50 protein-coding genes and 2 pseudogenes (2 of these 52 running past the window's edge) are annotated in these 57,671 nt (G+C 60.2%); 29 read left to right on the top strand and 23 right to left on the bottom strand.

Annotated elements, in window-relative coordinates; translation table 11 throughout:
* The 3 genes in view from icmH to tagF are tightly spaced (at most 5 nt apart) and all read left to right on the top strand, a layout consistent with a single transcriptional unit that may run on beyond the window.
* Window positions 1-475 carry the final stretch of a type IVB secretion system protein IcmH/DotU gene (gene icmH / locus A8B82_RS09075; protein ID WP_067291040.1) on the top strand. 875 nt of this gene lie to the left of the window's left edge, so the window shows 475 of its 1,350 coding nt (coding positions 876-1,350); its start codon lies beyond the left edge, outside the window; its stop codon occupies window positions 473-475.
* Between the two features lie 3 nt (window positions 476-478).
* Window positions 479-4,024, top strand: a complete 3,546-nt coding sequence (gene tssM, locus A8B82_RS09070; protein ID WP_067291037.1) for a type VI secretion system membrane subunit TssM — start codon at window positions 479-481, stop codon at window positions 4,022-4,024.
* A gap of 5 nt (window positions 4,025-4,029) precedes the next feature.
* Window positions 4,030-4,503, top strand: coding sequence for a type VI secretion system-associated protein TagF (tagF, locus tag A8B82_RS24780; protein WP_067291035.1), 474 nt, complete (start codon window positions 4,030-4,032; stop codon window positions 4,501-4,503).
* 9 nt (window positions 4,504-4,512) lie between these two features.
* On the opposite strand, the gene A8B82_RS09060 is transcribed toward tagF, so the two are convergent.
* The 4 genes from A8B82_RS09060 to A8B82_RS09045 form a co-directional block, all read right to left on the bottom strand.
* Window positions 4,513-6,825 carry a type VI secretion system Vgr family protein gene (locus A8B82_RS09060; protein ID WP_082899207.1) on the bottom strand — a complete coding sequence of 771 codons (2,313 nt, stop codon included), beginning with the start codon at window positions 6,823-6,825 and terminating at the stop codon, window positions 4,513-4,515.
* 169 nt (window positions 6,826-6,994) lie between these two features.
* Window positions 6,995-9,445, bottom strand: a complete 2,451-nt coding sequence (locus A8B82_RS09055; protein ID WP_067291032.1) for an ImcF-related family protein — start codon at window positions 9,443-9,445, stop codon at window positions 6,995-6,997.
* A 3-nt stretch (window positions 9,446-9,448) separates the two neighbouring features.
* Window positions 9,449-10,309, bottom strand: a complete 861-nt coding sequence (locus tag A8B82_RS09050; protein ID WP_235604651.1) for a M15 family metallopeptidase — start codon at window positions 10,307-10,309, stop codon at window positions 9,449-9,451.
* Between the two features lie 15 nt (window positions 10,310-10,324).
* The gene (locus tag A8B82_RS09045; protein WP_235604650.1) at window positions 10,325-11,197 is read right to left on the bottom strand and encodes a PP2C family protein-serine/threonine phosphatase; all 873 of its coding nucleotides are present in this window, start codon (window positions 11,195-11,197) and stop codon (window positions 10,325-10,327) included.
* Window positions 11,198-11,226: 29 nt separating this feature from the next.
* On the opposite strand from A8B82_RS09045, the gene A8B82_RS09040 reads away from it, so the two are divergent.
* The 6 genes from A8B82_RS09040 (at window position 11,227) to A8B82_RS09015 (ending at window position 17,942) form a co-directional block, all read left to right on the top strand.
* Complete coding sequence (locus A8B82_RS09040) at window positions 11,227-12,012, top strand: OmpA family protein (protein WP_067291029.1); 786 nt, start codon at window positions 11,227-11,229, stop codon at window positions 12,010-12,012.
* 623 nt (window positions 12,013-12,635) lie between these two features.
* On the top strand, window positions 12,636-14,249 hold the full coding sequence (locus tag A8B82_RS09035) for a bifunctional 3-(3-hydroxy-phenyl)propionate/3-hydroxycinnamic acid hydroxylase (RefSeq protein ID WP_067291026.1): 1,614 nt from the start codon (window positions 12,636-12,638) through the stop codon (window positions 14,247-14,249).
* Between the two features lie 52 nt (window positions 14,250-14,301).
* Window positions 14,302-14,835 (top strand): TRAP transporter small permease, encoded by a 534-nt coding sequence (locus A8B82_RS09030; RefSeq protein ID WP_067291024.1) that lies wholly within the window; start codon window positions 14,302-14,304, stop codon window positions 14,833-14,835.
* A gap of 26 nt (window positions 14,836-14,861) precedes the next feature.
* The gene (locus A8B82_RS09025) at window positions 14,862-16,163 is read left to right on the top strand and encodes a TRAP transporter large permease (RefSeq protein WP_067291022.1); all 1,302 of its coding nucleotides are present in this window, start codon (window positions 14,862-14,864) and stop codon (window positions 16,161-16,163) included.
* 90 nt (window positions 16,164-16,253) lie between these two features.
* Window positions 16,254-17,261, top strand: a complete 1,008-nt coding sequence (locus tag A8B82_RS09020; RefSeq protein WP_067291019.1) for a TRAP transporter substrate-binding protein — start codon at window positions 16,254-16,256, stop codon at window positions 17,259-17,261.
* Between the two features lie 63 nt (window positions 17,262-17,324).
* The gene (locus A8B82_RS09015) at window positions 17,325-17,942 is read left to right on the top strand and encodes a nuclear transport factor 2 family protein (protein ID WP_067291016.1); all 618 of its coding nucleotides are present in this window, start codon (window positions 17,325-17,327) and stop codon (window positions 17,940-17,942) included.
* On the opposite strand, the gene A8B82_RS09010 is transcribed toward A8B82_RS09015, so the two are convergent.
* Window positions 17,939-18,685, bottom strand: coding sequence for a helix-turn-helix domain-containing protein (locus A8B82_RS09010; protein ID WP_268873802.1), 747 nt, complete (start codon window positions 18,683-18,685; stop codon window positions 17,939-17,941). The genes A8B82_RS09015 and A8B82_RS09010 overlap by 4 nt on opposite strands.
* Window positions 18,686-18,910: 225 nt before the next feature.
* Here A8B82_RS09010 and A8B82_RS09005 point away from each other — a divergent pair, with 225 nt between their 5' ends.
* The 3 genes from A8B82_RS09005 (at window position 18,911) to A8B82_RS08995 (ending at window position 21,887) form a co-directional block, all read left to right on the top strand.
* Window positions 18,911-19,891, top strand: coding sequence for a VOC family protein (locus tag A8B82_RS09005; protein ID WP_067291011.1), 981 nt, complete (start codon window positions 18,911-18,913; stop codon window positions 19,889-19,891).
* A 53-nt stretch (window positions 19,892-19,944) separates the two neighbouring features.
* Complete coding sequence (locus A8B82_RS09000; protein ID WP_067291008.1) at window positions 19,945-20,940, top strand: NAD(P)H-quinone oxidoreductase; 996 nt, start codon at window positions 19,945-19,947, stop codon at window positions 20,938-20,940.
* Window positions 20,941-21,035: 95 nt separating this feature from the next.
* Entirely contained in the window at window positions 21,036-21,887 is an 852-nt protein-coding gene (locus A8B82_RS08995; RefSeq protein WP_067291007.1) for a fumarylacetoacetate hydrolase family protein, read from the top strand.
* Window positions 21,888-22,150: 263 nt separating this feature from the next.
* On the opposite strand, the pseudogene A8B82_RS24775 reads toward A8B82_RS08995, so the two are convergent.
* Window positions 22,151-22,318: pseudogene (locus tag A8B82_RS24775) on the bottom strand (thiolase C-terminal domain-containing protein); the annotation flags it as partial.
* A gap of 461 nt (window positions 22,319-22,779) precedes the next feature.
* Between A8B82_RS24775 and A8B82_RS08990 the strand changes: the two are divergent.
* The 7 genes from A8B82_RS08990 to A8B82_RS08960 all read left to right on the top strand — a co-directional run bounded on the left by A8B82_RS08990 (window position 22,780) and on the right by A8B82_RS08960 (window position 29,122).
* Window positions 22,780-23,466 (top strand): TetR/AcrR family transcriptional regulator, encoded by a 687-nt coding sequence (locus A8B82_RS08990; RefSeq protein WP_082899206.1) that lies wholly within the window; start codon window positions 22,780-22,782, stop codon window positions 23,464-23,466.
* Between the two features lie 65 nt (window positions 23,467-23,531).
* Window positions 23,532-24,587 (top strand): C4-dicarboxylate TRAP transporter substrate-binding protein, encoded by a 1,056-nt coding sequence (locus A8B82_RS08985; RefSeq protein ID WP_067291003.1) that lies wholly within the window; start codon window positions 23,532-23,534, stop codon window positions 24,585-24,587.
* Window positions 24,584-25,144 (top strand): TRAP transporter small permease subunit, encoded by a 561-nt coding sequence (locus A8B82_RS08980; protein ID WP_067291000.1) that lies wholly within the window; start codon window positions 24,584-24,586, stop codon window positions 25,142-25,144. Before A8B82_RS08985 ends, A8B82_RS08980 begins: the two co-directional genes overlap by 4 nt.
* Window positions 25,141-26,445: a TRAP transporter large permease gene (locus A8B82_RS08975; protein WP_067290999.1), complete on the top strand. Its 1,305-nt coding sequence runs from the start codon at window positions 25,141-25,143 to the stop codon at window positions 26,443-26,445. Before A8B82_RS08980 ends, A8B82_RS08975 begins: the two co-directional genes overlap by 4 nt.
* A 12-nt stretch (window positions 26,446-26,457) precedes the next feature.
* The gene (locus A8B82_RS08970) at window positions 26,458-27,453 is read left to right on the top strand and encodes an MBL fold metallo-hydrolase (protein ID WP_067290996.1); all 996 of its coding nucleotides are present in this window, start codon (window positions 26,458-26,460) and stop codon (window positions 27,451-27,453) included.
* Entirely contained in the window at window positions 27,453-28,196 is a 744-nt protein-coding gene (locus tag A8B82_RS08965) for a glutathione S-transferase family protein (RefSeq protein WP_067290994.1), read from the top strand. Before A8B82_RS08970 ends, A8B82_RS08965 begins: the two co-directional genes overlap by 1 nt.
* Complete coding sequence (locus A8B82_RS08960; protein ID WP_067290991.1) at window positions 28,193-29,122, top strand: fumarylacetoacetate hydrolase family protein; 930 nt, start codon at window positions 28,193-28,195, stop codon at window positions 29,120-29,122. Before A8B82_RS08965 ends, A8B82_RS08960 begins: the two co-directional genes overlap by 4 nt.
* On the opposite strand, the gene A8B82_RS08955 is transcribed toward A8B82_RS08960, so the two are convergent.
* The 6 genes from A8B82_RS08955 to A8B82_RS08930 are packed head-to-tail and all read right to left on the bottom strand — an operon-like array spanning window position 29,119 to window position 35,804.
* Window positions 29,119-30,114, bottom strand: coding sequence for a phosphatase PAP2 family protein (locus tag A8B82_RS08955; protein WP_067290988.1), 996 nt, complete (start codon window positions 30,112-30,114; stop codon window positions 29,119-29,121). The two genes, A8B82_RS08960 and A8B82_RS08955, sit on opposite strands and share 4 nt — an antisense overlap.
* A 39-nt stretch (window positions 30,115-30,153) precedes the next feature.
* Window positions 30,154-31,107 carry a hypothetical protein gene (locus tag A8B82_RS08950; protein WP_067290985.1) on the bottom strand — a complete coding sequence of 318 codons (954 nt, stop codon included), beginning with the start codon at window positions 31,105-31,107 and terminating at the stop codon, window positions 30,154-30,156.
* A gap of 2 nt (window positions 31,108-31,109) precedes the next feature.
* The gene (locus tag A8B82_RS08945) at window positions 31,110-31,952 is read right to left on the bottom strand and encodes a class I SAM-dependent methyltransferase (RefSeq protein WP_082899204.1); all 843 of its coding nucleotides are present in this window, start codon (window positions 31,950-31,952) and stop codon (window positions 31,110-31,112) included.
* A gap of 3 nt (window positions 31,953-31,955) precedes the next feature.
* Window positions 31,956-33,146 carry a glycosyltransferase gene (locus A8B82_RS08940; RefSeq protein WP_067290979.1) on the bottom strand — a complete coding sequence of 397 codons (1,191 nt, stop codon included), beginning with the start codon at window positions 33,144-33,146 and terminating at the stop codon, window positions 31,956-31,958.
* On the bottom strand, window positions 33,143-34,840 hold the full coding sequence (locus A8B82_RS08935; RefSeq protein WP_138069716.1) for a hypothetical protein: 1,698 nt from the start codon (window positions 34,838-34,840) through the stop codon (window positions 33,143-33,145). Before A8B82_RS08935 ends, A8B82_RS08940 begins: the two co-directional genes overlap by 4 nt.
* Window positions 34,812-35,804, bottom strand: a complete 993-nt coding sequence (locus tag A8B82_RS08930; RefSeq protein ID WP_067290974.1) for a glycosyltransferase family 2 protein — start codon at window positions 35,802-35,804, stop codon at window positions 34,812-34,814. Before A8B82_RS08930 ends, A8B82_RS08935 begins: the two co-directional genes overlap by 29 nt.
* A gap of 91 nt (window positions 35,805-35,895) precedes the next feature.
* On the opposite strand from A8B82_RS08930, the pseudogene A8B82_RS24495 reads away from it, so the two are divergent.
* Window positions 35,896-36,140, top strand: a pseudogene (locus A8B82_RS24495) (hypothetical protein); the annotation flags it as partial.
* Between the two features lie 105 nt (window positions 36,141-36,245).
* On the opposite strand, the gene A8B82_RS08920 reads toward A8B82_RS24495, so the two are convergent.
* From A8B82_RS08920 to tcuA, 3 genes are all read right to left on the bottom strand, one after another.
* The gene (locus A8B82_RS08920; RefSeq protein ID WP_067290968.1) at window positions 36,246-36,512 is read right to left on the bottom strand and encodes an IclR family transcriptional regulator domain-containing protein; all 267 of its coding nucleotides are present in this window, start codon (window positions 36,510-36,512) and stop codon (window positions 36,246-36,248) included.
* A 224-nt stretch (window positions 36,513-36,736) separates the two neighbouring features.
* Window positions 36,737-36,952: a hypothetical protein gene (locus A8B82_RS08915; protein WP_067290965.1), complete on the bottom strand. Its 216-nt coding sequence runs from the start codon at window positions 36,950-36,952 to the stop codon at window positions 36,737-36,739.
* Window positions 36,942-38,330, bottom strand: a complete 1,389-nt coding sequence (gene tcuA / locus A8B82_RS08910) for an FAD-dependent tricarballylate dehydrogenase TcuA (RefSeq protein WP_067290963.1) — start codon at window positions 38,328-38,330, stop codon at window positions 36,942-36,944. Before tcuA ends, A8B82_RS08915 begins: the two co-directional genes overlap by 11 nt.
* Before the next feature lie 88 nt (window positions 38,331-38,418).
* On the opposite strand from tcuA, the gene A8B82_RS08905 reads away from it, so the two are divergent.
* Complete coding sequence (locus A8B82_RS08905; protein WP_235604652.1) at window positions 38,419-39,021, top strand: aldehyde dehydrogenase family protein; 603 nt, start codon at window positions 38,419-38,421, stop codon at window positions 39,019-39,021.
* A gap of 66 nt (window positions 39,022-39,087) precedes the next feature.
* Here the strand turns inward: A8B82_RS08905 and guaD are convergent, their stop codons facing one another.
* From guaD to xdhA, 5 genes are all read right to left on the bottom strand, one after another.
* Window positions 39,088-40,389, bottom strand: coding sequence for a guanine deaminase (gene guaD, locus A8B82_RS08900; protein WP_067290960.1), 1,302 nt, complete (start codon window positions 40,387-40,389; stop codon window positions 39,088-39,090).
* 65 nt (window positions 40,390-40,454) lie between these two features.
* Window positions 40,455-42,059 (bottom strand): xanthine/uracil/vitamin C permease, encoded by a 1,605-nt coding sequence (locus A8B82_RS08895; RefSeq protein ID WP_067290957.1) that lies wholly within the window; start codon window positions 42,057-42,059, stop codon window positions 40,455-40,457.
* 66 nt (window positions 42,060-42,125) lie between these two features.
* Window positions 42,126-42,941: a xanthine dehydrogenase accessory protein XdhC gene (gene xdhC / locus A8B82_RS08890; RefSeq protein WP_067290955.1), complete on the bottom strand. Its 816-nt coding sequence runs from the start codon at window positions 42,939-42,941 to the stop codon at window positions 42,126-42,128.
* A 4-nt stretch (window positions 42,942-42,945) separates the two neighbouring features.
* Window positions 42,946-45,267: a xanthine dehydrogenase molybdopterin binding subunit gene (gene xdhB, locus A8B82_RS08885; protein ID WP_067291146.1), complete on the bottom strand. Its 2,322-nt coding sequence runs from the start codon at window positions 45,265-45,267 to the stop codon at window positions 42,946-42,948.
* An 89-nt stretch (window positions 45,268-45,356) separates the two neighbouring features.
* The gene (xdhA, locus tag A8B82_RS08880) at window positions 45,357-46,814 is read right to left on the bottom strand and encodes a xanthine dehydrogenase small subunit (RefSeq protein WP_067291136.1); all 1,458 of its coding nucleotides are present in this window, start codon (window positions 46,812-46,814) and stop codon (window positions 45,357-45,359) included.
* 122 nt (window positions 46,815-46,936) lie between these two features.
* On the opposite strand from xdhA, the gene A8B82_RS08875 reads away from it, so the two are divergent.
* A complete protein-coding gene (locus A8B82_RS08875; protein WP_067290953.1) occupies window positions 46,937-47,839 on the top strand; it encodes a LysR family transcriptional regulator in 903 nt (300 codons plus the stop codon).
* A gap of 145 nt (window positions 47,840-47,984) precedes the next feature.
* Window positions 47,985-48,833 (top strand): bifunctional allantoicase/(S)-ureidoglycine aminohydrolase, encoded by an 849-nt coding sequence (locus A8B82_RS08870; RefSeq protein WP_067290951.1) that lies wholly within the window; start codon window positions 47,985-47,987, stop codon window positions 48,831-48,833.
* Here A8B82_RS08870 and bhcR read toward each other — a convergent pair whose 3' ends face one another.
* On the bottom strand, window positions 48,834-49,682 hold the full coding sequence (gene bhcR / locus A8B82_RS08865; protein WP_067291134.1) for an HTH-type transcriptional regulator BhcR: 849 nt from the start codon (window positions 49,680-49,682) through the stop codon (window positions 48,834-48,836).
* 170 nt (window positions 49,683-49,852) lie between these two features.
* Here bhcR and bhcA point away from each other — a divergent pair, with 170 nt between their 5' ends.
* From bhcA to bhcD, 4 genes are all read left to right on the top strand, one after another.
* Window positions 49,853-51,043, top strand: a complete 1,191-nt coding sequence (bhcA, locus tag A8B82_RS08860) for an L-aspartate--glyoxylate aminotransferase BhcA (protein ID WP_067290950.1) — start codon at window positions 49,853-49,855, stop codon at window positions 51,041-51,043.
* Window positions 51,040-52,005 carry a beta-hydroxyaspartate dehydratase BhcB gene (gene bhcB / locus A8B82_RS08855; RefSeq protein WP_067290948.1) on the top strand — a complete coding sequence of 322 codons (966 nt, stop codon included), beginning with the start codon at window positions 51,040-51,042 and terminating at the stop codon, window positions 52,003-52,005. Before bhcA ends, bhcB begins: the two co-directional genes overlap by 4 nt.
* Window positions 52,006-52,018: 13 nt before the next feature.
* Window positions 52,019-53,182 carry a 3-hydroxy-D-aspartate aldolase BhcC gene (gene bhcC, locus A8B82_RS08850; protein ID WP_067290938.1) on the top strand — a complete coding sequence of 388 codons (1,164 nt, stop codon included), beginning with the start codon at window positions 52,019-52,021 and terminating at the stop codon, window positions 53,180-53,182.
* Window positions 53,183-53,284: 102 nt separating this feature from the next.
* Window positions 53,285-54,250 carry an iminosuccinate reductase BhcD gene (gene bhcD / locus A8B82_RS08845; RefSeq protein ID WP_067291132.1) on the top strand — a complete coding sequence of 322 codons (966 nt, stop codon included), beginning with the start codon at window positions 53,285-53,287 and terminating at the stop codon, window positions 54,248-54,250.
* A 164-nt stretch (window positions 54,251-54,414) separates the two neighbouring features.
* Here the strand turns inward: bhcD and A8B82_RS08840 are convergent, their stop codons facing one another.
* On the bottom strand, window positions 54,415-55,653 hold the full coding sequence (locus A8B82_RS08840; protein WP_067290936.1) for a urate hydroxylase PuuD: 1,239 nt from the start codon (window positions 55,651-55,653) through the stop codon (window positions 54,415-54,417).
* Window positions 55,654-55,752: 99 nt separating this feature from the next.
* Here A8B82_RS08840 and A8B82_RS08835 point away from each other — a divergent pair, with 99 nt between their 5' ends.
* Complete coding sequence (locus A8B82_RS08835) at window positions 55,753-56,685, top strand: LysR family transcriptional regulator (protein WP_067290935.1); 933 nt, start codon at window positions 55,753-55,755, stop codon at window positions 56,683-56,685.
* On the opposite strand, the gene uraH is transcribed toward A8B82_RS08835, so the two are convergent.
* Window positions 56,670-57,023, bottom strand: coding sequence for a hydroxyisourate hydrolase (gene uraH / locus A8B82_RS08830; RefSeq protein ID WP_067290933.1), 354 nt, complete (start codon window positions 57,021-57,023; stop codon window positions 56,670-56,672). The two genes, A8B82_RS08835 and uraH, sit on opposite strands and share 16 nt — an antisense overlap.
* Window positions 57,024-57,164: 141 nt before the next feature.
* Here uraH and puuE point away from each other — a divergent pair, with 141 nt between their 5' ends.
* Window positions 57,165-57,671, top strand: partial view of an allantoinase PuuE gene (gene puuE / locus A8B82_RS08825; protein ID WP_067290931.1) — the 5' end (the start) only. It continues 906 nt past the right edge of the window; only the first 507 of its 1,413 coding nucleotides appear in the window; it begins with the start codon at window positions 57,165-57,167; the stop codon falls past the right edge of the window.

Genomic DNA, 57,671 nt, shown 5'->3' with positions numbered 1-57,671 from the left:
GACCATCGAACCGCTGGTGCTGGAACTGCTGCCGCTCTTTGCCGAAGCTGCGCCCAAGGACACCGCCTCGGCCCTGACCGGGCGCGAGGACGTGTCCATCGCCGTGGTTGTTGTGCAGGGATCCAACCCCGAAGTGTTCCGGTCCGCCAAGGCGGATTTGAACGACGGCTATGGGCCGCTGATCGCGTCGATTGCCAAGGTCATCATCGAAAATCAGGAGTTCATCGGACAGGTGCGCGTTATCGGCCATACTGACAGCGTCCCGGTCCAGCGGTCCAATCCGTTCCAGTCGAACCAGGGGCTGAGCGAGGCCCGCGCCAAAACCATCGCTGACATCCTGGTGCAGGCCGGGGTGCCCGCCGATCTGGTCGCCTCCGAAGGCAAGGCGCACCACGAACCCATCGCCGGCAACGACACCAAAGAGGGCCGCGCCCGCAACCGCAGGGTAGAGATCGTCCTGCAAAAGAAGGTCTGAGCGATGGGATTTCTGAAAAAGATACTGAGCATCCTGTTTTCCCGCATGCTGTGGACCTTCATCGGCATCGCCGTCCTATGCACGCTGATCTGGCTCTATGGCCCCCTGATCAGCGTTGGCGATGCCGCCCCGCTGGCCTCTGACATGGTGCGTATCGTGGTGATCGGCGTGATCATCATTCTGTGGCTGCTGTCGATGCTGATCCGCCAGTTGCGCGCCGCCCGCGCCAACCGCGCCTTTGTGTCGGAACTGGCCGCGCCGCCACCCGATGCGCAGGTGGCCCCCGGAGAGGAAAACATCGCCGAGGTGAATGCCAAGTTTCAGGACATCCTTGAACAGATGAAACGCTCGAAGCTGGGCGGGCGCAAGTTTCTGCGCGACATGCCGTGGTATCTGATCATCGGGCCACCCGGCACGGGCAAGACCACCGCGCTGCGCCAGTCCGGTCTGCATTTCCCAATCGACCTTTCCGACGATCTGAAAGGCATCGGCGGCACCCGCAACTGCGATTGGTTCTTTACCGAGGACGCAGTGCTGATCGACACTGCCGGGCGGTACGTTCAGCAGCAAAGCGACCCGGATGCGGATGCGGCAGAATGGAAGGGATTCCTGAAGCTGCTTGAGAAACACCGCGGGCGCCGGGCGCTGAACGGGGTCATCCTGACCCTGTCGGTGCAGGAACTGGCAGGCGACGACGTGTCGATCCGCGAACATGGCCGCGAGATACGCAAACGCCTGACGGAACTGCGCGAAGAGCTTGAGATGAACCTGCCGGTCTACCTCATGATCACCAAGGCTGATCTGGTGCCGGGGTTCGAGGCGTTCTTCGGCGATCTGAATTCGCGCGAACGCGAACAGGTCTGGGGTGCCACGCTGCCCACGGCCGACCGGGTCGATACCGTCACCGTCGAACGCGAGGCGCAGGTGCTGCAAGTGGCGATGGAGGAACGTCTGGTTGCACGCATATCGGATGATCTGCCGCTTTCGGGACGCGCCGAAGTGTTCCGTTTCCCGTCGCAGATGGATCAGTTGACGGGCCCGCTCAAGGTGTTGATCGAGGCTGTTTTTGGCGAAAGCCGGTACGAGGAAAGCCCCTGGTTGCGCGGCTATTATTTTACCTCCGCCACTCAGGAAGGATCGCCCATTGACCGGATGCTGGCAGGCATCGTCAGTTCGCTGGGCCTGACCCCGCCACAGACCGAGACGCGCCGCCACGGCGAAAAGCGGTCGTTTTTCCTGCGCAATCTGCTGACCGATGTGATTTTCCCCGAGGCGGGTCTTGGCCGCTTTGACCCGCGCGCGGAGGAACGCCGCCGCTGGATCTGGCGTGGCACACTGGCCGGATCGGTGTTGGTTACAATGATTCTTGGCACGTTGTTCCTGTTTTCCTACCTGCGCTATTCCGGCGGGCTGACGGACCAGGAACGGCAGCTGACGGCGCTCTCCGCGCGACTGTCAAACGTCGCCGCGCGGCAAGCCCCCACCGATCCGCTTGACCTCAATCTGGCGCTTGAGGCGGCGAATGAAACGCTGGTGGCCTCGACGGATGTCGCGGGCGGACCGTTGACGGCCCTTGGACCGACAGCGGAGCCGGAATTGGCGCAGGTCCAGCGCATGACCTATGACCACACGCTGCGCAACATCCTTGAGCCGCGCATGGTCGCCTTGCTGGAAGCGACGATGTGGCGGCACAGCCGCGATCCCGAATTCCTGCTGGGCGCGCTGAAATCCTATCAGATGCTGACCGGCAAGGCCCCCTACGACGAGGATTTCCTTGGGCTCTGGTGGCAGACCGTGTTGCCCGACTTTGCCCCGATCAACCCCTTTCCAACCGACGAGGCGGTCGACCATCAGTTGAACGCACTGGCCCGCATGGCGCGTGAAGAGAACAAGATCGAGCCCGACCCTGCGCTGATTTCGGTCGCCCTTGAAAGCATCTGCACCATTCCTCTGGCCGTGCGCGCCTACCGCAGCCTCCGCGCCGATCCCTCGGTGGCCGGATTGCCCGACTGGATTCCGGCCGAAAAAACCGGCCCGAACGGCACGCGTGTCCTGACCCGTCTGTCTGAAAAGACCCTGCGCGTTGGCCTGCCAGGTGCCTTTACCTACAAGGGATTTCACGACGCCGTCCTGCCTTTGGTCCCCGTCGTGGCGGGGCAGGCGACGCTGGATCGCGCCGTATTCGCCGGTGGCTGCGCCGAAAGCAGTGAAGCCGATACCGAGACGTTGGAGACGGATATCCTCAAGCTCTATTACGATGATTTCATTGCCCAATGGGACGGGTTCCTGCGGGACATCCGCTTGACGCCAATCGGCAATCTGGTGCAGGCGCGACAGAACCTCAAGGATCTCGCTTCTGCCGACAGCGCTTTGAAACGGCTTTTGCTGGCGGTTGTTGAGGACACCCATCTGGCACGGGTCGTGCAGGAAGGCGAGGGCGGCAACGATGCAGCCAAGGCTGCCGGACTGCGGGCGGCGTCGAAACTGGGGAAAATCGGCAAGCTGGTGAAAAAGGGTAACCGGATCCTCGGTGCTGGCGGCGGTGACGCAGGGCCACCGCCAGATCCCCCCGGAACACCCGTGTCACAGCATTTCGCCCCGATCCGCAACACCGTAGAAGAAGTCGATGGCCAGCCGCCGCTGCTGGACGATGCCGTTGCCGCCCTGACGGCGCTGTCGAACGAAATGCAGACAGTCGCGGCCAGCCCGGATCCACAGGCGGCGCTGCTGGCACGGGGGGGGCTGCCGCAACTGACCGGGGCCATCGCGAATGAAGCGGACGGCCTGCCGGACCCTATCGACGACTGGATCGCGGGCATCGCCGGTGACACCATCAGCGTGACCCGCGAGGCGGTGATTGCCCAGCTTAACGCCAGATGGCGGGCCGACGTCATGCCATTCTGCGTCTCTGCCACATCGGGGCGGTATCCGTTTGATCAATCCAGCCAGATCGACGTGAACACGCTGGATTTCTCACGCCTGTTCGGGCGTGGCGGGCTGATCGACACCTACATCGACAGTCATTTGCTGGCCTATATCGACACCACCGTGCGCCCCTGGCAGTGGCGGTCGGATTTCGGGCTGGACGCCAGTCTGTTGCGGCCCTTTGAAAACGCCCGTTCCATGCGCGACGCGCTTTTTCCGGGCGGCGCGGGTCCGGTCATGGCCTTCAACCTTGAACCCAAGGATCTAAGCGGCAATGCCAGCCGGGTCACGCTGAACGTCGATGGTCAGGTGCTAAGTTACTTCAACGCGGCGGCGCGGCCGACGCCGATGACCTGGCCGGGGCCGGACGGCACCAACATGATCACGCTGACCTTCGCGCCGGTCGATGGCACCGCCGAACTGATCACGTCCGAAACAGGCAGTTGGGCGTTCCTGCGGTTGATCCGCAAGGGGCGGCTGTCAAAGACACCCCTGCCAGAGGTGTTCAACCTGTCGCTTGCTGCGGGGCAATATGCGGCGCAGTTCAACCTGCGGGCCAACTCGGTCGAAAACCCGTTCGACTTGACGATGTTCTCGGGCTTCAGCTGCCCGCGCGGATTCTGAACGCGGTGCAGCCGAAAACCGGATTTTTTGGCAAGCTGCCTGCTGCCGGGGACTTTATCGCCCGCGGGCTGGAGCCTGGGGTGCGGCCTGTTCTGGATCGGTTCCTGACCGCGAAACTGTCGCAGCATGCGGCGAAGCCTGATCTTTGGCCCGCGGAAGGGTTACGGGGGGTCATCAAGGGGCCAAATGGCGATTTGCTGTTGTGTATTTTGCCAAGCCGGGATGCGGCAGATCGTGCCTTTCCAATAGCGGCATGTGCCGGTTTGAATGCCGCGGCTCTGGCTGAAGCGGACCGTTGGGCAAATCAGGTATGTTCCGTGTTGCGGAATGCCAGGTCCGCCGATGACCTTATTGCTGGCTTGGCCGACATCCCGTCACCGCAATCCGGGGCACCTGCGCTGGCACCGCCCGCCCTCTGGCAACGCGGGGCCCCCCCGGAAGGGCCGGAAGCGGTGATCACGCGCCTTTTTGGGGCCTGACGACAGGCATCAGTTCATGTTGATCTTGCTGCCTTTCTGGGTGATATCACCGCCCGCCTTTTCAAAGATATCGCCGCTGGCCTTGATCGTGATATCCTTGCCCTCGATCACAATGGTCCCGTCCTTTTTCATCTGGAACTTGGCATCGCCGCAGACCAGAGTGATCTCGTCTCCCGCTTTGATAGATATGGCCTTGCCGACTTCGATGCTCTGGTTTTCCCCGATCGTGGCGGATTTATCCTTGGCAACCGCCTCGGCCATGCTGCCGCCCACCTTGACCGATTGGTCCGCCGCGATTTCAACCGACTGAGCGGCCCCGATCTCCACTTTCTGATCCGCAGCGATGGTCCAACTGTCCCCGGCCCCGACCGTATGATCCTGACCGGCACCAACAGTGACACTGCGCGAGGCACCGATGGTATTGGTCTGGACCGCGCCCACGGTCCGGGTTTCCGCCGCACCCACAGAGTCAACGCGGGCGACAGCAACGGTAACCGCCTGGTTCATGCCCACGGTCTGGGTGTGATTGGCACCTATCGTCTCGGTCGAATTGGAACCGACACTGATGGTCTCGTTCGACCCGACAGAAAGCGACCTGTCCACCCCCACCGATTCCGTGTCGTTGTTGCCGATGCTGACGGTCCGGTCGATGCCGACGGTGGTGGATTTGTTGTTGTCCACCGACTCAGTCCGGTCGTGGCCCACCCATTGGGTCGCGTCATTGACAACTTCTTCGCTGAAATCATTGCCGATGTGACGCGCCTCGTTGTTCTTGACCAGTTCGTTATGGTCCTTCTGTGCTTGGAAATAGACCTCTTCCGACCCGGCCTTGTCCTCGAAACGCAGCTCGTTCCAACCTCCGCCGCCGGGCGAAGAATTAGATTTCCACCCCGATTGCGTGGCATTTGCAGGCAGATCATAGGGCGGCATCTGTTCGGCGTTGTACACCCGGCCGGTGATGATCGGCTGATCCGGGTCGCCTTCCAGAAAATCCACGATCACTTCCTGTCCGATCCGGGGGATCTGGATGAACCCCCATCCCGATCCTGCCCAGGCTGCGCTGACCCGCACGAAACAGGATGAACTTTCGTCGTCGCCGCCCAGCCTGTCCCAGTAGAATTGCACCTTCACACGGGCATGTTTGTCGGTATGAATCTCTTCGCCTGCGGGGCCGACCACCACTGCCGTCTGCGGCCCGCGCATGCGCGGATGCGGCGTTACGTAGGGGGGATGGAACGGTACTGACAGCGGGAAAAGGCTGTAGTGGGCGACAAACCCGGATGTTTCCGTGCGGCTGTCGCCAGCCGAATAATTGGCATCGACGACCTCAAATGTCATTGCCCGCACAAAGAACTTGTCATTCTCGGCCTCGCGCGTGGCACCGGTTATCTTGAACATCGCCCCGGCCATCGGCAGCGCCTCTGTCGACACGGCGTGAACATTGTGTGCCGGGACCTGACGGGCTGTAAGCCGGATATCTGCCAGATCCTTGCCGCGCCCGTGGTCGATGTAGGTGCCGGGATAGCTGTACTGCTCCGCATCGTCGAGGGTATGTTCCTTGAGCATTTCCGACAGCGCCATCAAATCGGACGAGGGGGCCTCGAAGTCATAGTCGGTTTGCGCATAGGCACCGGTCACCACCTCGTCGCTGCGCCGCATGCCGGTCAGGATACCGACATTACGGTGAATTACCGACGCATCGGGTTCATATTTGATCTCTGACACATCTCCGACCGGTGCCAGATCGCCGCTGGCGTCGGCAATGACCATGACATGTTTGCCGTCTTCAAATTCGAAGTAGTAGAATATTCCCTCGTGTTCGAGCAGCCGTTGCACAAAAGCAAGGTTGGATTCGCCGTATTGCACGCAGTATTCCCGCTTGGGATAGCTTCCGGTCAGGTCCAGCCTGTAGTCGGTGACGCCAGCCTCACCCAGCACCTCCTCGACGATCTCGGGCACGCTTTTGTGCTGAAAGATGCGGTTGTCGAACTGCCGACCCAGAAACCATACCGCCGGGCGCAGCACCAGGCGGTAGACATAGAACCCTTCGCTGACGCTGAGATCCTGAAACGAGAATTCGTCGACCAGCCCGTGAAAATATCGGTATTCGTCGGTTGTACCCGCCCGCAGCACGTCTACGCTGACGGGTTCCCCCAGCAGGTCGTTGGCAACGATATCGGGGTCGGAGGTATGACACGTCAACTCGAACCGGAAGGGCGAGGAAATTGCGTCCTCGCCGCTCATCTTCGCGAACAGAAGCGCGGGTTCGCCGTCGCGGTCGGGCAGCGGTGTTTTTAAAATCGTAAAGCGATCCGAAGACATCTTGGGTCTCCTTTGGTCAGTGCGTTGAATATATGAACGAAATGAAAAGGAACCTGGTCAGTATACAGCATTTTGCACCTTGTCCGAAATAGCAAGTATCCAGGGACCTGCGCGCCCGCCGGACCGGCCGTGCCATCGCGCAGGTTGAAAGGCAAAGGGCGGGAAATGTTCAAAGTGTCGGCGGGCAGGAGAATTCGCTCAATATGCGGCGGGCGGATATCAGATTCACTGGTTCCGTGAACGACATGTTCAGAAAGACGCGGCCAGACGTGGTGCGCAAATCCAGCAATACCCGCGCGCCGTCGTCGCGCAGCCGCAATCGTACCCCGTCGACCAACCGCAGCAGGCCCCATGGTCCCGGTTGCTGTATCCGAGCCGCATCGGCGGATTCGCGAAAGCTGACCTCGACACCGGCCTGCGGCGCGGGGCCTGGCCAGCTTAGCGTTGCAGTTTCGCCGCTGGCACGCACCGGGGCGGCCTCTCCGCCGATGGCAAACAGGGTCTGCCCGCGTTCTGCCAGCGCGCTCAGCGTGAAATCCTGCCGCATCTCGCCCGCGTCGTTGAACAGCCCCCGAGAGATCGCCGCGGCCCGTTCGAGAAACACCGCACTTTCAAGGTTTAGCCCCGCAAACCGCGCCTCCGGTTTCCAGCGCCACGGGCTTTCGCCGGTTTCCAGAAACGGTCGCGCCGTGCTTTGAAGGAACGTCGTCATCACGCCCTGCGGACCGAACAGCGCCGTGACATCCGCCAGCGCCGCGTCCGCCCCGGGGCCGAAAGGATATCGGCCCATCACACCGTCGCGGCACAGCGGAAATACCTCGCGCTGCCAGACCCGCGTCAGCGGATCGTCACCGCTGTCTGCCTCGGGCAGGCTGGACTGGGCCAGCACATCCTCGGCAATCTGCACGATGATCCGGGGGGCCGCACCCAGCGCCGCGATGGACCGCGCCCGATCCTGCACCGACATCAACCGTTCAGTGCCGCGCTTGCGGTTTACGTCGATCGCTCCCAGCGCCACGTTCAGCGTCGAAAACAGCCGCGCAATCTCGGCCATGCGGCCCTGATCAAGATACTGGATCGTCGGACCGAATACCGTCGCCAGCCGCAACTGTTGGGCGTGACTGCGCGTGCGATCCTCGCCGCCGACCTGCACCCAGACCTCGCGCAACAACCTGCTGATCGGGTCATTGTTCTGCGCCAGCGCGCCGGACACCAGAATTGCCGTCTCGCGCTGAGCGAAAGGACGCACGCGCAGGTCGGCCAGCCACGCCTGCCAGACAGCAACGGTTTCGTTCAACAGCCGGTCGGCCAGCAGGTCGGGCGACCGGTTTTCGGTTGGCAGGGCCTGTCCGGTGACGACAGGTGCCATTGCACGGGCCTTCTGTACTGCCCCGCCGATCCCGAAATCGCGTGCATAATCCCATCCCTTTGCAGTGAAGAGACCGGGCAGGGGGGTCGTCACCTCCACCCCCGACCGCCGCACGAGAACCACTGCCATGCCGGGCACTGCCACATCCGGATACCACCACGCCAGCGCGGCTGTTTCCGGAGCGCGTTTCAGTTCCAGCCAGGCCCTTGCAGGTTCTGCCGGTTCAGTGGCAAAGGCGCGCGCTTGATCCATCACCACCGGATCCTGCGGCACCAAATCAACGATCGGACCCTGCAATGCACCCACATGACGCGCCAACCCGTCCAGACCCAGCGCGCCGCCGTGGTCGGTCAGCCACCCGGCAAGCCAGGCCGGATGCCATGTATCGTCCCCCGCAAGCACCGCCCAGGCCCGCAAGGCATCGTAAAGGTTCAATCCATCTCCTTCGGTCGCAAGCACCGTTTCGATGCCGCCTGCGATGGAGGCCGGCACCTGCGCGTTCACAGCGGCACGATAGGTGTCGGTCGCGTGGGTCTCGCTGTCCAGTAACGGCAATCGGATCGCCCGCTTCAGCGGCGCCCGCGCCGCCGCTTCGGCCACACGGTCTGCCGCCGCCTTCATCGCGTCAAGCCTGCGCACCAGTTCGGGGCCTTCCTGCGGCCGGTCCAGACCTATCTCCAGTGCCTCGGCGTCAAAGGCCGCCCGCAGCGCCGCATGGAACCGATACTCCAGAAAGACCGCATATCCGCCCAGACCAAGTGCCAGCACGGTGACGAAAACCGCCACTTTCCAGCCCCAGCCGCCAGATGCGCGGGCGCGGTGGCCGTGGCGGCGGACCTCGGCACGGTCGATCATCCGACCCAGAAATGCAGCAAGGTCGGCGAATTCCGCACCGTTTTTAATTGCGGTTTCCCGAAAATCCCTGATCCGCGCCATCGTCATGTCGTGGCCTTCGAACAGCTGCCGGGTTGCCAGCACCGACCACTGCCCCAATGGCAGCCCCTTTGTCGACCGTGCCTGCCCATCCATCAGAACGGCCAGTGCCAATCGCGCCGGTTTGACGGCATGGGCGGGTATCCCCGCACGGGTCAGAGCCTTTTCGAATGATCTCAGCTCGCGCGCTGCCTCATCGACGATCTCGCGCACATCGTGCCGGGCATGTCGGTCAAACATGCCGATCCAGTCCAATACGGGCCGCGCCGCCTGGTCGAATGCGGTTGTCGTCGGGGGGGATGTCGGGCCACGCGCCATTGGTCAGAGCTTGCCTTCCGCTTGCCAGCGGCGCAGCGTTTCGACTCCCACTTCAAAATGCATCGAATCTTCGCGATTGTAGGTCGCCCCCCAATACCAGCCTTCCTCGTTGAACAATTCTGCCAGTAGGATCAGCCCGAACTGCGTGCCTCCGTCCCCGAATCCGTCCAGTCGGCCTTCGAGCTTGACGTCGATGGCCGTGCCCCAGGAATGGTTCGACACGGAACTGCGCGATCCCCGGATCAGCCGTGCGCACATCGCGCCCGCGGTTCCGAGCGCATCATGGATCTCGGGCTCGGATGCTTTCAGCCGGGCCAGAATGCGTTCCAGCGACTCCAGTGCGGGTTTGATCATCGTTACCCGAAGCGGCCCGACCTGACGGGTTTCCAGTAACGACTTGAGTCGGGGTTGGGTGACGGACTGGCAATCCGTGGAATAACTGCTGCGCGGGTGCCCCAGCACGTCCAGCATCACACGATTGCGTGGCTGGGTGATCCCTTTGTTGAATGCGGATTTGTCCAGGGTGCCAACCTCGGTCATCTGCTCGATGCCGGGATGGTCGTCCGTCTCGTCTTCGCCGGTGATTTCTGGTGCGGTCACGACCATCACCTGGCTGTCTGCCACGGGCGCGCGCGATACGGCCATTGCCTGTTCTTCTGCCAGACGCGCCAGCTCGGTCTGTGCATCCGACAGCTCTGAGCGCAGGCTTTGCACTTCACTGTCCAGTTCCGCGATCCTAGCCTCGTTGCGTGACAGGCGGATTTCGCTGGTCGCATCGGCGGTTTTCAGCACCGCCCCCACGACCGCAAAAGCGATCGCAGCCATGACAAGCCCGATGGCGACGATGATGGGTCCGACCAACATGCCCTCGCGCATGGTCTATGCCCCCCCGGCAAAGACGGCGACGACGGACACGTTGTCGGGCGCACCCATTTCCAGTGCTGCCGAGACCAGCGATGTGCACAACGTCTGCGGCCCGGTAGCCTGGCGCATGTGGCTGGTGATGTCCTGATCACTCAGGCATGCTGTCAGCCCGTCGCTGCAGAGCAACAGCCGGTCCTCCTGCACCAGCGGCACGGAGATGTTGTCGATTTCCAGATCCCTCTCATAGCCAACCGCGCGGGTCACCACATGGCTTTCGGGATGGTGGCTGCCCTCTGCCGGGTCGAGCAGGCCGCGGTCCACCATGTCCTGCACGACCGTGTGATCATGGGTCAGCAGCCGCAACGCCTGGCCACGCAACAGATAGGCACGGCAGTCGCCGACCCAGGCCACGGTGCCCACGGAGTTCTGTATCATCAGCGCGACCGCTGTCGCCCCCATGCTGCCGGTGCCGCGTGCCGCCGCCTTGCAGATGCTGTCGTTTGCCTCGCGCAGGCTGGCCTGCAACGCGGGCCCCGGCAGCGCCTGCTCGGGCACCCGCGACAGCGTCTCAATCACGATGTCGGATGCGACATCGCCGTTGCCATACCCCCCCATCCCGTCGGCCACGGCCCACAGGGTGCCGCCCGGATCGGTAAGGATGGCGTCCTCGTTACGTTCCCGCACCAGACCGACATGGGTCATCCCCGCGCCCGAAAAAGTAGGGGGCAGGGGCAAGATCCGGGGAACCCGCGTGATCGGGGCGGTCACGTCAACCTCGAGGGCGCGGCGCGGCGACAGGCCAATAGTTCGATGGCGAATATCATATGTCGCCTCTGCAAGAATGTCTGAATTGAATTCAAGCTCAGGATAGCCTACCATTGCGGGCATACAAAATCTTTTTTCCCTTGAGGCCTGCCATGTCATTTTCCATCGCAAGATTACGGATGCTCGCCCTGTTCACTGCTTTCATCGCGTCACCCGCCGCCGCGCAGGAGGATCTGAGCGTTGAGGCACTGAAGAAACTGTTCGAACACCAGCGCGAAGTTTTCAGCGAGGCGCAGTCGAACGGGCTTGGCGCGACCCGTGGTCTGAAGCTGATCACTGTCGATGACGTCACCGCGGAAGAAACAACGACCGTCACCGCCGAGGAGACAACCACGGTCACCGCCGAAGAGACAACCACGGTCACCGCCGAAGAGGCAACGGCGGTTGCAACGGAAGGGACAACGACGGCTGCAACCGAAAGCACGACGCAAACGGACAGCACCACGACGGCTGAAACAACCCCCGGCACCGATGATACTGTCGTGACGACCGCCGCAGTAAGCGATCCCAACAAGCCGCTTGTTTTCGGCCAGCTCGATCCCGAACTTCAGGTCAACCTGCGTATCAAGTTCGGCTTTGATTCCGCGGCGCTCTCTGCCGAGGAAACGCCTAAACTCGCAAAGATGTGCACGGTTCTTAAGGAAAGCGACCTCAATCTGATCCGCATCGTCGGGCACACGGACACCTCCGGCAGCGACGCTTATAACGAACGTCTTTCAATCCTGCGCGCCAAGGAAGTGGCCCGCCACCTGATCGAAAACTGCGGCATTGACCCCAAGCGTTTGGAAACCGTCGGATTGGGAGAGCGCTTTCCTTTCAATGCTGCTGATCCCAAGGCAGAGGAAAACCGCCGCGTGGAGTTTCAGGCCCTTAGCTAGCCTGCGAAACCGGCTATCAGATGGCCTCGGGGTTGGTTGCAACTCCGAGCGTTCGACGCCGGATCACCCGCCAGTGGCGTGATATGAAACCTCTACACACCCACTTCGGAGGCGACTGATACCGTAACCGCCCCCGACGGCATTATTGTGCCCAGGAGGGATCGCACCAATCCAGTCGGACGGGACTTTTGCATTGGTTGAGTGGCAATAGCCAACTTGTTTTCGCCTGATTGAGAGGAACGAAGCTCTGCCTGTCAGGCGGTCATTTCGACAGCATAGCCCTTAAACGCCGGATCTACCTTAACCGAATTTTCGGCCATCGCTTTTTGGCAGGCCGAAGGTCATCCGCAAGCTTGTCTGGTCCCGGCTGATGCACTTGGGCTGCCGGTCCGCGAGGCGGTGATGTTCATTGTGTTCGAAAAGCTGCACCATTGGACGCGTCGAATTGCGCAGCGCACCAAGAGGAGCGAGGCGCGACTGGCCGAACTGCGCAAGCCGATCAGCTGATCCACGACACGCTGTCCACTCTGTGAACAGCTGGGGCCAAGCGATAGACGCAGCCCCTGTCGCAAGCCACAAAACGACAGGTTGTGAAGCGAGAAAGACGCAGAAAGGCCCATCTGATGCCCCTCTACCCCAAAGATATTCCGGTCGTCATCGTTGGCGCAGGCCCGACCGGTCTGACGGCGGCCAATTTGTTGGCCGTCTATGGGGTCGACTGCGTTGTACTGGAACAAAATGCGGGGCCGATGAACCTGCCGCGTGCAATCGTGTTAGACGACGAAGGTGCGCGCACGATGCAGGTCTTTGGGGTGGACAAGACCTATCTGAAGAACACGATGGAAGGCGTCGGATCGCGGTATTACGACGACGCGGGCAACTGCTTTGCCGAGACAGGGCAGGGGCCGCGCAATTTCGGCTTTGCCAAGCGGCAATTCTTTTTCCAGCCCGATCTTGAGGCGGCGCTGCGCGACATGTCCGCGCAAAGCGCACCGGGCACGCTGCACTTCGGGTCCGAAGTGACCGATGTGCGCAACGCACCCGATCATGCGGTGGTGACGGTGCAGGATGCGGAGGGCCACAGCCACCAGATCCGCACGCAATGGGTGCTGGCCTGTGACGGCGGGCGCAGTCCGGTCCGCGAGCGGCTGGGTATCCCGATGTCGGGCAACACTTACCAAGAAGACTGGATCGTTGTCGACACGACCAACGATCCCGACACGACGCTGTATTCCAAGTTTTTTTGCAGCGGCTCACGGCCCACGGTCAGCGTGCCGGCCCCGCATGGCGGGCGGCGTTACGAATTCATGCTGCAACCGGGGGAGACCCGCGAAGAGGTGCTGGAGGACGGGTTTCTAGAAGGGCTGATGTCCCCCTACCGGCCCTACCGGACCGAAGACATTGTCCGCAAGACCGTCTATCGCTTTCATGCGCGGATGGCCGAACAGTTCCAGTTGGGGCGCATTCTGCTGATGGGAGATGCGGCGCATCTGACGCCGCCCTTTGCCGGACAGGGCATGAATGCGGGCCTGCGTGATGCGCACAACGTTGCGTGGAAACTGACGGCCGTACTGCATAGCGCTGCCGATGCGCAGATTTTGCAAAGCTACGAGGCCGAGCGACGCAAGCCCGCGTGGGACATGATCCAGCTGGCTGTGGCGATGGGCAGCATCGTGATGCCCGCAGGGCGCGACCAGATCATTTTCCGCGACCTGATGATGCAGGCGCTGGAACCGTTTCCGGCTGTGAAAGACTGGCTGGTTCACATGCGGTTCAAGCCCAAGCCGCGGTATTTTGAGGGTCTGTTTCTGGATCTGGATACTCCTGAGTTCGAGGCGTCCCTGGTGGGTGAAATGATCCCCCAACCCGAAGTTTGGCAGGGCAATGCGGCACGGTTGTTGGACGAGATAACGGGGCCTGGCTTTTGTCTGATCGCACAAAGTGCCGAGGCGGCTGCGGCGCTGGCCGCGCTAAATCAGGACAAGCTGCTGGGCCTGCCGTTGACCACTGTAGTGCTGGACACCATGGGCCGCGGCGATCAGGCGGCCTTGCGTCCTGTCGATCCACAGGGCATCCGCCCGTTTTTGACACACCGCGACCAGATCATGCTGGTCCGACCCGACCGTTATTGTGCCGCGGCGTTCTATCCCGAGGCATTGTCGGACGCTTTGGATCGCTACGCAACGCTGCTGACACAGACGCAGAGGACACGGCAGACCGCTGACATGACGGTCTGAAGACGGAGCGGCCAAGTGCGACAAATGATAGTGCGAGGGAGGAGGAGACCCAATGCAACTTATCTGGAAAAGATCCTATGCCTTGGCGCGCGTGCTGGCGTTGGTCGGTTTCACGGGCCTGCTGGTGTTGGCGCTGATGACAACCTCGGACGTGCTGATGCGCTGGTTGTTCAAAGCACCGCTTCAGGGGGTCAATGATATCAGTTCGGTTGTCATGGCAGTTGTGATTGCCGCCTGCATCCCGGCCAACCTTGCGATGAAACAGAACATCCGCGTCGAGGTCTTCGGATCAGTGGCGGGGCCGCGGCTGAAAGCGGTGCTGGAGGTGTTTTCAAGCGCGCTGACCTTTGCACTGATCGCAGTGATGGCCTGGCAGTTTCTCGGCTACGTCGATTCGCTCAGGGCCAACGGCGACCGGACATGGGTGCTGGGCTGGCAAGTCTGGCCATGGTGGAGCGTGGCGACGGTGATGCTGTGGCTGGCCGTGTTCGTGCAGGCAATGGTCCTCATCATCGACATTTCATCCTTGTTTGGCGGTCCCGATCCCGATGCGGCGTTACGCAACGACCCTTCTTCCATGCTCTGACGGGCAAAGACCCAAAGGAAATTGAAATGGATCCTCTTGTTATTGCCGTGATCGGCTGCGCTGCCATGATGGGGCTGATCCTGCTGCATGTGCCGATCGGTATTTCAATGGCACTGGTCGGCGTCGCGGGTTTTGCACAAGTTGTCGGTTGGGGGCCTGCGATTTCGCTTCTGGCCAGCGAACCGGCTTCGGCAATGGGTTCGCTCGATCTGGCGGTGATCCCGCTGTTCATGCTGATGGGCAGCCTTGCGGCCGCTGGCGGGTTGGCATCGGATGTCTATGAGATGTCCAGCGCGTTGTTCGGTCATCGTCGTGGCGGTCTGGCGACAACCACCGTGGTGGCCAGCGCTGGCTTTGGCGCGATCTGCGGATCGGGGGTGGCGACAACAGCCACTTTCGGGCGGGTCGCCATGCCCGAGATGCTGGCACGCGGCTATCATCCGGCCTTGGCCTCGGGGGCTGTCGCGGCGGGCGGTACGCTGGGGATCATCGTACCACCGTCTGCGATGATGATCCTCTATTCAGTGCTGACCGAGCAATCGGTGCTGCAACTGTTCACGGCTGCGATCATCCCAGCCCTGCTGGCCGTGCTGTTCTATGCCATCGCGGTCCAAGTGTCGGTGATGCGCGCACCCGGCAACGCACCGCGATCCGACAAGCTGCCGCTCAGCGACCGCATGGCCGCGATTGGCCGTGCGTGGGGCGTGATTTTGCTGGCGGTGGTCGTTCTGGGCGGCATCTATTCCGGCATCTTCACGGTGCACGAAGCCGCAGCCATCGGGGTGGTTATCGCATTTCTCTTTGCCCTGCTGCGCCGCAGGCTGGACCGCGCCACGTTCCTGCGGGTGATGGCCGAGGCCAGCGGGTCCACCGCGATGATTTACATCATGGTTTTTGGTGCAACGATCTTTTCCTACTTCATCTCGGTCACGGGCGGTGCATCGTTCATTGTCGGGCTGATCTCTCAGGCCGCGGTCGACCCGCTGATGGTGATTTTTGGCATATTGCTGCTCTACATCATTCTGGGCGCGTTCTTTGACGAGGTCGCAGCGATGGTTATCACCCTGCCCTTTGTCATCCCCGTTATTCAGGGCCTGGGTTACGATCTGGTCTGGTGGGGCATCATTAACGTTGTGGTGATCGGCATCGGCATGATCACCCCGCCCATCGGGATCAACGTGATGCTGCTGAACTCGATGTACCGGGATGTCAAAATCACCACGATCTATCGCGGTATCGTGCCATTCCTTTTGGCCGATCTGGTGCGCCTGACCATTTTGGTTTTGTTCCCCGCACTCACGCTCTGGTTGCCCGGCATCATCGGGTGATGGGCTGTCCATCAAGCGGACAACTTCTGAACGACCGTCGAGAGATTGCCCAGTCGTCACCATAGTGAATACATAAAAAGGGAGGAAGCCATGAAACTAAGACATTTCCTGATCGCGACCGCTGCGGTCGTCGCTTTGGGCACAACCGCCACCGCCGAAATTCTGCGGTTTTCCAGCTTTGAACCACCTGTGGCACATGTCACCAAGAATGTCCTGACGCCCTGGGCGGAAAAGGTGAATGCCGCAGCGGATGGCGAACTGGATGTGCAGATTTTTCCGGGCGGCACGCTGGGACGTAACCCTGCGCAGCAGCTGAAACTGGTGGAAGACGGCGTGGCCGACATCGCCTGGGTGATCCCTGGCTATACGCCGGGACGCTTTGACCAGGGCACCATTGGCGAACTGCCGTTCCTGGTGCCCAACGGCACGGTGGGGGCCGAGGCGATGTGGTCGATGTACGAACAGGGGCTGTTCACCGGCGACTATGAAAAGTTCAAACTGATCGGCATCATGACATCCTTTCCCAATGCGGTCGCCAGCACCGTCGAAATTCGCACACCTGACGACATGAAGGGCCTGAACTTTCGCGCGCCCGGCCCCACCATGCTGGGTGCAATCAATGAACTTGATGCCGTGCCTGTGGGCGGGATCACCGGTCCGGGCCTGGCAGAGGCGATCAGCCGTGGCCTGATCTCTGGCACGTTCAGCCAGTTCGGTGCGATCGAGACCTTTCGCGTGGGCGAGACCATCAATTATTATCTCGACCTGCCCCTGGGCGCGACACCGATGCTGATCGTGATGAACCAGGCCAAATACGACAGCCTGTCGGACAAGGCCAAGGCGGCGATCGACCAATACTCGGGCAAGGTGTTCTCGGAAGATTTCGGCAAGTCCTTTGATCAGAACGTTGCGGATGCGCGCACGCGCGTGTTGGCCGAGAACGACATCAACCTGATCGAGCCGGACGATGCGCTGACACAGCAATGGAAAGATGCGCTGGCGGTGTCCACAACCGAATGGATCGCAGGCCACGAGAACGGGCAGGCCATCTATGATGCCTTTGTTGCCGCGATCGAAAAGGCCTCCGCCACAAACTGATCACGGTTCCGGCGCCGACGAATCCGTTGGTGCCGGACGCAAACCGACGTAAGGTTTATTGCGATGACTCCACTTGCCAGTTCAATCGAGATTGCCCAGCTTATTCAAAAGTGGGGCCTTTGCCGTGACCAAGGGCGTTGGGACGACCTGAAAGCGACATTTACCCCCGATGGCACGATCTTTGTCACCTGGTTCAGGGGGCGCTTTGCGGATTTTGTGGAAGCGTCGAAAAAGATGTATGTGCCCACGTCACCAAGGGTGAAACATCTGATCGGTCTGCCTGTGATCAAGGTGCAAAGCGACCGCGCAGTTGCCGAAACCAATGTTCAGATCCTCGGGCGCTTTGCGGCCGCCGGGACCGATGTGGATTACACCAGCTACGCACGCTTCCTCGACCGTCTGGTCCGGACGCAGGACGGTTGGCGCATAATGGAACGCACGGCGATCTACGAGAAAGATCGGCTTGACCCGGTGGTCCCAAGCAGCGCGTTCGACGCCTTTATGACCGAGACCGATTTTTCCACCGTGCCCGAACCCTATCGGTATCTGGGCTACCGTTTGATTTCCGCGGGTCGACCGCTGCAAGATGGAATCCTTTGCGACGGTTCCCCCCAGGCGAGGGCCGCGATTTCATCGGCAGACATCTGGCTATCCAATGGTGACGGGACCGATGACAGCTAATCCTCGGCACGGACCAGCGCATCCGAGATATTCTGCGCGGCTTTGACAAGTTTGTCTCTGAACTGGACAAGCGCATTTTCGAAAGACAGCGCGCTGGTCGTCCAGATCACGGTCAGACATGCAAGCACGTCTTGATCGTAATAGATAGGGGCCGAAATGCTTTGCGTTCTTGGACGATGGCCATTCATGCGGTACCCGACACCCAGTTCGGTGCAGGTTTTCAATACATGCACCAGCGGCCCGTCCAACAGTATCACAGGGTCCTGCAAGCCCTGACGCGCCTTCAGCCCGGCCAGTGTCTGCGCGCGCACCTCTTCGGAAGAAAAGGCCAGCCAAGCCCGACCGCCCGCCGTATCCAGAACCGGCGACTGTAACCCGACCATGCCGTGATCTATGGAATACGGGCTGATATTATGCGTCGATTCCCGAATTTCCATCCGGTAGTCGTTGAACGTAACCAGGTCGATCGGCCACAGAATGTCGCGCCCCAATCGCACCATTTCGGGTACGGCCGACTGTGTGACCCAATCCTCATAGCGAAAGCCCGAACTCAGTGATTTCGCCTGCAAGGTCGGACGCCATTTTTCGGACGAATAGTCGCGGCTGACGAACCCCAGACCTTCCAGCGTTTCCAGAAGCCGGTAGACGGTCGGCCGCGGGATTGAAGTCTCATTTGCTACCTCTGCCGCTTTCAGACCGTTGCGTTGGTTCAACGTCTGAAGGATAAGCAACCCCCGCTCCAGCGACCTGACAGATCCAAGGCTCGAAATGTTCTATCTCCTGATGACCGGGCGGTATGCTGATAATCATCGCATCGACGCAGGCTAAGTCAACAAACCGAGTTATCTGGCGGGCACACCAGCCGATTTGTCCGCGTTGCGGACAACAGCGGCGGTCGCGGATGCAAGAGGTGCCAGTTGGTCTAGCATGGTTTACAGCACCCGTTACGCTCGAAAGGAACCTGTCCCATGACCCTCAGTTCGCTTGGATATATCGGCATCCGGTCCTCGAAGACCGAGGAATGGAGCGGCTTTGCCACCAACCTTCTGGGGATGCAGCAGGTGGATCGCGGCGGCAATTCGAGGGCTTTTCGCATGGACGACCGCAAGCAGCGCCTCCTCATCACCGATGACGGGCAGGAAGGGCTGGATTTCATGGGCTGGGAAGTGGACCACCCCGACGATCTGGACCGTCTGGCCAGTCGCCTTGAAAATGCGGGCGTTGCGGTTCGGGTCGAAACCGCGGCTTTGGCCGATCAGCGTCTGGTCAGCCAGCTGATTTCCTTTGACGATCCCGATGGCAATCATATCGAAGTCTTTTGGAAGCCTCAGATCGCCAGCGAGCCTTTTGTTCCGGCCAGGCCCATTTCGGGGTTCAAAACCGGTACGTTGGGCATGGGGCATGCCGTGTTGCACGTCGAGGACGCCACCGCGCTTTTGCCGTTCTACCGCGACCTGCTCGGGTTCAGCGTGACCGACTACGGGCTGGCGCCCTTTCCTCTGTATTTCTTCCACATAAACGGACGCCATCACAGCTTTGCCATGGTCGGATCGGGCCGCAAGGGGCTGCATCATTTCATGGTCGAGCTTCAATCGCTGGACGACGTCGGCCAGGGCTATGACGTCGCCCAGCAGGAAGAGGGCCGGGTGGCCTATACGCTGGGGCGGCATTCGAACGATCACATGATGAGCTTTTACGCCACGACCCCCTCGGGGTTTTTCGTCGAATACGGCTGGGGCGCGCGTGTGATCGAGCCCGAGACATGGGAGGCGCACGAAACCACGGATGGCCCCAGCTATTGGGGCCATGAACGGGTGCACCTGCCAGATGGCGATCCGTCCCGTGAGCGTATGCGCGACATGCGCATGGACGCCGCCAGCCGCGGCGTGCGCGCCGCCGATCCCGTGCCCAACTGCGCCTGGTTGGATTCGGTTGTCCGGCAGGAATGACCGTGGCCAGAGCCGCCTGATCTAACAAGCACGGCACGGAGCGAACGACTCACATGACAAAGTTACCAGATTTTCACACCTCTATTCTCATCTCCGAAGCGGGCGGACCCGAAGTCTTGCGGTCCGCGCAGGTACCCCTGCGCAATCCGGGGTCCCGCCAGGTTTTGATCCGTATCTCGGCAGCGGGGATCAACCGCCACGACTGTTTGCAGCGCGCGGCGGGGATACATCACGACGGCAATCCAGTGCCGGGTCTAGAGGCCTCGGGGGTGGTGATCGCTTTGGGTCATGACGTGACAGAGCTGGAAATCGGTGCGCCTGTAATGGCGTTGCTGCAAGGCGGCGGGTATGCCGAATATGCGGTAGCGGATGTGGCTTTGACGATGCCTGTGCCCGGTGGGTTAAGCATGACAGAGGCCGCCGCTTTGCCAGAAGCTTTGTTCACCGCCTGGTGGAACTACTTTTTCCTGATGCGGCTTCAGCCTAACGAATTTGCGCTGATGCACGGCGGCACCAGCGGTGCGGGTCATCTGGCGCTTCAAGCGATGTCGGCGCTGGGATTTGGTGTTCTGGCCACCTGCGGCAGCGCCGATAAAGTCACCGCCGCCAAGCGGTTCGGTGCCCGCGATGCGTTCAACTATAATGACCCCGAGCTGGCCGCGAAAGTGATCGAGGCGACAAACGGTCGGGGCATCAGCGCGCTTCTGGATGTCTCGGCCGGTGCGCATTTTGAAGCAGATCTGGAGATGATGGCCCCGGACGGGCGGATTGCGCATCTGTCAGGCGGCGGCGGGAGTGCGCTAAATGTGCCGCTGAAAAAACTGATGGCAAAGCGTATCTCGATCACCGGTTCGTTGCTGCGCCCGCTCGCGCTTGAGCGGAAAACCCAGGTGGCACAGAAGATCCGCCGCGATGTCTGGCCTTTGCTGGGCGCGCAGGTGCGTCCGGAGCTGGCGGCTGTCCTGCCGCTGTTAGACGCCGCACAGGCGCATCGAGAGATGGAAAAGGGGCAGCACGTCGGCAAAATCGTTCTTGCCGTATCTAACTAAGCCTGTCCGCAAGGTGGACATCGTCGAATGGGCTGCGGTCCCGTTCTGTTGTCCGCTATAGAACCCGAACGACACCCAATCAACGGAGCATAGCGATGCGTATTTCTTCTTATATCACTGCGGACGGAACCGCATCTTATGGCATGGTGCAGGACGGCAAGCTGCACGACGCAGGCAAGGCGCTGCGCGGTACTTTCCCCGATTTACGGGCTGTGATGGCAGCGGGCGCATTGGATCAGCTAAAGGCCGCCGCCGAAACCGGCGAAGTGATGGACGTCGCTTCCGTCACGTTGCTGTCGCCCCTGCCGAACCCGGACAAGATCATTTGCATCGGTCTGAACTACATGACCCACATCACCGAAACAGGCCGCGACAAGCCAGCCAAGCCGTCGATATTCACGCGCTACCCGTCGTCGGTGGTTGGCCACGACGTACCGATGATCCGCCCGCAGGCATCGGACTGGTTCGACTTTGAAGGCGAACTTGCGGTGATCATTGGCAAAGCGGGTCGGCATATTTCCGAAGCGGACGCGATGGACCACGTGGGCGGTTATAGCTGCTTTAACGACGGGTCGATCCGCGACTACCAGCGCCACACCTCGCAGTTCTGGGCCGGCAAGAATTTTGTCGACAGCGGCGCGATGGGGCCGTGGATGGTGACAGCGGATGAGATGACAGACCCGGCGGCGCAAACCATGGAAACACGTCTGAATGGCGAAGTTGTGCAATCAACCCCGATTTCAGATCTGGCGTTCAACATTCCTGAACTGATCGCCTATCTGTCAATCGTGACGAAACTGCTGCCGGGTGATGTCATCGCCACAGGAACGCCCAGCGGTGTCGGACTGTTCCGCGAGCCGAAGCTGTTCATGAAAGACGGCGACCGGATCGAAGTCGAGATTTCAGGCATCGGCACACTGTCCAATCCAATCCGCGACCAACAGTAATTAATGTGACCACACCAGGTTGGCTTTCTTGGCTGGGCATACTTGCGTGGTGGAATGACTGCGGTCGCAACGCGATCGGCGATGACGTTGCGTCGATAACATCGGGAACGCCCGGATGGGAATGAAACGTGGTATGAGATGGCCACCGCAGGGACCACATCGCGTTGCTGTCTCAAGGGCGCAGTCCTTGAGGGCAGACTGACCGTCTCAAAGATGGCCGCTTGACCACCAAGTTTTGCCCACGCCCCCTGATTGGCTGAGTTGCCACGCATCTGACGGACGTTTTCGTGGATAAGTTGCATCGCGGGCATTCCAGTTTCCGACAACAGACCAACAGAGATGTTGAAAGTTAATTCTCTTCCAACCCGCAAGGCACCGCCGCGGCCAAAATCTGCGGATTGTCCCTTCCGGTAGAAGCCATAATCCTCCAGCGCCCGTCAAATCGCCTCGACATTCAACGAAACAGAACCACCCTCGGGGTGCTTGCCGAACGCAGTCGCGCCGACCCCGACAATCACGCAGCTTCCTGATAAATTCATGAAACACCCCACAAATGCCTATATTTTCCCGCTCATAGGGGACGCCGATATTCAACGCCATCGGCGAGGCCCTGAGCCCGCTGCTGTGCTTCGCCCCCGACTTGGGCACCGAGGGAATGTTGATCAGGCTGATCGTAAGGTCCGCCGGCCGACGTTGAAGGCGACAGAATTGCCGCTGGTCCCGAGATCAAGGCCCTGAGAGGCGAACTGTGCAAAGGCCGCCATTTCGCGATCCGTGCAAGCCTCGCTTGTCTGACCGGCGCACCAACAACCTAAAGCTTCAACTACCGCGAGATTAGGACAAACCCTCACAAACACTTGCCAAACACCTGTTTCAAACATACGCTTGAAACATGACAAAAATCGAATCTCTCTCACTTGGAACCGCGACGCGCACGGCGATCCGTAATGCAGCCGAAGAAATGTATGCGACCTACGGCATAGACGGGGTCACTACCCGCGCACTGGCGGAACGGGCCAAGGTGAACATGGCCGCGATCAATTATCATTTTGGCAACAAAGATAATCTGATGCTTGTGGTTTTCCGTGATGTCGCCCGCCGGACGGTTCAGCGTAGACTTGACTACATGGCGCGGATCGATGCGCAGGCCCTTGGAGAGGGCAGGCCCCCGCGCATCGAAGAGGTCGTGGAAGCCTTTGTCGATGCCTACGTGAACGAGGACTCTCCGCGCACTGGAATTCTGCTGGCGCATTTCGTCTTGCAGCACCGTGTCCGCCCCACCGAATGGACCCGCCAGATCGTCCGCGAGGAACTGGACGATTTCGCGGTGACCTACATGGCAATGATGCGCCGCGCGGCCTCGCACCTGTCAGAGGCCGAAATTCACTGGCGTTATCACCTAATGGTTGGCGCAGTGATGATGAGCCTTTCGGACCAGTCAGAAGACGGTCGCATGGCGCAGTTGTCCGAAGGATTGGTTCATCCCGAAGACCGCACAGAATTCCGCGCCCAGCTAATTGCCTTTTTGGTCGATAGCTTCGGACGCGGCCCTGCAACGCATGGAGATATTAAAGACTGACCCACGGGAGAGGGCAGCACCAAGAGCCACACAAGTGGCTAAACAAACCTCAGGGAGGAGGACACATGACCAAATATACAACGACCGCACTTGCGGGCGCACTGCTGCTGGGTGCATTGCCCGTCAGCGCCGAGACGTGGAATTTCACGATCATCGCGGGCCACCCGCCACTGACCAAGGGCGTCAGCGCCATCAGCACCCATTTTGTGCCCGAAGTGTCCAGACGCGTGGCCGAACTGGGCCACACGATCAACTGGACAGAAGCCTATGCCGGCGCAGTGGCCCCGCCGACAGGCGTATTGGAGGCAGTGGAAAGCGGCGTGGCCGAATTCGGCTATGTCCCGCAACTGTTTGAAGGCGACAAGCTGCCTCTGGACCAGATCACCTACCTCACCCCCTTTGGCACCGATGATCTGATCAAGCTGATGGGGGTGATTGACCAGCTTTACGCTGAAATCCCCGCGATGAACGAAGCATGGGCCGACAATGGCCAGCTGGTTCTGGCTCCGGTCGGGATCGACACCTACCATTTTGTGACCAAGTTCCCCATCGAGACCATCGACGATTTGAACGGCCACAAGATCGGCACCGCCGGCCTGGCGCTGAACTGGCTGAAGGGTGTGGATGCAACCCCTGTCGCAGGGGCGCTGCCGGATTTCTACAACTCGATGTCCACCGGGCTTTATGACGGGATCATGACCTTTGAGTCGGTGATCGCCCCCTACAAGTTCTACGAGGTCGCACCCTATATCACCAAGATCAACTTCGGTGCGCAATATGCCTCGGCGTTGACGGTCAATCTGGACACATGGAACAGCCTGCCCGAGGACGTGCAGCAGGTGATTCAGGAGGTCGCCGACGAATACCGTGACATTGCCGCCGAAAGCTATCGCGATGGCGGGGCTGCGTCGCTGCAACAGTCCGTCGACGGCGGTGCGATCATCAGCGAGCTGAGCGACGAACAGCGCGCGGCCTATGCGCAAAAACTGCCCAATATCGCCCGCGAATGGGCGGATGCACTGGACGCGCAGGGCAAGCCCGGAACCCAGGTGCTGGAAACCTATATGCGCCTGTCGAAAGAAGCGGGGATCACCCACGCGCGGGACTGGGCCGCAAAGTGACCGATACAAATGACATGCGCGCGCCGCCCGATTTTTCGGGCGGCCCGGTGGCCCTGTGGCTGAACCGAATGACATTGGCTTTGGCCGCAATCGGCGGGCTGGGCACTTTGGGCATCATGGCGATCATCAATGCCGATGTGATCGGGCGGGGCGCTTTTGGCACCCCTGTGCCCGCCACCGCCGAAATTGTCAGCGCCATGATTGTTGCCATCGTCTTTTTGCAACTGCCCAAGGCCACAGCCGCCGGACGCAATGTGCGATCAGACATGCTGTTGAACCGGCTCAGCCGGAACAAGGGCCGAGGGGCAGCCATTCTGGACATGGTCCACCATGCGATTGGCACCCTGATGATGGGCATTCTTCTTTATTACATCGCGCCGGGCATCCTTGAGTCCATTGAGGGCAATGAGACTGTCGGGCTTTACGGGATTTTCACCATGCCGCGCTGGCCTTTCGTGGTCTGTGTTCTGGCGGGCTGTGCGCTGACCTTTGCGCAATATGCCATGCTGACACTGGGCTTTGCCGTTCGGGCCTTTGGCAAAGGGGCCGGATCATGAGCGGTGTCGAGATCGGTATTTACTCTATCCTCGCAATCCTCGTGTTGATCCAGTTGGGGATGCACGTGGCCATCGCGCTGATCGCGGTGTCCTTCTTCGGGGTCTTCCTTGTGAAAGGCAAAATGACCGTGGCCGGCGCATTGCTGAGCCAGGCCGCGCTGGACGGGGTCGAGCGCTATTCTTTCGGAGTTATTCCGCTGTTCGTCCTGATGGGCGTGCTGGTCGGGGCCTGCGGGTTGGGGCGCGATGTGTTCGATGTGGCGGGCCAGATGTTCAGGCGGTTCCGTGGCGGGCTGGGTATCGCCACAGTCTTTGCCAATGCGGTTTTTGCAGCGGTCAACGGCACGTCCATTGCCAGCGCATCGGTTTTCACCAAGGTCGCCGTGCCGGAGCTTGTGCGCCAAGGGTACACGCCGCGCTTTTCCGTCGGGGTCGTGGCGGGATCATCGGTGCTGGGCATGCTTATCCCGCCCTCGCTTTTGTTGATCCTGTTCGGGATCATCGCAGAGGTATCCATTGGCGATCTGTTCACGGCGGGTATTGTGCCGGGCCTGATCCTCGCGCTGTTCTTTTGCGTGGCGATCCTGCTGATGGCGCGGTTTCTCCCGCGCTTCACCGGCAACCCGAACAACTCTGATCTGCCGATCATGACCCGAGGCACGATGCTTTTGAAATCCGCGCCGATCGTGTTGTTGATCGTGCTGGTGCTGGGCGGCATCTATGGCGGGTTTTTCACCCCCACCGAAGCGGGCGGCGTCGGTGCCTTGGGCGCGCTGATCATCGCGCTGATCAAGGGGCGTCTGACCGCGCGCGAAATCTGGAAGATCATGCTGGAGGTGGGACAGGTCACCGCCTCGATCACCTTCCTGATCATCGCCGCGCATATGTATTCGCGTCTGCTGGCGCTGACCGGATTGCCGAATGCGATGACCGGTCTGCTGTCAAGCTGGGAACTGGGCCTTTACGGAGTGCTGGTGCTGTATCTGCTGGCGATCATCCTGCTGGGCACAATCCTCGACAGTTCGTCGATCCTGCTGATCCTGCTGCCGCTGATCCTGCCGGTGATTCAGCCGTTTGGCGTAGATCTGGTCTGGTTCGGCATTCTGACCATCATCGCGGTCGAGGTGGGGCTGCTGACACCACCGCTGGGCGTTGCCTGTTTCGTCATCAAGGCGAACCTCGAAGACGACCGCATCACCCTGAACGATATCTTTGCCGGTGCCGCGCCTTTCGCGCTGATGATGGTCATTCTTGTGGCCCTTGTCGTCGCGATGCCGTGGCTGGCAACCGGCCTGCTGTAACGGAGAAAGTACATGAACACGCGCATCACACGCACGCTTCAAGAGTTGGGCAACGGACTGTATGCCTGGGTACAGGGCGACGGAAGCTGGGGCTGGAGCAACTCGGGCCTGGTCGTTGGCGAAGACGGGCAGACGCTGGTTGTCGACACACTGTTCACCGGCGCGCTGACACAGGACATGCTGGACGCCTATGCCAAGGCTGAACCGGCGGCGGCCAAGATCGACGTGCTGGTCAACACCCACTCCAACGGCGACCACACCTTTGGCAATCACCTTGTTGGCGACGCCCGGATCATCGCCTCAGAGGCCACGCGCGAAGAGATGGAGGAACGTCCTGCGGGGTTCTTCAAAGCCGCATCCGCCAATCCGGCCGCCTACGGCGTCTTCGGTGAATTCCTGCACGAATACATGGGCAAAACGTTCGACTTTTCGGATATCGAACATGTCGCGCCGACCGAGGTGTTCAAGGGATCGCGCACGTTGCATGTGGGCGGTCGCAGGGTTGAGTTGACCGAACTTGGCCCGGCGCACACCCGCGGTGATATCATTGTCTATCTGCCCGACAGCAAGGTCTGTTACACGGGCGATCTGGTCTTTCATGGCGGGCACCCGATCATGTGGGCGGGGCCGGTGGGCAATTGGATCGCCGCCTGTGACCATATTCTGGGGCTGGACGTCGATGTGATCGTGCCGGGGCATGGTGCGGTATCGGACAAATCCGCCGTGCAGGGGTTGCGCGACTATTTCACCCATATTCTGGCCGAAACCAAGGCGTGCTATGACGCGGGGCTGGACTGGGAAGCGGCGGCTTTCGAGGTGGGATATGCCAACTTCGACAGTTGGCTGGACCGTGAACGGGTGGTCGCCAATGTCGCCACGATCTACCGCGATCTGTCGGGGGGCAAGGTCAACCCCGCGCAAGAGGATGTTCTGCGCCAGATGTTGCGCTATTCCAAGGGGGCAAACTGCCCGCATGATGCGCCCTGTGGCTGCGGCAAGGCGCACTGATGCTAGAGCTTTTGAACAACCCCATTTCAACATGCTCGCAGAAGGTCCGCCTGACCCTGCACGAAAAGGGATTGGCGTTCACCGACACAAGGATCGACTTTCGCAAAAAGGAACACCTGACCCCCGACTACCTGGCGATCAACCCCGACGGGGTGGTGCCATCGCTGTTGCACGACGGACAGGCGGTGTTGGACAGCTCGGTCATCATGGAATACCTCGACGAGGTTTTTCCCGACGTGCCGCTGACACCCGCCGATCCGCTGGGGCGTGCCGAAATGCGAAAGTGGCTGCGCTTTATCGAAGAGGTGCCGACGGCGGCGATCCGCATCCCGTCTTTCAATCAGGTCTTCGTGCGCCACCGCGCGGGGCTGACTGATGACGCGCTTGAGGAAGACACCAACGCCCGCACCCTGCGCCGCACTTTCTACCGCGAGATGGGCCGAAACGGGTTTTCTGACACGCGCCTTCGGGAAAGTTATGAGCGGCTGAACGAGACTGTGACGCGAATGGATGCCGCACTGGCAGACCGCGCGTGGCTGTGCGGTGATCTTTCGCTTGCCGATTTTTGCGTGGTGCCCACCATCGACCGGATGCGCGATCTTGGCCTGCCGCAGATCTGGGATAACAAGCCGCATATGCAACGCTGGTGGGCTGCGATGCAGACCCGCCCCGCCTATCGCGCGACCTATTACCCGGGCACGCGTGTCACTGACATTTACCATGAAATTGGAGAACCTGCATGAAACTGGTTACTTTTGAAAATGGCGCGGGCGCGCAGGCCATCGGCATTCTGGACGGCACGCGGATTGCGGTGCTGGACACGGAAACAAACCCTTCCTTTCATTCGATGCTGGCCCTGATTGAGGGCGGCGACGCGGCACTTGAGGCAGCGCGCAAGGCCCAGGCCTCGGCCAGCAAGATCGACCTCGCCTCGGTCCGGCTGCGCGCGCCATTGCCCGAACCGGTCCAGATGCGCGACAGCCTGACCTTCGAGATGCACCTGCGGCAGGCGCGCGCGACCATTTCCAAACTTACCCCGTCTGTTCCCGACCTTTCACCCGAGGACGTCACATTGCCCCAAGTCTGGTACGACCAGCCGATCTACTACAAAGGCAACCGTTTTTCGGTCTCAGGACCCGAGGATGAAATCCTCTGGCCCAAGGGCGAAACGCGGCTGGATTACGAACTGGAGCTTGGCATGATCACCGGCAAAGGCGGGCAGGACATCAGTGAGGCGCAGGGCCAAGACCACATCTTTGGCTTTCTGATCTTCAACGATTTTTCGGCGCGGGATCATCAGATGCTGGAAATGGCGGGCGGACTGGGGCCGGCCAAAGGCAAGGACTGGAAAACGGCCAATGCAATGGGGCCTTGCATTGTAACCAAGGACGAGATCGGCAACGGATCAGGGCTTGAGATGATCGCGCGGATAAACGGCGAGGAATGGAGCCGTGGCAATTCCGACATGATGCATCATTCCTTCGGCCGCATTCTGGAACATGTCAGCCGAGACGAAGAAATTCGCGCAGGCGAATTTTTTGGCTCAGGCACTGTCGGCGGTGGCTGTGGGCTTGAGCTTAACCGCTATCTGGAACCGGGAGACATCGTCGAACTCGAAATCGAGGGAATTGGCATGCTGCGCAACAAGGTTGGGCCACGTCAGAGTTAGGTGTTGCGATGGGACTGATGCCGGTTGAAAGAGTTTGATGACGGTCCGCGGGTCAGCCCTTGCCCCGCGCTCAGGAACACCCCAGCCAAAGAAAGCGCAGCGAAGGATACGAAGACACCGCCGAAAAAGTCCAGGATGTGATGTGCCCCGTGGATGTGGATCGCCGGGATCATGGCGATGTTCAGGATCACGATCGGCCAGAACGCCACGGTGCGGAAGGCGAACCACACCGTCAGGCACGCCATGACGGTATGATAGGACGGAAACGCCACCACGCCCAGCATCGTCTCGTTGGAGATCACCGGTATCCCGTTCAGCGCGGCCTCCTTGAGGGCCTGCCCGTAGCTGGTGTTGGTGACCAGCCGGATCGCCTGCTCGGCCTCTGACGGTATGGGATAGTGGATGCCCATGCTAAAGTTCGGCAACAGCTGCCACACGACGAAAGTCAGGAACAGCCCGATCATTCCTGTGACCAGAAGCATGTCGAGCCGCGCGGCCCGTCCGGCCGCGCCGAGCATGACGATGACGAGGACAAGCTGAGCGAAGGAACTCACGTAGACATAGCTTAGGGCCCTGCCGAGCCAAGCATAGTCCCGCGCCAGCCAGGTCACCGCATCGGGCCAATGGTAGCCGAAGTAGTGATCGAACCTGAGCAGGAATTCGTCCAGAACAGGCTCTGGCCGAGGCATGTAGATGTGAAAGACGATGCCCATCGACACGCCGAACAGCGCATAGCCTGCCAGTGCGACCGTTATGCAGGCGAACCGTTCCGCGTCTTTGTATGTTCTCAGGTAGATGCCGATCAAAAGCAGGCCAAGCGCGGCACCGTAGATATTGAGAAAACTCATCCAGTCAATGGGCTGGGACCGCCAGTAAGACAGGGTCACGATCGCCACGAAGGCGGCCAGGCCCAGGGAGAGATATCTGATCTCGCCTTGTCTCAGCGGTGCCGAGTTGGAATTTGATTGTTCTGTGATGCTTGCGTCGACCATGGATAGCCCCTGTTACCCTTTGGACACTTTGATGGGCGATCAATCGGCCAGAAATGGGGCGCTGTCGGGCCTATTTCTGGGAACAGCGCGTGCTTTCGAGTGGCGCATTTTCCAGCCGATGCCGAATGTGGCGACATCTCCCAGGACGGAAATGGCGCGGTGCAGCAGAGCGATGGCAAGCCCGGAGCCTTCGCCGAGACTGGCAGCAAGTCCCAGCACGATGATGCTGTCGCGCACGCCGATGCCGCCCGGCGCGCCCGGCATGACAAATCCCGCCACCCAGGCGAAGGCAAAGACGAGGATGCAGGTCACCAGGCCGGGCGCTGCATCGGGGCTGACGGCCAATGCCGTGGCCCAGAGAGATATGCCGAGGACCGGGAAGGTTGTGATGTGCAAGGCCAGGGGACTGGCCAATTGGCGCAGGCCGGGTTGCGGCAGGTCCAGATTGCGCAACCTGCGTTTAAGCAAGACAGCCCCGAGTGCACCCCCGATGATCAGTGCGACTGCGATCAGTTGCGGTGTGAGCCAGGCGCTGACACGCGGGAAGTCGCGCGCGAGGCGGGGCAGGGTGTCTGGCATGAACAGCAAGAGCGCGGCGGCCACTGTAAAGCCGGCGGCGAGGGTAAAGCCGATCTCAAGCACCATCGACGCGACCAGAACACCCCCCGCCACGCCGTCGCGCCGCCCGATCACCAAACGCCCGAACAGATGCGCCACGTTGCCGGGAATGTATTTGCCGATCTGCGATATCATCGGCTGGCTGCGTGCGCGTTGCGGTGCGATCGCGACCTGCCGGAATGACAGGATGCGGCACCATGCTTCGGCTGCCGCCAGCTGAGATATTACATAGCAGCAAAGCGCCAACATCAGAGCGGCCCAGAGGGCAGGGGAGGACAGGTCGAGCGCAGGCAGGTTCGGAGCCTGCTGCACGATCAGCCAGCCTATCCAGCTGAGCGCCAGAACCGTCCCGATGATACGAAGCGCGCGTTTCATGATCAGACTTTGCGTGCCAGGACCAGATAGCCGTTCCCTAGGTCGGTTTGCAGGAACGGACGCTGGATCTGGTTTGCAAGACGCATGGCGGTGGTCATGGGAAGGGAGGCGAACAGTTTCCAAAAGCGGCTCTCAACCGAACGGTCGCTGCCGCTTTCGTCGGTCAGGTCATGGGCGGATTTGTCAGACTTCGCGGCCTTTTCCAGCGCCTTGCCGTAAGCACGGGCGCGCCAGACTTCCATCACGTTGGCCAAGGGAAAGCCGTAGCATTCGATTTTTTCAATGGCGAACCCCGCGCTGGTGACGGCTTCTGTCAGACCTTTGCGGGTGTAGCGCCGCATGTGACCGGCCCAGACATCCGCCGCGTTCCAGCGGGAAGGGTGCGCCGGGGTGGACAGGATCAGCCGGCCCCCCGGTTTGAGGTATTCGCGCCATTCAGCCATGGCTTGCACGTCTTCTTCGAGATGTTCGATGACTTCGAATGACAAGGCCAGATCAAAGCTGCCGCGCCAGTCGGGGTCAAGCTCTGCCTGCAGGCGCATGGGGCTATCGGAGGTTGCAAACCGCGCGGCAAGGTCAAGCGCGGGTTGCGCGCGGTCGACGCCGACGGCATCGAAGCCTTTCGCGGCCAGTTCCGCCAGCAACGCCGCTGGGCCGCAGCCGATATCGACCACGCGGCAAGGGGAAATACCGGCCAAGTGATGCAACACGCGGGCCCGCCGCAGCAGATAACGCGGTGCCGGGACCCAGTTGAGGGTCGGCAGGGCCGGACCATAAGTCGGGTGCCAGACTGTGTCGTCAGACGGGGTGGGCCCGTTCATTGCGCAAACACTTGCTGTTGTCATCTTTTAGGTCCTTCCCACAAGGGGCGCGATCTTTGCGCATAGGGTTTCGCCGATCCGGGTGGGCTGTGCGCCCTCCAGCAGGTCGGGTTGCATGGCCGGAAATCCGACCGATTCAAGCAGGTCGATTGCATCAAGGATGGCAGCGGGGTCTGCGGCGGGGACAAGGCACAGTGCCGGGTCGGCCCGGGCAAAGACCTCGCGCAGGGCAGGGCTGTCGCGGGTGATGACAGGCCGTTTTGCAAAAAGGCTTTGATAGACCTTGTTGGGCACAACGCTGGCGGCCTTGTCAGACGTGCCAAATATGCCAAGGCAGATATCGCAGGCTTCGATGGCTTTTGCCAGATCCTCATAGGGCACCCATCGGTCCCATGTGATATGATCCAGCTGGCAAGCGGCGAGGGCATCAGCGACAAGCGGCTGGTCTTGGCCGCTGCCGATGAGATGCCAGTCGAACTGCTGTCCGCGTTCAGAGCGGGCCGCGTCCAGGATCGTTTCAACCCCCTGAAGCGGGATGAGTTGGCCATAGAACAGGATCCGCGTGCGGCCGGCGTGGGGCACATGCGGTGCCACCTGCGCAAATGCACCGGGTTCGGCACCCACAGGCACGGCATCGAATTTTGCAGAGTCGAGGCCAAGCATGCCCGCAATCCGTTCGGCGTGGGCGCTGGTGTCCAGCAGGACAATGTCAGCAGCGCAGCAGGACAGGCGTTCAAGCGCCTTCAGGACACGGGCGACAATGGTGCCGGGTTGCACCATTTTGCGATCGTTCACGACGGTATCGTAAAGTGACAGGAACAGGTCCAGCACCACAGGCCGCCCGCGCAGCGTGGCAAAGGGCCACAGAACGATCACGTCGAACTGCCCCAGATAGGGGACCATCACCAGATCATGCTGCGGGGCGCGCAGGTAACGGTAGATCAAGACGGGATAGACCAGCAGCAGCCTGAGCAGGCGTAGGACCATCTGCGAGCGGCTCAGTTGGCTTTTGTCTGCATCCCCCTCCCAGATGTCGGCGTGGATTTCCGTCACCTCGACACCGGCCTGGAGAAGGCCTTCGCGCAGGATGCGGGTGCGCGGTTTGCCCAGATCGTAGCTGCCCCATAGGACCACGCGCAAAGGCTGATCCGACGCCGAGGCGCGCGGGCTGTCGCGGTAGGGTGCGCATGGGGCAAGGGTCGCGGCGATCTGTGTCATAGCCGCCAGAACCCAGCATATAGCCCGGTTTCAGGCAATGAAATTTGGGCGGGTGCGGCTGCGGTGTTCCAGATTAGTCGCACTTTGGTGCCTTTTGGGCCGAGGATTTCGATTTCGCCGCCCCCAAGGGTCACCACCTCGCCGGAGGATACTTGGGTGGCGCCGATCATGACGGGCGTATCCGCCTCGACCCGGTAGCTGCCGGGGAAGGGCAGTTCCGCCGTCGCCATGCCATTTGCAAGTGTTACTTCCTGCCCCGCCAGCCAGATCGCTCCGGCATGATGCACATAGCTCTGGCGCAGGATAAGCGCATCCTCGGGCAGCAGACCCAGAAACCGGCTGTCGTCCATTGCGGGCCGCAGCGCCGCGTAAAGCTCAGCCCGGTTTGCCAGCAGTAGGGGCGGGCGGGTGTCGGCGATCAGATCGGCGAAGACGGGTGTGCCCGCCGCGCGATAGGTGGCGATGCCCCAGGTCGACATGAAAAAACCTTGTCGGTCGAAGCTGGAAATCATGCCGTTCTGGTCGATGTAGGTGACCGGTTCGGGAAAGATCCGGTGCACTTCGGCAATTGTGGCGTGCTGGTCTGCATTGCGCTCCACCAGTGCTCTTTGGGTCTGGATCAGGCCGCTTGCGATCATCAGCACAAGGGCGAGTTTGCGGATCAGCCCGTCCGTCATCGCCTGCGCACCGACGGCAACGGCAATCATCAGCGGCGGCACGGCAAAGGGAAAGAAATAGGGAAAGGCGTTGCGGTAAAGCAAGACAGACAGGAGTGGCATGGCAAAGAGCAGCAGGACGGTTTTCAACCTGGCACCGGACGCAGCGCCAAAGCCGGCGAGGACCAAAAGCACAGCACCCATGCTGAACATCAGCCACAAAGAGAGTTCAGGCCAGCGGGGAAGCAGACCACTACCGCCCAGCGTGACGCGCGCTGCATCACCGAGGTTTGTCTTGGCATCTGCCCCTTCGGCGGGGGTGATACCGGCGGCATGCCAGACAAAGAGTGCAGCGGCAATTGCCAGCGCCAGTACGGCTGCGGTAAGGCAGCGCAGCACCAGGCCGCGTGTGTTCCAGCGCCACACCAGCGCGCCGATAAAGACCGGCAGGTAGAGCGCGGATTTCACAGTGACGAGCAGCGCAAGGGCGCAGAACACCGCGGCGGTGAGGATATGCAAGAGCCCCATGCGCGTGGTCATCATCAGGGCCAGCGCGCACATCAGCAGCCCCGCCGCCATCGGATCGGCGCGAAAGCTGGAGCCATGAGCAAAGGCAAAACCCGAGGTCACGAAGGCAAGCACGGCGATATCGGCGGATCGTTCAGTTGTCAGTGTGGCTGCTATCCGGTGCAGGGCAAGGCAGCTTGCCGCGAAGAAGCCGAGCATGACAAGACGGGCAATTGCAATCTGGTCGACCTCGTTGCCGGAGACTTCTGCCAGCCAGCCGAATGCATGTACAAAGACGGTCTGAAGCGGGCGGTCAAGCCGGTCGTCAAGGTGGGCATGGACATGGGAGAGGAAATAGAATTCGTCCCAGTTCACGTTCCGGGTCCAGCTCATGCCGGCCATGGCGACCAGCACGCAAAGGATCACCAGCCGGACCGCGTTCCGGCGCATATCATCGGCGATGCGTTGCTGGCCCTGCGCAGCGGACGGCAGGGAGATGCCTTCAGGATGCATTTGCGAAATCAACGGCATGAACAACCTTTGCGGTTTGTTGCAGGCGCTGGGGCTTGCGCAGCAGCTCACGGGCGCGGATGTCTTCCAGCAGGCTGCGGTTCGCGGCGATCAGATCGGCCAGGATCCCGACAGCAAAGAGGATTGTGGCCATGGCCAGAAGCGCACCGGACAGGACAAGGGATTGCACGTGGCCCGCGCCGCCGTCGGTGGCATAGAAATAAACAAACCGCCCGATACCGGCCAGCGCCGGCAGTGAAAAGAGCGCCGCGAGGGCCATGAAGAACCGCAGAGGGGCATAGATGACGAAAACCCGCAGGATCGTCTTGACCGAGCGCATGATGTATTGACCCATGCCGCGAAACAGCCGCGAGGGGCGTTTCACCGTGTTTACGCGCACTGGAACGGAGGTCATCGGGATTCGCTTGCGGCCTGCCTGGATGATCGTTTCCAGCGTATAGGTGTATGTGTTCACCACGCAAAGCCTGGCGGCGGCATCGCGTGCGTAGGCGCGAAAACCGCTGGGCGCGTCGGGAATGTCGGTGCCGCTGGCCACGCGGACAACCCAGCTGCCCAGGCGCTGCAAGGCCTTCTTGACCGGCGAGAAGCTTTCGATTTCCCTGATCGGGCGGGCGCCGACAACGATCTGCGCGCGGCGGTCCAGCACGGGTTCGATCAGGGCTGGAATATCTTCGGCGCAATACTGGTTGTCCGCGTCAGTATTGACGATGATGTCGGCCCCGAGGGCCAGAGATTCCTCGATCCCGGCCAGAAAGGCACGGGCAAGGCCGACATGGCTGCTCATTTGCAGGATGTGATCGGCACCAGCCTGTTTTGCGACCTCGACAGTGCGGTCGGTCGACCCATCGTCGATCACCAGGACTTCAACGCTTGTGATACCGCGTATCCGGCGCGGGACTGCCGTGATGGCCTCCGCCAGTGTTTCTTCTTCGTTCAATGCCGGAATTTGGACGATCAGTTTCATAGAATGCTCCCACTAGCCTTGATCGTTGATTTCAGGCTTCTGGGGCAGAAGTGCGGCAAGAAAATGCAAATTAACCGAAAAAGTCAGGATGCCTGGCATCGACCACCGCAGGGAAAAGGGCTTAAACAACAGATCTGCAGGCTCGCTTCGACCGACGCGGCGTCGATAAAAGATCCCACCCATGGTTTGCAAGCAAAACACTGCCGTGCCATGCATGGCCCGCTTTAAATCGCCCAGCCAAGTACAGCTCTTTTTGTCTGTCCATGATCAAGTCCAAACCGTATTTCGTCCCCGCCGCCAGAAAATGTCCGCTCCAGCTATCGACGACCTCGGTAAGATACTCACAGCACTTGGAACAGCATCACCTGTGAGTTGAAGGCCGCTTGGCCAAGGGACTGGATCACCTATTCGGAAAACTGATAAGTTGACGATGCCGTCGCATTAACTAATGCAACAGAACCCGTCCGTGAACGGCTCGGGGATGGCGTAAGTGCCCTCCAGGGCCTCAGTCAGTTCGCGCGCGGCGGCCAGCAGCGGGCCTTTCATCCGGGCCACAGCCTTTGGGGAAAACCGTTCCTTCGGGCCCGAAAGTGACAAAGCCCCGATCAGGATGTTACCGCTCGAAAACACCGGCGCAGCGATCCCCGCACAGAACTTGTCCCGCTCGCCGAGGGAAATGGCGAAACATTCCTTACGGATCTGCTGCAATTCTGGCGCGTCCGGCTCGTTGGAGCGAAGGCCAGCAGAACCTTTCCGGCCGCACCGCGACGCATGGGCAACCGATCACCTGCATGAACCCGATCAAGGGTCGAATGCCACGAATCCACTCTGAACAGGCAAAGTCGTTCGTCCGCCGACTGCCGGATATGAAAGGATGGGCTTTCGACCCCACTGTCGACCAGTCGCTCCATCACCGGCATCACAATGTGCCGCTACGGGTTCGAGCGTTCATAGGCCAACCCGAGATTCATGATCGAGGGGCCAAGGGCGTATTTCGAGTCCTCCACGCGCATTATGTAGCCTGCATCTAGCAGTGACTCGAGAATGCGGAGAATGGTGCTCTTGTAGAGACCTTCGCAATAGCGGCAGGAATTGCAGACCGTCATCAGGCGGTCGGCTTCGGTCAGGGCGGGGGTGCTATGCCACATGGGCGGCGGCCTCCTCTCCGGCGAGGCGTCCGAAGGCAGCGCCGATGGTCATGCCGATCCCGGCGGCGTAGCCCTGGCCCAGGACGTTGCCGGCCATGATTTCTCCGGCGGCGTACATGTTATCGGCGGGTTTGCCGTTGGCTATGACCATGCGGGCGCGATCATCCACACGCGTGCCCAGATAAGTGAAAGTGATCCCCGGACGCACCGGGTAGGCGTAATAGGGCGGTGTCTCGATCCGCTGCGCCCAGTTGGTCTTGTCGATGCCCAGGCCCTCGGTCCGGTTGCCGTCAAGCTCGGTGTGATCGAAGGGAATCTCGCCGACGACGGCAGCGTTGAATCCTTCGACGGTCTGGCCTAACTGATCCGGGTCGAGCGACAGTTCCTGCGCCAGTTCCGGGATTCTGGCCGCCTGCACCGGCGGGTAGAGAGAGGGCATGAATTTCTCCAGATTGGGCGCGTCAAAGAGGATGTAGGCGATCTGGTCCGGCTGGTCGGCCACCAGGCGGCCCCAGATGGCGTAGCGCTTTGGCCAAATGTCTTCTCCTTCATCGTAGAAGCAGGTGGCGTTCTTGTTGACGACAATGCCGAAGACCACGCAGTCGAGCCGCTTGATGATGCCGCCGTCAAATTTCGGGGCGCGGGCGTCGATGGCCACGGCATGACACTGGGTTGCGTCCCCGATCTGCTGGACACCGCTGTCGATCAGGGCGCGGGTCAGGCTGCCGCGGTTGTAGGGCGTGCCGCGGATCAGGAAGTTTTCCGCCCTTTTGCCCCAGCCCTGTTTCAGCCAGTCGACGTCGGCCTGAAAGCCGCCGCTGGCCGCGATGAGGCTGCGCGCCTCAATCCGGGTGCCCCCGTCGGGGGTGCGGATCTGGGCGGCGTGAAACCGGGGGCCGTCGAGCTCAACGCCGGTGATCTCGTGCTCATAGCGGGTTTCAACGCCCAGAGCTTCGGCGGTGCGGTAAAGCGCGTTCAGCATCGACCGCCCGCCGCCCAGGAAGAACGCGTTGGTCCGCCCGAGGCTGAGCGTGCCACCGAGCGAGGGCTGGAACCGCACGCCCTGCTGTTGAATCCAGTCCAGCATGTCGTAGGACCGGTCGATCATCATCCGCGCCAGCGCTTCGTCCGTGTTGCCGGACGTGACCCGCAGAAGATCCTGCATGAACTCTTCGCCGGTATAGGGGCCGGTCAGCGTTCCGGTTGCCGCGTCATGGGCGCAACGCATGTTGCGGGTGTGCCGTGTGTTGCCGCCGCGATAGAACTTCGGGGCCTTCTCCAGCACCAGAACGCTGCGCCCCGCCCGCCGGGCGGCGATGGCCGCGCAAAGTGCTGCATTGCCGCCCCCGGCAATCAGGACATCCCATTCTCCCGTCATGTCCGATCCGTCACCCGGACCAGAGCCGGGAAATAGGCATCGCCAAGTCCCGCCTCGCGCGCTTTTTCCATACGCGTCCGCGCCAGCTCTGCCCCATGGGCGCGGAACACGCCTCTTTGTCGAGGCGTCAGTTTCAGAAAATTTCCGTAATCTGCTGATCAAGGCCGCCGCCGGGATGCGGCTTGGCCCGCCCGCAGATCCGGGCAGCGTGATCGGCCCTCTGTCCTCATTCGCTCATCGTGACAGGGTCGGGGCCCTCGTTGCATCCGCTGTGGAAGCAGGGGGAGAGATCCTTTTCGGGGGACATCGACCCGATGGTGATTCCTATGCCGATGGCGCTTATTTCCAACCGACCATCATCGGTGGACTCGATAATTTCGCCGCTATCGCACAGGAAGAAATATTCGGCCCCGTGCTGTGCTTCATGACATTCGAGGACGAAGCCGCCCTGATCGAGGCCGCCAATGACAGTGCCTACGGCCTCGCTGCCGGCATCTGGACCGGCGACTACCGCCGCGCCTGGCGCGTGGCCCGCGCACTCGAAGCGGGCACAGTCTGGATCAATACGTACAAGCAACTGTCCATCGCAGCGCCATTCGGGGGTTTAAAGCTATCGGGGCATGGTCGTGAGAAGGGCATCCAGGGGATGCGCGCCTACCAGCAGTTGAAGAGTGTTTATTGGTCGGTCTGAGGGCAGTGCCAGATTTATTATTTTGGCAATGCCCATGCCTTTGCTTTTCCAGCCCTGTGACGGTCATCATCTGACAATCCCTTTCTGAGGATGACCGGCGAGGTAAGTTTGCACGATGGCGCGATCATCCCCCATCATCTGCAATACGAACAGTTCTTCGGAGAGGGTTTCCGCTTTGCCCATACGCAGTGCCATGGCGGGCGTTGCGCGGGCGTTCAGGACAACGATGTCCGCCTCTGTTCCGGCATCGAGTGTTCCGATCTTGTCTGATAATCCAAGCACCTCTGCATTGCCGCGGGTGATCCAATGGAATGCACGCAACGCGTGCAGCTTCTGGTCCCGCAATTGCAGGATCTTGTAGCCTTCATTCAGGGTCTGAAGCATCGAATAGCTGGTGCCCGCCCCGATATCCGTTGCGATACCGTTTGAAATGCCATGGGCGCGCAATCCGGCATCATCGAAAAGACCGCTTCCCAGGAACAGATTTGAGGTGGGGCAAAATACCGGGTGTGCCCCCGCTTGGGCAATGGCGGCAATTTCACGTTCCTTCAGGTGGATCGCGTGGCCCAGCAAGGTCTTTTGGCCCATGAGACCGTAGGTTTCGTATACATCGAGATAATCGCGCGCCTCGGGATAGAGCTGTGCGGTAAAGGCGATTTCAGCGTGGTTCTCGGACAGATGGGTCTGGATGTAGCAATCGGGATGTTCCACTGCCAGCGCGCCCGCCATCTCCATCTGTTCGGGCGTAGAGGTGATCGCAAAGCGGGGTGTAATCGCATAGGAGGCGCGGCCCTTGCCATGCCAGTTGGCGATCAGCTCCTTGCTCTCGTCGTAACTTGTTTGGGGCGTATCCAGAACAGATCCGGGCGCATTTCGATCCATCATCGTCTTGCCTGCGATGATCCGCATGTTCCTGTTTGCTGCCGCCGAAAACAACGCCTCGGCTGACGCCTTGTGGACAGAACAGAAGGCAACGGCAGTTGTGGTGCCATGGTCGGTCAGCAAATCGCAGAAATGGCCCGCCATCGCGGTTGCATGTTGTGCGTCGGCATAATCCGCCTCTGCCGGGAAGGTATATCCATTCAACCAATCGAGCAGTTGGCTGCCCCAGCTTGCGACGATCTGGACCTGTGGAAAGTGGATATGCGCGTCGATAAATCCGGCCATCAGGAGATGCGGGCGGTGATCCATGACCCTGGCATCAGGTGAGCGTGCAGCGCTATCACGGTACTCCCCCGACGCGACAATCTTGCCGTCGCGCACAAGGATCGCGCCATCTTCAACATAGCTGTATGCCTCACTGTCTTCGGCATCTTTTGGTTCTTGGTGAAACGTCAATATCCGTCCGCGCAGCAAAGTGTCGGTCATGTAAGCATATCCTTTGAGAGAATTGGCCGGGCGCGGCGCACAGACGGCCGTCGCGCCCTTCCTTTTCAAGCCCGGTTGTAGGCCGGGGTATCGTCGTCCAGAAAATCCGGCTCGTCCGGCACGATGATCCGGTGCTCCAGAACTTCGCGAGGCGCGAACATCGGATAGAAGATCAAGAAGGCACCAATGATCAGGTAGCCGACGGTGATTCCATCAAACTGTGGAAGCTGGAGCGTGTAGCTGTGGATGATCCCAACCGATGACATCATGGCCGCAACGATGGCGAACCCGCCCGCATGGCGGAACCGCCCGTCGATGACATCGGCAACGATTGCACCCCAGACAAGGCCGGTGATGATTGCCCCCTGAGACAGGGCCAGATGCCCTTCGTAATGCGCGCCTTCCCTGAGCAGGGCTGCGGTAAGTTCAGTGTCGCCAAGCGACGGCAGACCCTCGACGCCGGAATTGCGCAGTGCATTCATAAGCGATCCCCATTTGACCATCAGGAACTCCGAGATATGCGGTAGGATCGCAAAGGCCACCGCAGCCATATGGGCAGGCTTTACTGCAAAGGCCGTATTGGTAATGAGGCTGACCGAGACAAATACCAACACCGGGGCAGCCGCCGCGATGGGGATCAATCCGGCCAGGAACGACAGAAAGCCAAGGAATGCCGCCGCTGAAATGACAAAGGCCACACCGATGATGTAACCCGCCCGCGCATCCATGCGCTTGTAGGCCGGGTGGCCGATATAGACGGTGGTCGGGAAGGGCGAACCAAACAACGCACCGATCATCGTGCCTGCCCCGTCTGTCACCTGGCACAGGGCGACCGGATAGGTGTCCCCTGCTGCCTCCGCCGATTCCACGTTATTCATGGTTTCGATAAAGTTGTAGATCTGGACAGGGATAAGGACGAGGAACAGTTCTGGATTGGCAAACAGATATTGAATGCCGGCCATCATATCTCCGAAATAGGGGACCGGCGGGTAGTACCCAATACCGTCCGTGCTGAATGACGACTGCCCCAGAAAGATCGCAATGACCGTACCAACCGCAATTGCAACCAGACCGGCAGGCACATTCCCGGGTAGCCGGAAGCGGCCAATAAGACCCCAGAGGATGAACAGCAGAGACGTGAAACCGATCAGCGGATGTTCGAAAATCTCTGCCAGTGGGACGGAGCCGATGAAGACCAGCGCGATGCCGCACAGGGTGCCCAGCATGCCGGCCCGGGGTGTGATGCGCTTGAGAAACGGGCCGATGATGGCTCCGAAAGCCGCGACGATACCGCCCATGAAGCCGGCACCAATGCCGACCTGCCAGGCCAGCAGCGGATCGTTTGTCGCCCAGAATATCGGGCCGATCACCCCAAAGAGATAGACAAACATAACAGGGGTCGAGATGCCGTATGGCAGCGCGGTCACGTCCTTTCCCTGACGATTGGCGACCCATTTGGCCAGCAACGCATAGACCGCAACACCAGCCAGGATGGCGACGGCCGCGCCGGGGACAATCCGCCCAAATACGATTTCGGCAGGCATCTGAAAGACAAATTGACAGACACCCGACAGGATCAGCAGGTTGACGAGGTTATCGGTGAATAGCGCCCAGAAAGCGTTGAAATCGCTCCTGTTGAATAGTTTGTAGGTGTAAGTGGTGTCCGACATTTTGGGTCTCCTCCCGTAAAGTGTCTGGCCCCGTCGGCGCAATTGGCTGTACCGCGCGGGCTTCTTTCAGTTTGTCAGTTTGACGTCCTCGCTCCGCGCGCTGGTCAGCACGCTCATGACCTGCGCCGTGACGGAGGTCGCAATAACCTCGGGGCGCTTGTCAGGGCTGCTGGTGTCTCCGATCGGGCAAATCAGCCTGGTGCAATCGCTCTGCGCGGCGTGGCTTTGGTGAAAGCGTGCGAATTTCATCCGTTTGGTCGCAGAGCCGATCAGGCCGACGTAGGCAGCATCGCGCCGGTCCAGTGCTTCGGACGTCAACAGAAAGTCGAGTGCGTGGTCATGGGTTAGAACGATGAACGCGCTGCCGGGCGGGGCCGCTCGAATGTCGGCCTCGGCCATCGGCGACAGACGCTTTTCGACCTCTGCATCGGCCAGCGCCAACTCCTCTGCGCGACTGTCGATCAAGATGCAGCGTATAGGAAGAAACTGGAAAAACCGGGCAAGCGCGCGCCCGATATGGCCCGCACCCAGGATATAGACATGAGATCGCGCCGCGTGCCGCTCCACATCGGCGGCCAGGGCTTCTGCACGATCAGTCTGGCTCATTCGCCGCAGGTCAAGATCGACGCGCCCGCCGCAGCATTGCCCGATTTCCGGCCCAAGCGGCACGTCCATCTGGTCAAAATTGCGCCCGTTGCAGAGCATTTTACGGGCCTGATCAATAGCCATGTATTCGAGCTGTCCGCCACCGATTGTCCCGTGCAGCCCGTTGGGAGTCACAAACATCTCTGCCCCGGCTTCGCGCGGGGACGACCCGCGCACGCGGCACAGGGAAACCCGGACAATGTCGGAATTGGTGCCAAGGAACTGAGACAGGCGCATTGGATCAGCCTCGCAACCGCTCAATTGCCATCAGCACACGCTCTGGTGTTGCGGGCGCATCAAGGCGCGGGCAGGTCTTGTAATCCGCCACGCTTGCGACCGCATGTGACAGGGCTTCGAATACGGATATGCCCAGCATGAAGGGGGGCTCGCCCACTGCCTTGGACCGTTTGATCGTGTTCTCTCGGTTCTCCGACCATTTCGCCAGTTCGACGTTGAAGATGCGCGGACGGTCGGACGCCAGCGGGATCTTGTAAGTCGAGGGGGCATGGGTGCGAAGCTGCCCCTTGTCATCCCACCACAGTTCCTCGGTGGTCAGCCAACCCATGCCTTGGATAAACGCGCCCTCAACTTGGCCTTTGTCGATGATCGGGTTCAGTGATTTGCCCACGTCATGCAGGATATCCGTCCGTTCGACGCGGTATTCACCGGTGAGCGTGTCAACCGTCACTTCCGAACAGGCGGCGCCATATGCGAAGTAGTAGAACGGGCGCCCGGTGCCTGTGTCGCGGTTCCAATGGATTTTTGGCGTCTTGTAGAATCCGGCGGCGGACAGATGCACCCGCGCCATATAGGCCTCGCGGATAAAATCGGCGAAGGGGATCGTCTCGTCCCCGATCTGCACCGCATTTGCAATGAATCGCACGTTGCTGACGTCGGTTTGCCAACGCTCGGCGGCGAAGGCAACCAGCCGCGTCTTGATCTGTTGTGCGGCATCCTGCGCCGCCATCCCGTTGAGGTCTGATCCCGACGAGGCGGCCGTCGCAGAGGTATTCGGCACCTTCTCCGTCGTGGTTCTGGTAATCTTGATCTGGTCGAAGTCGACCTGAAATTCCTCCGCGACGATTTGCGCAATCTTGGTGTTCAGCCCCTGGCCCATCTCCGTGCCGCCATGGTTCAGGTGGATTGATCCATCCGAATACACATGCAACAGCGCCCCGGCCTGATTGTACCAAGTTGCCGTGAATGAAATGCCAAACTTTACAGGGGTGAGCGCGATGCCTTTGCGGATTGTGTCGCCTTTGGCGTTCCAGTCGAGCACGGCCTGGCGGCGCGCCTGATAATCGGCGCTTTCCTCAAGTTCCTGCACAATGCGTGGTGCGATATTGTCTTCGACGGTCTGATGATAGGGCGTCACATTGCGCCCCGTGTCGCCGTAAAAATTGCGCTTGCGAATTTCAAGGCTGTCGACACCGCGATGATAGGCGATCTCTTCCATGATCCGCTCCGCGACGATGACACCTTGCGGCCCGCCAAATCCACGGAATGCGGTGTTGGAGACGGTGTTCGTCTTCATCGGGTGCGAGTTCAGCAGAACGTTGGGATAATAATAGGCGTTGTCCGCATGAAACAGCGCCCGGTCCGTCACCGGACCCGAAAGATCCGAAGAAAACCCGCAGCGTGCTGCGAAGTCTCCCGCGACCGCTTCGATCCGGCCCGTGTCGTCAAAGCCGACCTCGTAGTCGACGACGAAATCGTGCCGCTTGCCGGTTGCCGACATGTCGTCGTCCCGATCGGGCCGAATTTTCACCGCGCAGTTCCATTTCTTTGCAGCTACTGCGGCGACTGCGCAGAACAGGTTCATCTGTGTTTCCTTGCCACCGAACCCGCCACCCATCCGGCGCACATTGATCGTCACTGCGTTGGAGGGCACGCCAAGGACATGGGCGACCATGTGCTGCGCCTCTGTCGGGTGCTGGGTCGATGAATGGACCGTCACATCCTCGTCCTCACCCGGAATGGCAAATGCGATATGCCCTTCCAGATACATGTGATCCTGACCGCCAATGCGGAACTTGCCCTTGATGCGATGGGGTGCCCTTGCCATGGCTTCGCCTGCCTTGCCCCGCTTGAGTGTGAGTGGCGGTGTGACGTAATCCATTCCCGCCTGCTGCGCTGCTTCGGGATCGAGCACGTGGGGCAGATCGTCGTAGCTGACCTGGGCCAGCCTGGCCGCGCGCCGGGCGGCATCGCGCGTTTCTGCAATGACGGCAAACATCGGCTGCCCCCAGAATTCGACCTTTTCGGTTGCGAAGATCGGCTCGTCGTGACGTCCTGTTGGCGAGACGTCGTTGACACCGGGAATGTCCACCGCCGTCAGCACATCGACAACACCGGGGGCGGATCGTACTGCGGTCAGGTCCAGCCTGCGGATCACCGCATGGGCGCGGGTGGAAAGGCCCAGATAGGCATGCAGCGTTCCGACCGGTTCGGGAATGTCATCGCAATAATCCGCGCGCCCGGTGACATGCTTGATTGCGCTTTCATGGCGCAGGTCGGTACTGACCCCGCCTTTAATGGTTGTGCGACCCTGATCGGCACGCATCAGATGCTGCGCCAGGGGCGGGTCCTTGCGCTTGTCCGTATCAATGACGGCTTCAGTTGTGTCCTTGGTGCTCATATCCGGATCCTCCCTTACGCGGTCAATTGAACGGCTGCGTCACTGTCCTGCTGATCGCGCCAGAATTTGCGAAACAGGTTTTTGGATACCAACAACCGGTATTCCGCCGAGGCGCGCCAATCCGTAAGAGGCGCAAAATCATCCCCAAGCGCTGTCGCGGCCCTTAGCAACGCGGCTTCGCTCCATTCGGCACCGACCAGAGCCGTTTCTGCGTTTGTGGCCCGTTTCGGCGTTGCCGCCATGCCGCCGAAAGCAATTCTGGCGGCAGTGATCATGCCGCCCACGACGGTGACGTTGAACGCCGCGCAGATAGATGAAATATCCTCATCCCGGCGCTTGGAAATCTTGTAGGCCGCATGGCGCACGCCTGCCTTGGGGCGGGGCACTGAAATGCTCTCCAGAAACTCCCCCGCCCCCCTGTCCTGCTTGCCGTAGTCGATAAAGAATGCCTCAATCGGAAGGCTGCGACGCGCTGAGCCCTTGCGCAAAGTGATGGTCGCGCCAAGGGCGATCAGGACCGGCGGTGTGTCTCCGATGGGCGAACCATTGGCGATATTGCCGCCGATGGTCCCCATGCTGCGGATCTGCCAGCCCGCAATTCGATCCCAGAACGGGCCAAGATGCGGATAATCCGCAACCATCACGGCCCGGCTGTCCGTATAGCTGACCCCGGCACCGATATGGATTGTGTCGTCGCGCTGCTCGATCCTCCTGAGCACATCGAGATGGCCCAGAAACACCACCGGAGAAATATCGCGCAGGAACTTTGTGATCCAGAGGCCCACATCCGTGGCCCCGGCGATGATCGTGGCGTCCGGGGTTTCCTGCAGAATATCTGCCAGGTCATCAACAGAAGCGGGCAGAATACAGCGGCTGCCCGCTTTGGAGGTGTCCACGCGCATGCCGTCGCGCAGATGCGACAGCCTTGCTGTCATCGATTCGCGTTCGAGGGTCAGCGTATCATCGGCCGGATTGCCCAACGCCGTCACAGCCTTGGCGGCCTTGATGATGGGTTCATAGCCGGTGCAGCGACACAGATTGCCCTGCAGGGCTGTTTCAATCTCGGTTTCCGAAGGATCCGGATTTCCCATCCAGAGCGCATAAAGCGACATGACAAATCCCGGCGTGCAAAAGCCGCACTGGCTGCCATTATGTTCGACCATCGCTTGCTGGACCGGGTGCAATTTACCTTGTGGCCCGGAGAGATGTTCGACGGATACGACGTGACAGGCATCTAGCGATGCAAGTAACCGAATACAGGCATTGACTGGCTCATAGTGCAACGCCCCGTCCTGAAGGCGACCGACCAGAACAGTGCAAGCCCCGCAATCCCCCTCGGCGCAGCCCTCTTTGGTCCCGGTCAGGCGGCGATCATTGCGCAGAAAATCCAGCAAGGTATCGCTCGCACCGACGCTCTCAAGCGTGATGTCGCGGTCGTTGAGGACAAAGCGTATGTTTGATCTGATGGTCATGAATCCTCCCATGGCGCAGCTGTGAATCTGCGGGCGCGATCAGTATCCTTCATTTTTGACGCCTGAAATACGGCGCAGTCGCGTATGCTCTTTCAACGAATCGTATATAATCGGAGAAGGTCATGCCCTATCTCGAAAGTCTGAAGGTCTTTGTCAGGGTTGTGGAGCTGGGCAGTATCACCGCAGGCGGGCGTGACTTGCGGCTGACGCCTGCCGTGGCCAGCAACAGGATCAAGGAGTTGGAACGCCGTCTGGATGTGCGCCTGTTCAACCGCACAACCCGCAAACTGTCCCCCACTGAAGTGGGCCAGGCGTTTTACGATCGCGCCCGGCTGGTCGTGCAATCGTTGGAAGATGCCGAGGCTGCGGTCTCCGATTTTTCGCAGAACCCGCACGGCACCATACAGGTGACGGCACCGCTTGGTGTAGGCAAGCGCCTGATCGCACCCCTGATCCCCGATTTTGTGGATGAATATCCGGAGGTATCGGTCCGGCTGCGGTTGTCAGACCGGAAGGTGGACCTGTTGGAAGATGGGCTGGATGTCGCCTTCTTTATTGGCCGCCCGCCGGATTCAAATTTGAAGTTGCGCAAGATCCTGGACACGCCGCGCATTTTGTGTGCCGCCCCGGCCTACCTTGAACGGCGTGGTTTGCCGCAAACCCCCCAGGAACTTCGAAACCATAATTGCCTGCTGCTGCGCTACCCCAGGTCGCCTGAATGGTTCTGGACCCTGGCGACAGCGGAAGGGCCTTTGAGAATGGATGTGTCCGGCAGTTACGATTCAGATGACGGCGACGTTCTGACCGATTGGGCGCTTGCCGGGCGCGGGATCGTCAACAAGCCCTTGTTCGAAGTCAGCGAGCATCTGAACCGCGGCGATCTTGTCGAAATCCTCCCCGATACGCCGCCGGAACCTGCCATGTTCGGGTGCCTCTATCCGCACAGGCGGTTGCAGGACAGCAAGGTACGACTCTTCATAGATTTTTTGCTCAAGAGGTGCCGGGAACATCTGTCCGAGGTTTAACCAGGCAGTCCCAGGATGACGGTTTTCCAAGGCATTCTTGCGCATTATCAAAAAAAACAGAATACATCTGTCGGTGCCAGTGCAATGGCTTTCCGCCCCGCGTCATTTAGACTCCATCTGCGTATAGATCAGACAAGGAGTCATCATGACGGCCAGCTATTATGCCCCAAAGGGCGGCCATCCCGGTCAGGATCAACTCCTCACGGATCGTGCAATCTTTACCGACGCCTATGCGGTCATTCCCAAGGGCACGATGCGCGATATCGTGACCAGCTTCCTGCCGTTCTGGGGCAAAACCCGGCTTTGGGTACTGTCGCGCCCGCTCAGCGGCTTCGCCGAAACCTTTTCGCAATATATCATGGAAGTTTCACCCGGCGGTGGATCGGACAAAGCGGAAAGCGACCCCTGCGCCGAGGGCGTTTTGTTCGTGGTCGAGGGCATCGCAACACTTACCATTGATGGAAAGTCACACAGCCTTGCACCCGGCGGCTATGCCTATCTGCCGCCTGAGTGTGGCTGGACCCTGCGCAACCGGGGTGACGACATGCTGCGGTTTCACTGGATCAGAAAGGCCTATGAAGCGGTTGAAGGGCTGGATATGCCCGATGTCGTCATTGCCAATGAACAGGACATCGCACCGAGTGTCATGCCCGATACCGATGGCAGATGGGCAACGACACGGTTTGTCGATCCCGCCGATATGCGCCACGACATGCATGTCACCATCGTGACATTTGAACCTGGTGGCGTGATCCCGTTTCTGGAGACCCATGTGATGGAACACGGGCTATACGTGCTGGAAGGCAAGGCCGCCTATCGACTGAACAATGACTGGGTCGAAGTGGAGGCCGGCGATTACATGTGGTTGCGCGCATTTTGTCCGCAGGCCTGTTACGCGGGCGGGCCGGGGCGGTTCCGCTACTTGCTTTACAAGGATGTGAACCGCCAGATGGCGCTGCGCCCGGCGACAGGGGCATCGCAGGCGCGCGCCTGATCAACGCGGGTGCTGGTTCGGCTCTCCGCCAATGGCCGACGTCAGCTCACGGGCCGCTGCGACAACCGCAACACTGAGGTTTTCGATGGCATCCAACCCTATCCGCGAGGTCGGGCCGGACACCGAAATGCCGGCAATCGCCTCGCTGTTCATGTCGAACACCGGCGCGGCGATGCAGCGCATGCCAAGATTGCGTTCTTCACCATCAAGCGCATAGCCCCGCGCCCTGGTTTCGGCCAGATCCGCCAACAGGCTGTCGCGGTCTGTCAATGTGTTTTGCGTGAACCGTTCCAGCGGTCCGCGCGACAGCATATTGTCGAGGCGCACCGCGTCCATCTGCGACATCAGCGCCTTGCCGATGCCCGATGCGTGCAGCCGCGACAGGGTGCCGGGCGGAAAGAACGCGCGGATGCTGGCGTTGGTTTCGACCTGGCTGACAAACAGGACATGGCCATTCTGTTCGATCCCGAGGTTCGCGGTTTCCCCCGTTTCATCCATCAGGTGCCGCAGGAAAGGGCGGGCGCGTTCGACCAGGCTGGTGCGTTTGAGGAACCGCGCGCCGATTACAAAGGCGCGGGGGCCGATGTGCCAGACCTGATCGGCCTGATCGAATTCGACCAGGCCGCGACCTTCCAGAGTGACAAGAATGCGGTAAACCGTTGCGGGCGACTGCCCGAGATCGGTGGCCAGCCCCGACAGTGTCTTGCCCTGCGCCTCGCTCAGGAATTCAAAAACCTCCATCGCGCGATCCAGCGATTTGATGGTGTTCTGCTCCGTCTTGTCATCCCAGTCCCGCGGGCGGCCCCTGGTTTTCCGTGCAGTTTGCTTCCCATTCTCTTGCAAAGCCATAAAGTGAATCCCCAATTTTATGAAAAACACCTTCATATTATGAAAAACGCAAGCCTCTGACAATGAATAGTTTTTCTATAACTATGGAAAATGAAAAACGATTTCAAAAAAATATCGCAATCGGTTGGCGTTTGCTAGTTTGGAGTTAACTTCAAAACAAGGAGACCGTCATGAGCTTCCAGAACCCCGTTTTCATTCCTGGCCCGACCAATATGCCCGAAGCCGTCCGTCAGGCATGCTACATGCCGACAATCGACCACCGTTCGCCGGTATTTGGCAAGATCTTGCATCCTTGCCTTGAAGGCGTGCGCAAGGTTCTGAAGTCGGACAGCGCGAAGATCTTCATCTTCCCTTCCACCGGGACCGGCGGTTGGGAAACCGCGCTGAGCAACTGCTTGAACGCGGGTGACAAGGTACTTGCCGCGCGCAACGGGATGTTCAGCCATCGCTGGATTGACATGTGCCAGCGACACGGGCTGGATGTTCAGGTGGTTGAAACCCCTTGGGGGCAGGGCATTCCTGCCGACACATACGAGGATATCCTGAAAGCCGACAAAAACCACGACATCAAGGTCGTGCTGGCAACGCATAACGAAACCGCAACCGGTGTGAAGTCCGATATTGGTGCCATTCGCAAGGCGATGGACGCGGCAGGGCACCCGGCATTGTTGTTCGTGGACGGGGTCAGCTCCATCGCGTCGATGGATTTCCGCTTTGACGAATGGGGCGTCGATGTTGCCGTGACCGGCAGTCAGAAAGGCTTCATGTTGCCTGCGGGTCTTGCGATCCTGGGATTCTCGGACAAGGCGATCAGGGCGAGCGACGTGGCCACGCTGCCGCGCACCTTCTTTGACATCAAGGACATGCAGAAGGGATACGACAACAACGCCTTCCCCTACACCCCGCCGGTTGGCCTGATGAATGGCCTGAAACTGTCGCTGGACATGCTGCTGGATGAAGGGCTGGAAAACGTCTTTGCCCGCCACCACCGGATTGCCGAAGGCGTGCGCAAGGCGGTTGATGCCTGGGGGCTGGAGCTGTGTGCCGCATCGCCGGAATTCTATTCCGACACGGTTTCCGCCATCCGCACCCCGGAAGGGTTCAATGCCACCGATATCGTGACTGTCGCCGCCAAGACCTATGGCATGGCATTCGGCGTGGGATTGGGCGAGGTCGCGGGCAAGGTATTCCGCATTGGCCATCTGGGCAGCCTGACAGATGCGATGATGTTGTCGGGTCTGGCCACCGCCGAAATGGTGATGGTGGACCTGGGGCTGGACATCAAACTGGGTTCCGGCGTCGCCGCGGCGCAGGCATTCTATCGCCACGGCCAGGCATCTGCCAGGAAAGCGGCAGCATGATGGACAACACGATGTATATCCCGACGCTCAAGGACATGGAGGATGCGCATGTGCGGATCAAGCCGCACATCCGGCGCACTCCGGTGCGCAGCTCGGCCTATCTGAACGAGCTGACGGGTGCGGAACTGTTCTTCAAATGCGAGAACTTTCAGGAACCCGGCGCGTTCAAGGTGCGCGGCGCAGCCAACGCCGTGTTCGGGCTGAGCGATGAACAGGCCCGCCTGGGCGTGGCGACCCATTCGTCGGGGAACCATGCCTCATGCCTCAGCTATGCGGCTATGCGGCGGGGAATTCCATGCAACGTCGTCATGCCGCGCACGGCACCGCAAGCCAAAAAGGACACGGTCGCGCGCTATGGTGGCAAGATCACTGAATGCGAGCCCTCCACCTCCTCGCGCGAAGAAACATTTGCCAGGGTGCAGGCTGAAACCGGTGGTGATTTCGTGCATCCCTATAACGATCCGCGCGTGATCGCGGGGCAGGGCACCTGCGCGAAGGAGTTCCTTGAACAGACCAACGGGCTTGACATGATGGTGGCACCCATCGGTGGCGGCGGCATGATTTCGGGCACCTGCCTGACCCTGTCCAACCTCGCCCCCGAAATGCAGATCATCGCGGCAGAGCCGGAACAGGCCGACGACGCTTACCGCAGTTTCAAGGCGGGTCATATCATCGCCGACGACGCCCCCCGGACCATCGCGGACGGGTTGCTGGTGCCGTTGAAGGACCTGACATGGCATTTCGTTTCCAACCACGTCACCGATATTCTGACCGCCTCCGAAGAGGAAATCATCGCTGCGATGAAGCTGACCTGGAAGCACCTGCGCATTGTGATGGAGGCCAGCTCTTCCGTGCCACTGGCGACGGTCTTGAAGAACAAGGAAAGGTTTGCCGGCAAACGCGTCGGCATCATCATCACCGGCGGCAATGTCGACCTCGACCTGCTGCCCTGGCTCAAGTGAAGGACCCCAAGCTATGAACACGCATGTAAATCTGGACAAATACGAAGTCGGCTATGACATTCCGGCGCTGCCCGGCATGGACGAGGCGGAGATTCAGACACCCTGTCTGATCCTGGATCTTGACGCGCTTGAGCGTAACATCAGGAAAATGGGCGATTACGCGCGCGACCACGGCATGCGCCACCGCGCCCATGGCAAAATGCACAAATCCGTCGACGTGCTGAAACTGCAGCAGGACCTTGGCCATGCGGTCGGTGTGTGCTGCCAGAAAGTGTCGGAGGCCGAAGTGTTTGTGCGCGGCGGCATCAAGGATGTGATGGTGTCCAACCAGGTCACCGATCCGGTCAAGATCGACCGCCTGGCGCAATTGCCGAAATCGGGCGCGCGCATTCTGGTCTGTGTGGACGATCCCGACAACGTGGAGGCATTGTCCGACGCGGCCGTCAGACATGGCACCCAGATCGAGGCCCTGGTTGAAATTGATTGCGGTGCGGGCCGTTGCGGTGTCAGCACCACGCAGGACGTGGTGCACATCGCCAAGTTGATCGACGCGGCGGCTGGTTTGAAATTTGCCGGCATCCAGGCCTACCAGGGCGCGATGCAGCACCTCGATCTTTACGCTGACCGCAAAGAAAAACTGGACGCGGCAATCGCACAGGTGGCGGATGCGGTGAATGGCCTCAAGAGCAACGGTCTTGAATGTGATATCGTTGGCGGCGGCGGCACCGGATCCTATTACTTTGAAAGCGCATCGAATGTTTACAACGAGCTGCAATGTGGCTCCTACGCCTTCATGGATGCCGATTACGGGCGGATCCTCGACAAGGATGGCAACCGCATCGACAACGGCGAATGGGAAAACGCATTGTTCATCCTGACCACCGTGATGAGCCACGCAAAGGCCGACAAGGCCATCGTTGACGCCGGGCTTAAGGCGCAATCCGTCGACAGCGGCCTGCCGTTCGTCTATGGCCGCGACGATGTGGAATACCTGAAATGTTCCGACGAACATGGCGTGGTCGGGGATCCCAACGGCGCGCTCAAGGTCAATGACAAGCTGAAGCTGGTGCCGGGGCACTGCGACCCGACCTGCAATGTGCACGACTGGTATGTCGGCGTGCGTGGCGGCAAGGTTGAAACCGTCTGGCCGGTATCGGCGCGCGGCAAAGCCTATTGATCCCTCTCTTCCGGCCGCATTGCTCTGCCGAAGACCAAAACCTGCGCGCGCCCGATCTCTGTCGCGGCGCGCGCGGATACATGAATTCCAATGGAGAACCCGATGCTTATCGTTCCTGAACGCGAAATTGCCGACCTCATGACCCGTGATGCTGCATTCGATGCGGTTGAGGGTGTGTTTGCCGCCATGGCCGCGAAAGACGCCTATAATTTCCCGGTGATCCGCGAGGCCATCGGCCATGAGGATGCGCTTTACGGCTTCAAGGGCGGCTTCGACAAAGCGGGCATGGCCCTGGGTCTGAAGGCGGGCGGCTACTGGCCCCACAACCTTGAAAAGCACGACCTGATCAACCACCAATCGACGGTTTTCCTATTTGACCCGGACACTGGCAAGGTCATCGCGATGGTCGGCGGCAACCTGTTGACAGCCCTGCGCACGGCGGCGGCGTCCTCCGTTTCGATCAAACATCTGGCACGCAAGGACGCCAAGGTGATGGGCATGGTTGGTGCCGGCCATCAGGCCACGTTCCAGCTGCGCGCCGCCCTTGAACAGCGACAGTTCGAGAAGGTGATCGGCTGGAACTTTCACCCTGAAATGCTGCCCAACATCGAAAAGATCGCGCATGAGGCAGGTCTGCCTTTCGAGGCGGTTCCGCTTGAAGGCATGGCAGAGGCGGATGTGGTGATCTCGATCACTTCCACATTTGCGCCCAGCATCATGGCCAACCACATATCCGAGGGCACGCATATCGCCTGCATGGGGACGGACACCAAGGGCAAACAGGAGGTCGAGGCGTCGTTGCTTGCCAGATCCACCGTGTTCACGGATGAGGTCGCGCAATCTATCAGCATCGGCGAAGCGCAACACGCGATTGCCCAGGGCCTGATCCGGGAAAGCGACGTTCACCAGATCGGTGCTGTCATAAACGGCACTCACAGGGGGCGGACCTCAGAGAGCGAGATCACGCTGTTCGATGGCACCGGCGTCGGCTTGCAGGATCTTGCTGTGGCGGCAAGCGTTGTGGAGCTTGCCGTGAAGAAGGGTGTCGCCATCGAGGTCGATTTTTAAGGGCAGATTGTTTCGCCCGCCGCACCTTGCCCGGTAACGGCTAACGGAGTCAGACGGTCAGCCCATTGCGCTGGCCGTCTACACTGGAATTGCCGTCATCGAAACGATGGGCAATCTGCCATACCCCGACACGCGGGCTGACTTGGCAGCATTGCAGTATCGGATCATTTCTCAGCGCGCGCGTTGCGCACCCATGCGATGATCTTTTCCCGGCTTTCGGGGGTCATTGTCGCGATGGCATTTGGCGGTGGCATGGCGTGGCTGACACCGGCCTGAAGATAGATCTGATCTGCATGCCGCGCCACATCGCCCTGGGTTTCGAGGAACACGCCTTTTGGTGCCCATCTGATTCCATCCCAGAACGGCTCGCGTGCGTGGCACATCGAACAATTTCCCAGAACGATATCGTAAGCGTCGTCGAACCCTTCTGCGGCCACAAACCTCTGCTCATAGAGTGTCAGATCGCGGGCTTCGGCGTTCTCTATCGTTTCGGTGGGCCGAACGGAGGACAGCCAGGCGATTGTGATCATCAAAATGACCGTGACAGCCCATGTCCAATGGGGGCCCGTTCCGGTCTTGTGCATCGTGTTGAAGTAATGCCGGATCGTCACGCCGGTCAGAAAGATCAGGCTGGCGATGATCCAAGCATATTGGGTGCCGAAAGCCAGCGGATAATGGTTGCTGAGCATCAGAAAAACGACCGGCAGCGTGAGGTAGTTGTTGTGGGTCGACCGCACCTTGGCAATCTTGCCGTATTTGGCATCCGGGGTGCGCCCTGCCTTGAGGTCCTCGACCACGACACGCTGATTTGGCATGATCTGGAAGAAAACGTTGGCTGTCATGATGGTCGCGGTGAAAGCGCCCAGATGCAGCAGGGCGGCGCGGCCCGTGAAGATCTGGTTATATCCCCAGGACATCACCACGAGGATCACAAACAAAAGCAGCATGAGCATTGTCGGCTTTTCACTCAGCTTCGATTTGCACATGAAATCATAGGCCAGCCAGCCGAGGGTCAGCGAACCACCGGAGATCAGGACACCTTGCCAGAGGAAGAGGTCGGCCTTGGTGGGGTCCAGCAGGAACAGCTCGCCGCCCACCCAGTAGATGATCATCAAAAGCCCCGCACCAGAGAGCCAGGTCGCGTAGCTTTGCCATTTATGCCAGGTCAGGTGCTCTGGCATGCGGGCGGGGGCCACCAGGTATTTCGTGGTGTGGTAAAAGCCACCGCCATGAACTTCCCACTCTTCGCCATATGCGCCCTCGGGCATGTCCTCTGCGGGTTTCAGCATCAGGTCGAGGGCGATGAAGTAGAACGAAGCGCCGATCCAGGCCATTGCCGTGATGACGTGCAGCCATCGGATCGAAAAAGCGAACCAGTCCCACATGATTGCGAAGTCGTACATTTCCACCTCCCTGGAATCGAAGCTGACAACAGACTAGGCGAGAAAGGATTGTTCTGGTATTGCTGTGAGTTCCCAAGCTGTATCAAAAAAAGCAGAACAATGTCTTACTTTGAGAACATCCGAACTTTTGTCCGGGTCTACGAGCTTGGCAGCATGTCGGCTGCCGGTCGCGATCTGCGGGTCTCGCCAGCGGTAACTTCGTCGCGGATTTCCCAATTGGAAGATCATCTGGGCGTCAGGCTGTTTCAGCGGACCACGCGGAACCTGAGCGTGACCGAGCAGGGCCAGGCCTTTTATCGGGGCGCCTGCGAGATACTGGAATCCATCGAAGCGGCAGAGGCGCAGGTCACGGCGATCACAGACAGCCCAAGGGGATCACTCTATGTGGCTGCACCCTTAGGTGTTGGCAGGCGGCTGATTGCGCCGCAGGTGCCGGCATTTCTGGCGGAATATCCGGATGTCAGCGTGCGGTTGCGGTTGACCGACCGAAAGGTCGATCTCACCACAGAAGGGTTGGATCTTGCCTATTTCCTTGGCCAGCCCGAGGACAGCAATTTGAAGATCAAGAAAATTGCAGATGTACAAAGAGTGCTCTGCGCATCCCCAGCCTACATCGCGCAGCGTGGGCATCCGCATTCTGGCCATGAAATTGTCAGGGACAAGCACGAGTGCCTGAACCTTCGCTTTCCTGGTGCGACAGAGTTCCAGTGGCCGCTGATCACGGCTTCAGGACCAAAGCGTTTCCGCGTCGCCGGACGTTATGAATGTGACGACGGTGACGTTCTGGTGGATTGGGCGCTGGCAGGTCACGGCATTGCACTGAAACCCGTTTTCGAAGTGGCCCAACATCTCAAAACCGGTGAGTTGGCCGTCGTCGGGGAGGAGACGCCTCCTGAACCCATCCAGATGGCCTGCCTGTTTACGCACCGCAGGCATCAGGATCCGAAGTCCCGGCTCTTCATGGATTTCGTCTCGGAACGGATCGCAGGCGTCATAAAGGACACAAGGCTGCCTGATCAGCTTCCGCGATAAGTCGAATAGCCGAAGGGGGAAAGCAGCAGCGGCACATGGTAATGTTGCGCATGCGACATGCCGAACCGAAGGGGGATGACGTCGAGAAATCTGGGCTGCTCCGCCGGTGTTCCCGTGCGGTCGAGATAGGAACCGGCATGAAAAACCAGCTCATAAACTCCCACTTCAAACGCCTCGGCTGGCAGGATCTGAGAATCCGTGCGCCCGTCATCGTTGGTGACGACCGATTTCAGCCGCATGCGCTCCTCCCCATCAATTCGGAAAAGCTCGATTTTCAACCCTTCGGCCGGGCAGCCTCTGGCTGTATCGAGAACGTGGGTGGTCAAATAACCGGACATGGCATGCTCCTTAGGTTTCGCACAGTCTGTCAATTGGCGTCATGATTCACAAACCCGGAGCTGATTGAGGCTCCTTCATGATTTTTTTGAAAATCCTAGTTATTGTTTTGAATTACAAGCAGTCCAACCAGGAGGACTGAAATGAATCGATACCCGCGCGACATGACCGGATATGGTGCCACACCGCCAACCGCAAATTGGCCAAATGGTGCAAAAATCGCTGTGCAGATCGTACTAAACTACGAAGAAGGCGGCGAGAACAATATCCTGCATGGGGACCCTGCGTCCGAGGCCTTTCTTTCGGAGATCACAGGCGCGCAACCATGGCCCGGACAGCGTCATTGGAACATGGAATCGATCTACGAATATGGATCGCGCGCCGGATTCTGGCGTATTCATCGGATGCTCAAGGACATTCCGGTCACGGTTTACGGCGTCGCAACCGCACTTGGACGGGCCCCGGAACAGGTTGCCGCCATGAAAGACGCCGATTGGGAGATTGCCAGTCACGGATTAAAGTGGGTCGAGCACAAGGACATGACGGAAGAAGAAGAGCGCGCACAGATTGCCGAAGCGATCCGGGTGCATAGGCTGGCCGTGGGCGAAGCCCCGCGGGGTTGGTACACAGGGCGATGTTCAAACAATACG

This window comes from Sulfitobacter sp. EhC04 (assembly GCF_001650875.1).
Taxonomy (GTDB): domain Bacteria; phylum Pseudomonadota; class Alphaproteobacteria; order Rhodobacterales; family Rhodobacteraceae; genus Sulfitobacter.
The sequence above is the reverse complement of the archived record's forward strand: the minus strand, read 5'-3'. Positions and strand labels throughout refer to the sequence as shown.

Excerpts from the sequence above, each read along its gene's own strand:
- tssM (WP_067291037.1), top strand. The coding sequence starts at position 479 with ATGGGATTTCTGAAAAAGATACTGAGCATCCTGTTTTCCCGCATGCTG.
- A8B82_RS09060 (WP_082899207.1), bottom strand. The coding sequence starts at position 6,825 with ATGTCTTCGGATCGCTTTACGATTTTAAAAACACCGCTGCCCGACCGC.
- A8B82_RS09055 (WP_067291032.1), bottom strand. The coding sequence starts at position 9,445 with ATGGCGCGTGGCCCGACATCCCCCCCGACGACAACCGCATTCGACCAG.
- A8B82_RS09050 (WP_235604651.1), bottom strand. The coding sequence starts at position 10,309 with ATGTTGGTCGGACCCATCATCGTCGCCATCGGGCTTGTCATGGCTGCG.
- A8B82_RS09045 (WP_235604650.1), bottom strand. The coding sequence starts at position 11,197 with ATGCCCGCAATGGTAGGCTATCCTGAGCTTGAATTCAATTCAGACATT.
- A8B82_RS09040 (WP_067291029.1), top strand. The coding sequence starts at position 11,227 with ATGTCATTTTCCATCGCAAGATTACGGATGCTCGCCCTGTTCACTGCT.
- A8B82_RS09035 (WP_067291026.1), top strand. The coding sequence starts at position 12,636 with ATGCCCCTCTACCCCAAAGATATTCCGGTCGTCATCGTTGGCGCAGGC.
- A8B82_RS09030 (WP_067291024.1), top strand. The coding sequence starts at position 14,302 with ATGCAACTTATCTGGAAAAGATCCTATGCCTTGGCGCGCGTGCTGGCG.
- A8B82_RS09025 (WP_067291022.1), top strand. The coding sequence starts at position 14,862 with ATGGATCCTCTTGTTATTGCCGTGATCGGCTGCGCTGCCATGATGGGG.
- A8B82_RS09020 (WP_067291019.1), top strand. The coding sequence starts at position 16,254 with ATGAAACTAAGACATTTCCTGATCGCGACCGCTGCGGTCGTCGCTTTG.
- A8B82_RS09015 (WP_067291016.1), top strand. The coding sequence starts at position 17,325 with ATGACTCCACTTGCCAGTTCAATCGAGATTGCCCAGCTTATTCAAAAG.
- A8B82_RS09005 (WP_067291011.1), top strand. The coding sequence starts at position 18,911 with ATGACCCTCAGTTCGCTTGGATATATCGGCATCCGGTCCTCGAAGACC.
- A8B82_RS09000 (WP_067291008.1), top strand. The coding sequence starts at position 19,945 with ATGACAAAGTTACCAGATTTTCACACCTCTATTCTCATCTCCGAAGCG.
- A8B82_RS08995 (WP_067291007.1), top strand. The coding sequence starts at position 21,036 with ATGCGTATTTCTTCTTATATCACTGCGGACGGAACCGCATCTTATGGC.
- A8B82_RS08990 (WP_082899206.1), top strand. The coding sequence starts at position 22,780 with ATGACAAAAATCGAATCTCTCTCACTTGGAACCGCGACGCGCACGGCG.
- A8B82_RS08985 (WP_067291003.1), top strand. The coding sequence starts at position 23,532 with ATGACCAAATATACAACGACCGCACTTGCGGGCGCACTGCTGCTGGGT.
- A8B82_RS08975 (WP_067290999.1), top strand. The coding sequence starts at position 25,141 with ATGAGCGGTGTCGAGATCGGTATTTACTCTATCCTCGCAATCCTCGTG.
- A8B82_RS08970 (WP_067290996.1), top strand. The coding sequence starts at position 26,458 with ATGAACACGCGCATCACACGCACGCTTCAAGAGTTGGGCAACGGACTG.
- A8B82_RS08965 (WP_067290994.1), top strand. The coding sequence starts at position 27,453 with ATGCTAGAGCTTTTGAACAACCCCATTTCAACATGCTCGCAGAAGGTC.
- A8B82_RS08960 (WP_067290991.1), top strand. The coding sequence starts at position 28,193 with ATGAAACTGGTTACTTTTGAAAATGGCGCGGGCGCGCAGGCCATCGGC.
- A8B82_RS08955 (WP_067290988.1), bottom strand. The coding sequence starts at position 30,114 with ATGGTCGACGCAAGCATCACAGAACAATCAAATTCCAACTCGGCACCG.
- A8B82_RS08950 (WP_067290985.1), bottom strand. The coding sequence starts at position 31,107 with ATGAAACGCGCGCTTCGTATCATCGGGACGGTTCTGGCGCTCAGCTGG.
- A8B82_RS08945 (WP_082899204.1), bottom strand. The coding sequence starts at position 31,952 with ATGACAACAGCAAGTGTTTGCGCAATGAACGGGCCCACCCCGTCTGAC.
- A8B82_RS08940 (WP_067290979.1), bottom strand. The coding sequence starts at position 33,146 with ATGACACAGATCGCCGCGACCCTTGCCCCATGCGCACCCTACCGCGAC.
- A8B82_RS08935 (WP_138069716.1), bottom strand. The coding sequence starts at position 34,840 with ATGCCGTTGATTTCGCAAATGCATCCTGAAGGCATCTCCCTGCCGTCC.
- A8B82_RS08930 (WP_067290974.1), bottom strand. The coding sequence starts at position 35,804 with ATGAAACTGATCGTCCAAATTCCGGCATTGAACGAAGAAGAAACACTG.
- A8B82_RS08915 (WP_067290965.1), bottom strand. The coding sequence starts at position 36,952 with ATGTGGCATAGCACCCCCGCCCTGACCGAAGCCGACCGCCTGATGACG.
- tcuA (WP_067290963.1), bottom strand. The coding sequence starts at position 38,330 with ATGACGGGAGAATGGGATGTCCTGATTGCCGGGGGCGGCAATGCAGCA.
- guaD (WP_067290960.1), bottom strand. The coding sequence starts at position 40,389 with ATGACCGACACTTTGCTGCGCGGACGGATATTGACGTTTCACCAAGAA.
- A8B82_RS08895 (WP_067290957.1), bottom strand. The coding sequence starts at position 42,059 with ATGTCGGACACCACTTACACCTACAAACTATTCAACAGGAGCGATTTC.
- xdhC (WP_067290955.1), bottom strand. The coding sequence starts at position 42,941 with ATGCGCCTGTCTCAGTTCCTTGGCACCAATTCCGACATTGTCCGGGTT.
- xdhB (WP_067291146.1), bottom strand. The coding sequence starts at position 45,267 with ATGCGTGCCGATCAGGGTCGCACAACCATTAAAGGCGGGGTCAGTACC.
- xdhA (WP_067291136.1), bottom strand. The coding sequence starts at position 46,814 with ATGACCATCAGATCAAACATACGCTTTGTCCTCAACGACCGCGACATC.
- A8B82_RS08875 (WP_067290953.1), top strand. The coding sequence starts at position 46,937 with ATGCCCTATCTCGAAAGTCTGAAGGTCTTTGTCAGGGTTGTGGAGCTG.
- A8B82_RS08870 (WP_067290951.1), top strand. The coding sequence starts at position 47,985 with ATGACGGCCAGCTATTATGCCCCAAAGGGCGGCCATCCCGGTCAGGAT.
- bhcR (WP_067291134.1), bottom strand. The coding sequence starts at position 49,682 with ATGGCTTTGCAAGAGAATGGGAAGCAAACTGCACGGAAAACCAGGGGC.
- bhcA (WP_067290950.1), top strand. The coding sequence starts at position 49,853 with ATGAGCTTCCAGAACCCCGTTTTCATTCCTGGCCCGACCAATATGCCC.
- bhcB (WP_067290948.1), top strand. The coding sequence starts at position 51,040 with ATGATGGACAACACGATGTATATCCCGACGCTCAAGGACATGGAGGAT.
- bhcC (WP_067290938.1), top strand. The coding sequence starts at position 52,019 with ATGAACACGCATGTAAATCTGGACAAATACGAAGTCGGCTATGACATT.
- bhcD (WP_067291132.1), top strand. The coding sequence starts at position 53,285 with ATGCTTATCGTTCCTGAACGCGAAATTGCCGACCTCATGACCCGTGAT.
- A8B82_RS08840 (WP_067290936.1), bottom strand. The coding sequence starts at position 55,653 with ATGTACGACTTCGCAATCATGTGGGACTGGTTCGCTTTTTCGATCCGA.
- A8B82_RS08835 (WP_067290935.1), top strand. The coding sequence starts at position 55,753 with ATGTCTTACTTTGAGAACATCCGAACTTTTGTCCGGGTCTACGAGCTT.
- uraH (WP_067290933.1), bottom strand. The coding sequence starts at position 57,023 with ATGTCCGGTTATTTGACCACCCACGTTCTCGATACAGCCAGAGGCTGC.